Raw genomic sequence first — 55,600 nt, 5'->3', positions numbered from 1 at the left:
AGGATCGGGAACGAAGCCACGATCAGGACGTTGGCCCAGGTGCAGGTCCAGGTGAAGATCGGCATGTCCATCAGCTTCATGCCTGGGGTACGCATTTTCAGTACGGTGGCCAGGAAGTTGACCCCCGTCAGCGTCGTACCTAGCCCGGATAGCTGTAGCGCCCAGATGTAGTAGTCCATCCCCACGCCAGGGCTGTATTGCAGGCCCGACAGCGGCGGATAGGCAACCCAGCCGGTCTTGGCGAATTCGCCGACGCCCAGGGACAGGTTGATCAGCACTACGCCGGAAACCAGCAGCCAGAAGCTCAGGGAGTTCAGGAACGGGTAGGCAACGTCACGCGCGCCGATCTGCAGCGGCACCGCAAGGTTCATCAGGCCGGTGAAGAATGGCATCGCCATGAAGATGATCATGATCACACCGTGAGCGGTGAAGATCTGGTCATAGTGTTCAGGTGGCAGGTAGCCAGGCGAACCCTCGGTGGCCATGGCCAACTGGGTACGCATCATGATGGCGTCGGCAAAGCCGCGCAGCAGCATGACCATGGCGACGATGATGTACATCACGCCGATTTTCTTGTGGTCGACCGACGTCAGCCACTCGGTCCACAGGTAGGTCCACTTCTTGAAGTAGGTGATTGCAGCGAACAACGCCAGACCACCGAGCGCGATCATGGAGATGGTTATCATCACGATCGGTTCGTGGAACGGGATCGCTTCCCAACTTAATTTACCAAACATCGTTTACTCCTCTGCCCCGGCAGCTGAATGCGAACTCGAGTCCATCCCTTCCATCTGGGCCACTTCTTTCTCTGCTTTCTCGTGCTTGACCTTAGGACCTGGTTTCATGCCTTCGTACTTGTCGACGATGGTCTGGAACAGGTTCGGCGTCACCGAGGAGTAGAGCTCGACTGGGTTGTTCTGGCTCTGCTTGGAAAGGTTCGCGTATTCAGCTTGTTCAAGCTGTTTAGGTGCCTTTTTGACTTCACTTACCCAGGCGTCGAATTCTTCCTGAGTAGTTGCGATCGCTTTGAATTTCATACCGGTGAAACCAGCGCCGCTGTAGTTGGCGGAGATACCGTCCATCTCAGCGCTCTCGTTGGCGATCAGGTGCAGCTTGGTCTGCATGCCCGCCATCGCGTAGATCTGGCCACCCAGAGCAGGGATGAAGAACGAGTTCATCACGGCGTCGGAAGTGATCTTGAAGTTGATCGGGGTGTGCGCCGGGAACACGATCTTGTTGACCGTGGCGATGCCTTGTTCCGGGTAGATGAACAGCCACTTCCAGTCCAGCGCGACCACTTCGATGGTCACAGGCTTGACGTCGGATTCCAGCGGCTTGTACGGGTCCAGAGCGTGGGTCGATTTGTAGGTGACATAACCCAGGGCAATGATGATCAGTACTGGAACGGCCCACACCGCGATCTCGATCTTGGTGGAGTGGTTCCATTTCGGGGTGTAGGTGGCGTTGGTGTTGGACGCGCGGTATTTCCAGGCGAACAGGAAGGTCATGACGATGACCGGCACCACGACCAACAGCATCAGCAGCGTTGCGGTGATGATCAGGTTTCGCTCGTCCAGACCAACCTGGCCCTTGGGATTGAGCAAGGTCATGTTGCAGCCTGACAGCAACAACGTGCCGATCAGCGGCAATAAGCCTAGTAGTCTGGGGTACCTGTTTTTACTCATCTCACGACCTCTAAAGCAGCTTGCGCAATGCAGTTGGGTTTTGATCGCCAACACTTCACCCTGCCAAGGGTTGGCATTTTTCTTGGATTGAATAAGGGCATGCCCGTCGTGCGTCAGACGCTGTACGACAAATCCTGGGCGTGCGGTGAGTTCTTATTCGAATTCGTGGTCAAAGGCCTTGTTACAGACCAATTCCATTTGGTGCGGATAGTTGGAGGCTCCGACACCTGGGCATCGCATGAAGCCACCAGACCTCTCGACACCCTGTTCCTGCTCAAGCCTGGTTAAGATTTGAGCAGTGTCGGGAATTCAGTGCGGGCGATTGTAGATATGTAACGCCCTATAAACCATGTCTCATCCCGAAATAATTTTTATCCGAACCGGCAACAATCATTAACCGTTTTCGCAAAAGTGGCGCATCTTATCGAAATTAATTCTCAACAAAAACACCAAAATAAGTAGGCCTACCACCCACAGTTCAGACAGTATCGGGTGGCGCTTCACTGCCCTTTACCTTGTCCAAGGCCCGATATGACGGGGGCTCTGGCCATTCGCCAGACGCTGTTAAAACTGTCTGTTCGTACCTGGAACGGAAAAAACCGCAAGCCTGCAAAACAGCCCAATTTCGTTACGTTTCCATGTACCAATCCGGTCCCCCTCAACGCCCTGCGACACCGGCTCTGTGACAACATGTCGCACATGTGTCGCACCCTTGGCTGTCGCACATCACGGTCTTTTTACCTGGCCCCTGAAATGCCCCCGGCAAGACAAAAAAAGCCCCGGCCCTCTCTGCGAGGGCCGGGGCTTTTATTGTCCGACAATGCGTGGCGGTAGATGACCTCAGCGCAGCGCTTTGCGGTTACGCGACGTCAGCACAGGCACCAGCACCACGATCAGCACGAAGGCAACCAGCGCCCACTGCGCCAGCGACAGACCGAGGATCGGCGGGTATGGCGTGGAGCAGAAACCGTCGACCTGGAAACCCAGCGGGAAGATCTTCGCCAGTGGCAGATCATCGACAATCGGCTGCAGTACATCGATGCCGCAGCTGACCGCAGGATAGAACTGCGTAAAGACGTGATGCCCGGCAACGCCTGCGCCAGCCAGCGCGCAGATCACCACCAGGGTTTCGAACACCGTGATGCTGCGACGGTTGCGCATGGCGGCGCCGATGAAGGCGAAGATCGCGATCAGCAGCAACGCATAACGCTGCAGGATGCACAGCGGGCAAGGCGCCTCACCCAGAACAATTTGCATGTACAGCGCGCCGCCGATCAGCGCCAGGCAAATGATGCCCAACAACACCAGATAGCGCCGTTCACGCCCCAACCGCATGGATTCATCGCTCATCGCGTTTCCCTTGAAGATATCGATTGCCCGCCAGTCTACACGCTGGCCCGGACCTTTGAGAGTCTGGAGCGTGTGAGGGGGATTCGGGGGGGAATAGACGATAAGGCGGTTAAGGAGGGATTAACTTTCCAGCTTTTTTCAATTCAGAACCGAGGTGTGGCATTCGCGAGCAAGCCCGCTCCCACAGGAGGAACGCATTCCAAATTGTGGGGGCGGGCTTGCTCGCGAAGCAGGCGACTCGGTCTCCCGAGCCGCCGCAACCCCTTACTCCAGCGCCGCTGCCGGCCCGAAGAACTCATAACGGCTTTGCTTCTCCGGCACACCCAGCGCCTTCAGGTGGCGTTTGATCGCGGCCATGAAGCCTTTCGGCCCCAGGAAGTAAGCATCCACGTCACGCTGCTCCGGCAGCCATGCATGCAACTGCTGCTGGCTCAACATCCCGACCTTGTGCGCCACCGGGCTCACGCCGTCGTCTTCGGCATAGCAGTAGAAGCGCTTGAGTTGCGGGTGACGCTCGGCCAGGCCATCGATCCAGTCGCGGAAGGCATGCACGCTGCCATTGCGCGCGCAGTGGATAAAATGCACCGGCCGCCGGGTTTGCAGTGCCGCTTCGAGCATTGCCAGGGTCGGGGTGATGCCGACGCCGCCGCTGATCAGCACCAACGGCTTGTCGCTGGCGGTCAGGGTGAACTCGCCCGATGGCGGGAACAACTGGATGCTCGCCCCGACATGCAGCTGGTCATGCAGGTAGTTCGAGGCGCGGCCACCGGCTTCACGCTTGACGCTGATACGGTACTGGCCGTTGTTCGCCAGCGCCGACAGCGAGTAGTTACGGCGGATCTCTTCACCGTCGAGGATCAGTTTCATGCCGATGTACTGGCCGGGTTCTGCCACCAGGATCGGACCTTTGTCCGCAGGTTCAAAGTAGAACGAAGTGATCTCGGCGCTCTCCTCGACCTTGCCTGCCACGATGAATTCCCGCGCCCCGCGCCAGCCGCCCGGTGCCTGTTCCTTCTGGTCGTAGATGCTGGTTTCGGCGCCGATCAGGATGTCCGCCAGTTGGCCGTACGCCGCACCCCAGGCCGCGATCACTTCCGCGGTGGCGATCTCTTCGCCGAGCACTTCGGCGATGGCCCGCAGCAGGCAGGCGCCGACAATCGGGTAGTGCTCCGGCAGGATCTGCAGGGCCACGTGCTTGTTGATGATCTTGGCCACCAGGTCGCCCAACTGGTCGAGCTGGTCGATATGGCGCGCATACATCAATACACCGTTGGCCAAGGCTCGCGGCTGATCACCACTGGCCTGGTGGGCCTGATTGAACAACGGGCGGACTTGCGGGTATTCGGAGAGCATCATGCGGTAGAAGTGCGTGATCAGCGCCTCGCCACCGCTTTCGAGCAGCGGCACGGTGGATTTGACGATGGCACGGTCTTGAGCGCTCAGCATAAGGTGACTCCTGGTCTTCTTGGGTTGCTAACGGATTGCCCTATGCTTATCAGCTTACGTGCCAACTATTTAATTCTTATAAATCAATATGTTAAAAACTTAATAGTCATATAGACAGCGCCTGCTTTATAGTCATACCGACTACATGGAGTCACTATGACTGCAAAATCCCTGCTCACTGCCCTGCTGCCCCTGGTCTCCGATCTGTCCCGCGAACTGCCCGAGGGCGAGCGTTATCGCCGCCTGCTGGAAGCAATGCGCGCCCTGCTCCCATGCGACGCCGCCGCCCTCCTGCGCCTTGATGGTGAATGGCTGGTGCCACTGGCCGTCGACGGCCTGAGTACCGACACCCTCGGTCGGCGCTTCAAGGTCAGCGAGCACCCACGTTTCGAAGCGCTGCTCAGCGGCCCCGGCCCGACCCGATTCGCTGCCGACAGCGACTTGCCAGACCCCTATGACGGCCTGGTCGATGGCCTGGATGATCATCTGGAAGTTCACGACTGCATGGGTTGCCCCTTGTTCATCGACGAGCGCCCATGGGGTCTGCTGACCCTCGACGCCCTCGATCCGGAGCGCTTCGAACCGATCGAACTGGATGCCCTGCAAGCCTTCGCCAGCCTCGCGGCCGCCACGGTCAACGCCGCCGAGCGCATCGAGCGCTTGAACATCCGGGTCGAAGATGAACATCAACGCGCCGAGGTCTACCGCCAGGCCAGCGGCCAGCAGAATCGCGAGATGATTGGCCAGAGCAAGGCCCATAAAAGGCTGGTCGAAGAAATCCGCCTGGTGGGCGGCAGCGACCTGACCGTGTTGATCACGGGTGAAACCGGGGTCGGCAAGGAGTTGGTGGCCCAGGCCATCCATGCCGCCTCGCCCCGCGCCGACAAGCCGATCATCAGCCTCAACTGCGCCGCGCTGCCCGATACCCTGGTGGAAAGCGAGTTGTTCGGCCATGTCCGCGGCGCCTTTACCGGGGCGATGAACGACCGCCGTGGCAAGTTCGAGCTGGCCAATGGCGGCACGCTGTTTCTCGATGAAGTCGGTGAGTTGTCGCTGACCGTGCAGGCCAAGTTGCTGCGGGTGCTGCAGAGCGGCCAGCTGCAGCGACTGGGTTCGGACAAGGAGCATCAGGTCGACGTGCGTCTGATCGCGGCGACCAACCGCGACCTCGCCGAAGAAGTGCGCAGCGGCCGCTACCGCGCCGACTTCTATCACCGCCTCAGTGTTTACCCGCTGCTGGTCCCGGCCCTGCGCGATCGCGGGCGCGATGTGCTGCTGCTCAGCGGTTATTTCCTGGAGCAGAACCGCTCGCGCATGGGCCTCAACAGCCTGCGCCTGAACAGCGATGCCCAAGCCGCGCTGCTGGCCTACGACTGGCCCGGCAACGTGCGCGAGCTGGAACACCTGATCGGCCGTAGCGCCTTGAAAGCCCTGGGCAACTGCAAGGAACGGCCGAAGATTCTCAGCCTGAGCGCCGCCGACCTGGACTTGCCCGACGCCAGCGTTGAAACCACTGCCGAGCAACCCGTCGCCGCCGTTACGCCAATGGTGACCGGCGACTTGCGCGAGGCCACCGAGCATTATCAGCGCCAATTGATCGGTGCCTGCCTGGAACGGCACAACAACAACTGGGCAAGCGCGGCCCGTGAGCTAGGCTTGGATCGGGCGAACCTGGGGCGGATGGCCAAGCGGTTGGGGATGAAATAGCGTCGCTATAGGGTGAGTGAAGTCTTTGTGGCGAGGGGGCTTGCCCCCGTTGGGTCGCGAAGCGGCCCCAGCTTTCCACCAATCAAACCGAATCGCCGGATTTACGACCGCTTCGCGGCCGAACGGGGGCAAGCCCCCTCGCCACAATGGTCCACCGTTTGACCCAAGATCGGTATTGCCCCTAAAGCCTGCCCCCGACAAGTCGATAACCCGGCATCGAAGTCATTGGCGATCCTGTGATCGCCCGCCACCTTTTTCCAGAGAAGGTTCATATGTCCTCCACCAAAGCCCGCGCAGACTCACTTTCGCTTCTGCTGTTTACCTTGCGCAGCGGCAAGCTGATGGCAATCAACCTGCTCAAGGTCAGTGAAATCATTCCCTGCCCGCCGCTGACCCGGCTGCCGGAGTCGCACCCCCACGTCAAAGGCATCGCCACCCTGCGCGGTGCCTCGCTGTCGGTGATCGACCTCAGCCGCGCCATTGGCGAGCGCCCGCTGGAAGACCCGAACGGCGGCTGCCTGATCGTCACCGACGTCAGCCGCTCCAAGCAGGGCCTGCACGTGCAGGCCGTGAGCAAGATCGTCCATTGCCTGACCACCGACATTCGCCCGCCGCCCTTCGGCTCCGGTGGCTTGCGCGCCTACATCACCGGTGTGACGTCGGTCGATGGCACCCTGGTGCAAGTGCTGGACATCGAAAAAGTCATCCACGGCATCGCCCCGGCGCAAATCGAAATGGCCCCGACCGAACTGAGCATGGAAGACGCCGAACTGCTCGGCAACGCGCGCATCCTGGTGGTCGATGACAGCCAGGTGGCCTTGCAGCAATCGGTGCACACCCTGCGTAACCTCGGCCTGCAATGCCATACGGCCCGCAGCGCCAAGGAAGCCATCGACTGCCTGCTGGACCTGCAAGGCACCGCGCAGCAGATCAACCTGATCGTCTCGGACATCGAAATGTCGGAGATGGACGGCTACGCCTTCACCCGTACCCTGCGGGAAACTCCGGATTTCGCCCATCTATATGTACTGCTGCACACCTCGCTGGACAGTGCGATGAACGCCGAGAAAGCACGATTGGCAGGGGCGAACGCGGTGCTGACCAAGTTCTCTTCGCCGGAATTGACCCAGTGCCTGATCACCGCGGCCAAGGCTGTCGCCGAACAGGGTTATTGAGTGTTGAACGAAGAATTCTGCTGGCTGATGCGGCGCGACCTTTCTGTCGTCGTGCCGCCTCCCGATTGGCCGGTTGGCCTGCAACTGAGCAAATACCGCCCCGAACTGTCCACCGCCGTGCACCGGCTGATGGAGTTCGGTTATCTCGACGGTGGTGGTCGTGTCGCCGCGCTGGAGATGTGGCAACGGCAGTTCGAAACCGATCCGGAATATGACCCGGCCCTGTGCTTGATTGCCCAGGATGCCGGAGAAGTGGTGGGCGTGTGTCAGTGCTGGACCAGTGCCTATATCAAGAACCTGGTGGTGCACCCGCGGTTTCAGGGACGAGGGTTGGGGCGTGCATTGTTGTTGCAGGCATTCATGCTGTTCCAGCAGCGGCGTGAGGGTTTCGTGGACCTCAAGGTCCGTGAAGACAATCTTCGGGCGCGGCGCTTGTATGAAAGCGTCGGGATGTATGCGGTCCGCCGGGAGCCGGTTCCGCTCTGATACCGCCTTCGCGAGCAAGCCCGCTCCCACAGGTTACCCGTCGTACACAAAATCTGTGGCCACACTCGACCACTGTGGGAGCGGGCTTGCTCGCGAAGAGGCTGACACAACCACCACAAAACCTTCAGGCATACTCCTGCCTTGGCCATTCAGCCCAAGGAAGCCTGAACAATGAAAGCAGCAACCCTGACTATTCTCTGCCTCACCGCCCTCGCCACCCAGGCCCACGCCTCCAGCCCCGACGCCTGGGCCGCCTACGACAAAGCCGTACTCGCCAGTTGCACCAAGGCCAGCGGCCTGAAGGATGCCAAACCCGTGGGCAACGCCGCGCAGTTCGATGACCGGGTCGGCTACACCGCGCTGCTGCTCCATGGCCAGTACCCGCAAAAACACATGAAAGGCGCCCAAGGCACCGAACTGTGCCTCTACAACAAAAAGAGCAAAACCGCGTACGTCACCGAATGGGACTCCATCCGCACGGCCGGCAAGTCCAACTGAGTGGCGCATAACTTGCTTCGATAGCGGCTTTCGTGGCGGCATTCTGTCGCCATTTTATTCCCTGTGATGCGAATCAACACTCAATGAATACGAGGTTTTCCTGCGTAGGCTGCGGCAAATGCTGCAACGACCACCATGTACCCCTGACCCTGAGCGAAGCCCGGATGTGGGCAGCCGACGGAGGTCAGGTGATCGTGCTGGTGGAGGCGTTTCTGGACAACGGCCTGGGCCTGCCGGTGCACCAACGGGAACACGCCGAACGCCGTTCGACGGCGGTGTGCAGCGGCGGATCCAAGGCGTATGTGGCCATCACCTTCGCCGCCTACAATGTCGGCCCCTGCCGAAATCTTGACGAAGACAACCTCTGCCGAATCTACGAACGCCGGCCGTTGGTATGCCGCATCTATCCGATGGAAATCAATCCGCACATACCTCTGAACACAGCCGTGAAGGAATGTCCGCCTGAGTCGTGGGAAACAGGGCCGGAGCTGATCGTCGGCGGCAATCTGGTCGACCGGGAGTTATCGGAACTGATCCAGCGCTCCCGCCAGGCGGATCGCGATGACATTCAGACCAAGGATGCGATTTGCGCCTTGCTGGGCATTCGCACGACAGCCCTGAAGGGGGACGGCTTTACCGCTTATCTGCCGGATATGGTGGAGTTCGCCACGATCGTCGATGAACTGGCGGGACAAACTTTGCCTGAGTGGGGCAGCGAATGGCTGTTTCATGTGTCGGGGGACGATATTGCCGGGCAAGTGCTGGACGCAGGTGCACAAGTGGCGACGGATGCGCCGGCGAATTACTCGTTTATATCGTTGCGGGCGGTTTGATTCGGGATTTGCAGTGTTTATGCCGGCTCCTTCGCGAGCAAGCCCGCTCCCACAGGGGACCGCGTTCTTTCATGAGAATGCGATCAGATGTGGGAGCGGACTTGCTCGCGAAGACGGCAGATCAGACGCCGCGGTGATAAAAACTCAGCGCTTGCCCATCGACCGACGCGTCCCCGGCGGTGCCATGCCCGGCGTCTTGGTGTGGCCGTTCTTGGCACCGTTCTTGTACCACGGCTGGTTGGAGCCCTTGGCGGCTGCCAGCTCACCCGGCTTGAAGGGGAACTTGAACGCCGGGATCTCGGCTTTGGTTTCGCTGTCGGCGCTGGAGTCGACGCTGTCTGGCAGCTCTGCCTGCACGTCGCTCAGGGCGTCGGCGACCGGCGGTTGTTTCGGGGAAGTCATGAAAGCTCCGGGTGGTGCATGAAGTGTCGGGCCCGGTGAGCGAGCCGCATGTCACAGTATAAGAAGTGCCGCAGTATAACTGGATGACGCCCCGCAAGCTGCAAGCTTGCATTGACCGCCTGACGACTCGCACAAATCCCGTGAAGAATGTTAGCGTGCTCATCATTCTTCACCGCCCGACGAGCCCGCCCCTCATGAAAAAGACTGTCCTGGCATTCAGCCGCGTCACCCCGGAAATGGTCGAACGCCTGCAACAAGACTTCGACGTCATCGTGCCGAATCCGAAAAACGGCGACATCAGCGCCCAATTCAACGAAGCCCTGCCCCACGCCCACGGCCTGATCGGTGTCGGTCGTAAACTCGGCCGCGCTCAATTGGAAAACGCCACCAGCCTGGAAGTGGTGTCCAGTGTCTCGGTGGGCTACGACAACTATGACCTCGCCTACTTCAACGAACGCGGGATCATGCTGACCAACACGCCGGATGTGCTCACCGAAAGCACCGCCGACCTGGCGTTTGCGCTATTGATGAGCAGTGCGCGTCGCGTCGCCGAACTGGATGCCTGGACCAAGGCCGGGCAATGGCAAGCCACTGTCGGTGCGCCGTTGTTCGGTTGTGACGTGCATGGCAAGACGCTGGGCATCGTCGGCATGGGCAACATCGGTGCCGCCATTGCCCGACGCGGTCGACTGGGGTTCAACATGCCGGTCATCTATAGCGGCAATAGCCGCAAGACCGGGCTGGAACAGGAACTCGGCGCGCAATACCGCAGCCTCGATCAGTTGCTGGCCGAGGCCGATTTCGTCTGCCTGGTGGTCCCGCTCAGCGAACAGACCAAACACCTCATCAGCCATCGCGAACTGGCGTTGATGAAGCCGAGCGCCATTCTGGTGAACATCGCCCGTGGTCCGGTAGTCGATGAGCCGGCATTGATCGAAGCGCTGCAAAACAACCGCATTCGTGGTGCCGGGCTGGACGTGTACGAAAAAGAACCGCTGGCCGAGTCACCCCTGTTCCAGCTGAAAAACGCCGTGACCTTGCCGCACATCGGCTCGGCCACCCATGAGACCCGCGATGCCATGGCCAACCGTGCCCTGGCTAACTTGCGCAGTGCCTTGTTGGGTGAGCGACCGCAGGATCTGGTCAATCCGCAGGTGTGGAAAGTCTGATTGAACAATGGCACGTCATCATTGGCGTGCCACTTTATATAAAACCTGCAAAGTATCTACCTTAAGCAACTTTCCACCAACCCCTTATAACAAGCGACATAACTCGCAAAGCACTCTTTACCCCCACTGCATCTAAACAGCTATAAACTCCGAAAAACAAGAACGTATCAACCGTACATTCGGAGAGCATCCTGCATGAGCTATTTCACCACTTCCTGCATGGTAAGACGGAGCAAATTAATAGTTATCTTCATGGCGGCACTATTCGGTACAACGACACTTATCAACAATATTACCGACTACAGTGCATACGCCGAATATATCGGTCGAATCATCAGCATGAGCGACACCGTCGACAATGACTCCCGCCGATACCGCGCCATCAGCTCACCCCTGTTTCATCACCGCTTTTACTGGGCACTGATCACACTCGAGACCATGTACACATGCAGTTTCATAGTTGGATTTTATCAACTATATCGTAAACTCGATGCATCACGCAGCGAGTTCTACGAAGCCAAGAAATTTGCCATAAGCGGTTTTATTACAGCCATTTTTACGTATCAGACTTTTTACATCATCATACTAAACGAATGGTTTGACTTAGAGTACTCCAAACAGGCCAATGCCCTTTACTGGGCACAAATCCAAATTGAATACATGTTCTTCGGCATTATCTATTTGTTGGCGGCAAGGGATACCTGAACAGCTTCACGCCAACTTTCCCGCCACCGGACCGGCACTCGCCCTGGGCTTGCGAAACACCAGCACATTACCCAACATGACCATTACCAGCCCCGCCAGTGCCGGAGCGGTCCACTGGTAACCTTCGGCAAACGCCGAGACATTCAGCGCCACCACCGGAAACAGTACCGTGCAATAGGCCGCGCGCTCCGGCCCCATGCGACCGACCAAAGTCAGGTAGGCAGTAAAACCGATCACCGACCCCGGAATCACCAGGTACAACAGTGACCCGATGTAACGCACGCTCATTTCCATGTCGAAGGGAATGCCTTTGACCAGGCACCACACCGAGAGCATTGCCGCCCCGTAGGCCATGCCCCAGGCATTGGTGGTCAACGGCTTGAGACCGGCCTTCTGTTGCAGGCTCGACAGCATGTTACCCGCAGAGAAACACAAGGTGCCGCACAGGGCCAGGCCCAGGCCAAGCAAGGTTTCCGGGCTGGCGGTATGCCCAGCCAGTTCCGGCCAGAACAGCAGGCCCAGCCCAAGCAAGCCCAACGCACCACCCATCAGCACATTGCGGGCGATTTTCTGGCCGAAGAACACCCGCGCATTGAGGGCATTCCACAGCGTCGCGGTGGAAAACACCACGGCCACCAGGCCGCTGGGAATCCACTGGCTCGCGGTGAGGAAGCACATGAAGTTGACACAGAACAGGCACAGGCCCTGAGCCAGGCAGATCAGGTGCCCGCGACGATTCATCACTTGCAGGCGCCGGCTGAGCAGCAGGATCACGAACAACACCAACGCGGCGAGGCCAAAGCGGTAGACGATCGACACGGGAATCGCGACCACGCCCAGCTGCCATTTCAAGGCAATCCAGGTGGTTCCCCAGATCAGCACGGTCAGCAAATACAAAGAAAGGTTCATGGCAAAGGCTCCTCGACAGGTGCCCAGTGTCCCGCGTCGCGCCTTCGCGCACTTGCATAAACTTGCGCTTTTGTCTGGCGACTGGCTGGCAGGGGAACGTCTACGGAGTAGGATGCAAGGCGTTAGAGAGAACCGATCATGGCCGCACTGGACAACCTACAAGTCTTTCAAGCCCTCAACCGCTCGCCGAACGCTCGCCTCGAGCACAGCGCCGAGCTCGGTGACGGCTTGTCTGCAGCCTTGTGGAGCAATCACCACGACGCCCAGGAATACGAAGCGCCCAGCCACCACACGTTGTCCTGTTACATTGCCGGCGGCACCGGCACCTTTCGCCGTGACCAGCCCGGCAACAAGGGAGGGCCGGACAAACTGTGCATCCTGCCGGCCGACCATCAGTCAGGCTGGGTGATCAATGGCGACATTCGCCTGGCACACCTGTACTTCAGCCCCGAACAATTTGCCCTCGGTTGCGTCACCCTGCTCGATCGCGAGCCACGGCAAATGCAGCTACGCGAGCAGACCTTTCTCGACGATCCGCAACAGGCGTTGCGCTTTCGGCAGTTGATCGCCCTGAACTGGGACGAACCGGGCGAGCGTCTGCTCACCAGCAGCCTGGCTCACGAATTGCTCAGCCATGCCCTGCTCAGTCAGGTCAATGCGCGGCAAGACCTGCGCCTTAAAGGTGGGTTGGCCGCGTATCAGCGTCGGCATCTGGTGGAGTACATCGACAGCCATCTGGACGAAACCATCAGCCTTGGTCAGTTGGCGGCTTTGTGCGCGTTGTCGGAATACCACTTCGCACGGATGTTCCGCGAAACTTTTGGCTTGCCGCCCCATCAGTATGTGCTGGCACGGCGCCTGAACCGCGCGCGGGAGTTGCTGCGCACGACCTCACAACCGCTGGGGGAGATTGCACTGGCCTGCGGTTTTTCCAGCGCCAGCCACTTCACCAACCGCTTTCGCCAGGCCCTGGGTGGAACGCCCGGCGAGTATCGACAGGCATTTTTTTTGCGCTAGGCCCGGGAACTTCGGCGCCACACTTGCCGCCTTCGCGAGCAAGCCAGCTCCCACAATTTGATCTGCGTGCGACGCGGGCCAATGTGGGAGCGGGCTTGCTCGCGAAGAACGATGACACGGTCTACCGTCAAAACTCCAAGGTGCTGGACAACGTCACCTGCCGCGAATCCCCCATCGACACAAAGAACCGGCTCGCCGCCGAGGTGTAGTAAGTGCGGTCAAACAGGTTCTTCACATTGAGCTGGAACTTGACCTTCTGCCCTTCGACCCTGGTGTCGTAGGTGGCGAACGCATCGGCCACGGTGTAGCTCGGCAGGTCGAAATCGTTCACCGCGTTGCCCGCGCGCTCCCCCACATAACGCGCCCCGGCGCCGACCCGCAACTGGTCGCCACCGACAATCGTGCCGAAGTCGTATACAGCCGACAGCGAGCCGCTGTTCTTCGCCACGTTTTGCAGTTGATTGCCTTTGTAATCAGGATCTTCGGTGACCTCGGCATCGGTGTAGGCATAGCTGCCGATCATGCTCCAGCGATCCGTCAACTGACCGCTCAGGTCCACTTCCAGGCCACGGGAACGCACTTCGCCGGCGGCACTGTAAATCGTGGTCGGGCCTTCGGCGTTGGCCACCAGCACGTTGCGCTTCTTGATGTCGAACAGCGCAATGTTGCCGGTGACGCGCCCCGGCAGATCCAGCTTGGCACCCAGCTCCCAGGACTTGGCCTCTTCCGGCGCGATGCCGCCGTCAAGCACGGTGCTGCTGCCGCTCAACGGCGCGATGGTCGAGTTGGGCTTGAACGACTCGGTGTAGCTGCCGTAGAACGACACGGCATCGGTGTACTTGTACACAAGGCCCGCGCGCGGCACCCATTTCTGCCCGTTGCTGTCGGTGTTGGCGTGGAACGGCACGCCTTTGCCGGCGTACTGGTCGTAAGTCTGGAAGCGCGCACCGGCCACAAGTATCCACTGGTCGGTGAGGTGGATGGAGTCCTGTAGGAAGATCGAATCGCTGCGCAGTTCATCGGTCTGCGCGCTGTCGGGAGCGCTGACAGTGGTGCCCGGCACTTCCTGGCCATAGATCGGGTTCACGTAGCTGAACTGGGTGCGGCTTTTCTGGCGGATCAGGTCTTCGCGGTAGATCTTGCGGTATTCGTCGTCGATGCCGAACAGCAGGTCGTGCTGCATGCCCAGCACATTGACGTTGCCTTCCAGACTGGCAGTGGTGAAACGATCGGTGCTGATCGCGTTCTGCGTGCCGTCCATGCTGCGGATCAGGGTGCCCTTCTTGGTGTCGATGGCGGTCACGCGGACCTGACTGGCGTCGTAGGTCTCGCGGTTCCAGCTGTAGCCGAAATGGGCTTTCCAGTTGTCGTTGAGTTCGTGATCGGCTTCGAAGTGATAGAGGTCCGAACGCCCCTCCATGTTGTTGAACGGCTCGTCGAGACGCTCGTTGCGCGAGATGTCCAGCGGATGGTTGGTCCGTGGATCGATCAACGTGCCGCGGTCGAACGGCGTGAGGAATTCGCGGTGCTCATAGGCGAACAGCAACTGGGTGCTTTCGCCGTACCAGGCCAGCGACGGCGCAATCAGGCTCTCGCGATGCACACCGAAGTTGCGCCAGTAATCTTCGTCTTCGTAGTCCAGCACCATGCGATAGGCCAGCCCGGAATCGCCGAGGGCCCCAGTGCTGTCGAAACCGCCGCCGCTGCCGTTCTTGCCATCGCCATAGCTCGAACCCCGCGCAGTCAGTGCGTTGTAATGCTCAAGCTCGGGCTTCTTGCTGACCATATTGACCACGCCACCCGGATCCTGGATGCCGTAGAGCAACGAAGCCGGGCCCTTGAGCACTTCGACCCGGTCGACGCTCGCATTGAGGCCACGGCCCTGCACGATCGGCATGCCGTCGCGCATGATCGAGCCATTGCGGTTGTCGCCAAACCCACGGACCATCACCGAGTCCTGGGTGCTGCCCAGGGTGTTGGCCTGGGTGATGCCGCTGACATTGGCCAGGGCGTCATCGAGATTGCGCGGCGCCTGGTCGCGGATGACCTGGGCCGGGACGACGTTGATGGTCTGCGGGATTTCCTGAATCGGGGCCGAGGAGCGCATCACCGAAGAGGTCGGTGGCGGCTGGTAACTCATGGACTCATCCATCACCGAGGTGATGGTGGTTGCGCCCAGGTTCAAGGCGCCTTCGGTCGGTCGCGGCTCCAGTGCAATGGTGTGGCCGTCGGTGCGGCGGAACGTCAAGCCCGAACCGGTGAGCAGACGTTGCAGCGCCTGTTCGGCACTCATCTGGCCATTGACCGCCGGTGCATTGAGGCCGTACGGCGCTTCATCGGTGTAGACGACGCTGATGCCGGTCACCCGGCTGAAATCACTCAAGGCCTGGGGCAGCGGTTTGGCGGTCAGGGAAAAACTGAATTGCCCACGTGGCTGGCTGTTACCGGTCTCTGCGGCTAGCGCCACGCTCAGCGGCAGCAACGCCAATGCCGAAAAACTCAACGCAGACACACCCAACCATTGTTTGACCGAACCCGATTTTGCCCTGGACTTCATTGCTCATGACCTGTGTAGAACCGCAACGGATGCGAATGACTCGCAGTTTCAGTCAGTACACGGATGGCAATCGGGTTTACCTCATCACATTTTGAAAATATTTTTCATCAGCTTTATGTGGTGTTTGAACTGGCCCCTTCGCGAGCAAGCCCGCTCCCACATTTGGAATGCATTCCTCCTGTGGGAGCGGGCTTGCTCGCGAAGGGGCCGGTAGCCTTAACGCAGAATAATCAGATGCCCCAACACCTGATGCTGCTCAAACCCCAACACCCCCTGCAACGAACTCAACACCGCCTGCGGGTTCCGGCTCGGAAAGCTGCCACTGACCCGGCGGGCCGCCAGTTCATCATTGAGCAGCACGATCCGCCCGGGGTAATAGCGGCTCAGGTCATTCACCACATCGGCCAGCGTCGCCTTGTAGTAATTGAGCCAGCCCTGGCGCCATGCCAACTGCGCTTCGCTGTCCACCGCGTGGAGTTTTTCCGCCGAGCCTGCGCCGTAGGCCACTTGCTGGCCAGCGCTGAGAATTTGCTGTTCGCCGTCCTGGCCCGCCGTCACGCCAACCCGTCCCGACAACACCGTGACCTGCGCGCCATGGGGCTGCAAACGGACTTCGAATTGCGTGCCCAGGACCCGCGCCTGGCCCTTCTCGGCGTCCACCACAAATGGCTCGCCGGTGTGGGTGACGCTGAAGAATCCGGCGCCGCGACGCAGTTGCACATGCCGTTCGCCGCGACTGAAATCCACGGCGATGGCACTGTCGGCATCCAGTGTCACCTGGGATTTATCGGCCAGGGTGACGGTGCGGATTTCCCCCGGTGCCGAGACGTAGTCCGCCCCCAGGTCATCGATCCAGCGCATTGGCTGCCAGCCTGTGCCGAGACTGATCATCAACAGCAGACACGCAGCCATCGCCAGCGCACCCGACCAGCGCCCGACCGTGCTGCGCCGCGACCTGTCCATGGCGTTGAGATAGCCCTGCAAGGCAAAGGCGTCTTCATCGGCAAGCGTGCGCGCTGGCCCTTCGCTCAGCTCCCACAGAACCTGCGCCCGGGCATAGGCCTCGGCATGGGCGGGGTCGGCTTGCAACCACTGGCTGAACGTCGCCTGGTCACCGCTGCTTGGCTGGTCATGCAACAGACTCAGCCAGGCCAGCGCGGCCTGCTCCTGAGCGGGCGTCGGAATGACGCTTTCGAAGTTGTTCACGGTGCTTTCCCTGGCGTACGCGTTTCGGCTTCCCGAAGGCTGGCCTTGCAGGCTTCGAGGGCGCGCATCATATGTTTTTCCACGGCACTTTGGGACAAACCCATGGCCTTGGCGATCTCGGCGTATTTACGGCCGTGAATGCGATTGAGCAAAAAGATCTGCCGCGTGCGTTCCGGCAGCGCGCGCAACGCGGCTTCAACGTGACGCAAATCATTGCCCGCCTCCAGTGCCGCTTGCGGGCCGCTGCCGTGGCTGTCCGGCGGTTCGACCATCAAGCCTTCACTGGCGCGGACGCGCGTGCCTTCACTGCGCAAATGGTCGATGGCGATGTTACCAGCGCAGCGCAGCAGGTAAGTGCTGAGCTCCTCGACCTGCACCAGCGGCCGCCGCCAGAATCGCAGGAACAAGTCCTGTACCAGATCAGCCGCCGTCGCCCGGCAACCGACGCGACGATTCACCAACGCCTCCATTTGCGCACGCTGGGAGAGAAAGACCTGGAGAAAATGCGCACGGTCGCCGCGGTGTTGATCGCGTTCGATATCGTGGGGCTCGGGGGGCAGAGTGATCATCGTTCACGTTTCGACCTGAAAACCGGTGAAGCCACGACAGCGTCAGGGGGCCGGAAAGGTCGCAATATTAATGATAAATATTCTCATATGCAAAAGGGTCGGGCGAAAACAAAACGGGCCTGCAATGCAGGCCCGTTCTCATGGGAAGGTAAAAAGTGAATCAGGTGTCAGCCGTTAAGCGCCGCCTGTTCGTTTTCCAGAAACTCTTCTTCCAGCAGCTGGTCGGCATGGGCGCCACTCTCGATGGGCACCACATTGGCTCGTTTGCCGCGTAACTTGCCGAACATATGCTCCAGCGCATGTTCAAGTTTGGTGGCCGCTCCGTCGATCGCCTGCTCCATGGTGGAGGCTTTATGGGTGACGGAAACCGGTTGATGGCCTTTTGGCCGCGCCTCCAGTTGGCAGCGCATGTCATGGGGACCGGGCTTGTCGCCGTTCTCGTCCCGCAGGTGAACCTCGACGCGTGTCAGGTCCTCTTCGTAGCGTTCGAGCGTGCTCTCAATGGTCGTACGTACCCACTCCTCCAGTCGTTTACTGCCTTGAATATGGTTATCGCTATTGACTTGGATTTGCATAGTTCATCCCTTATTTCAGCTAGCTCGCGAGAGGCCGGTCAGCTAAGCCCTTGGGCGTCATCACCGTGACCTCTTACTTACACAATCGGTCTGTACGCTGAACAATTCAACCCCCAAAAAAAGATAAATTTTCAATCGTAAAAAAAGCCGGACAACCGGCAAAAGCGCTGTTAAGGTCGGGAGTTGGGTCGCCCTGCTCTTACGTAATAATTGCTCACATTTGCCGCTCCCCCAACGGGTGCAGGCTGCGAAAAGCAGCCGCCTCCTCCACCAACCAATCGTGCACTGCGCGCACACCCGGATGGCTCAACGCCCCCGGTGCGTACAGCAGCATGTAGCGCTTGTGATTGGGCACCGCCAGGCCGAAAGGCACGATCAAGGCCCCGCGTTCCAACTCATCGTTGAGCAGCGTTCGCCGGGCAATCGCCACCCCCATTCCGGCAATGGCCGCTTCGATCGTCAGGTGATTGCGATTGAAAGTATGCCCGCGCCGCACATCCGCGCCCTCGAAGCCAATGGCATCGAGGTAAAACTCCCACTCCGCGTACTCGTAGCTGCCGCGCCAGGCGGTGATGTCGTGCAGCAAGGGAAAGTGCATCAGGTCTGCCGGACCATGCAGCGGCGGACGCCCACGCAACAGGCTCGGCGCGCACACCGGAAAAATCTGCTCATCGAGCAAGGCTGTGGATAACAGGCCCGGGTAGCTGCCATCGTTGAGGTCGATCGCCAGGTCGAAATCCCCTTCATGCAAGGGCACGCTGCTGTCCTCGGCCACCAGGCGCAACTGGATGTCTGGAAAACGCTGTTGCAAACGCGGCAGGCGCGGCGTCAGCCATTTGCTCAGGAACGACGGAATCGAACGCACCCGCAGAATCCCGCTGATCATGCCCGCGTCGAGTCGGCGCAATTCCGCGTCGATGCTGCCAAAGGCCTCGTTGACGGTAATGGCCAGGCGCTGGCCCTCGGCACTCAATTCCACTCCGCGAGCGCGGCGATGAAACAGGCGAAAGCCCAGGCGCTCTTCCAGCTGGCGGATCTGCTGGCTGACCGCTCCCGGTGTGATGTGCAGTTCTTCGGCGCAGCGGGTGAACGACAGGTGCCGCGCGGCACAGGCAAACACGTTCAGCCAGACATAGGTCTGGCCGTGTAATGGACGGCTCATCGTTTAGTCCTGCTAAAGGATGTCTTAGGAAGTTTCGTTGGTCACGTAGGACCTTGACGGTCAGTATCGTCCATATTGCGCTTGTCCTACAAAAATGGCGGCGATTCCTCTTCCATTGCTTGTATAGGCTTTAGCATGGCTATCAGTGTTTTCGATCTCTTCAAAGTCGGCATCGGTCCGTCCAGTTCCCATACCGTCGGTCCGATGCGTGCCGCCGCAACTTTTGCCCGGCAGCTGGTCGAGCAGGGTTTGCTGGCTGACGTGCGACGCGTGGAGATTCGCCTCTACGGCTCTCTGTCGGCGACCGGCGTCGGCCACGCAACGGACCGCGCCTGCGTCATGGGCCTGATGGGCGAATGGCCCGACAGCATCGATCCCACCACCATCGACAGCCGAATCAACACCCTGCGCGAAACCGCTCAGTTGCCTCTGGCAGGCGTTACGGACATTGCCTTCGACTGGCAACGCGATCTCCTGCTGCTCGACGAGAGTCTGCCCTACCACCCCAACGCCATGTGCCTGACAGCCTTCGGCGAATCCGGTGAACTGTTCGAGCAAACCTACTACTCGGTGGGTGGCGGTTTCATCATCGAAGCGGCCGAAGCCGAGTCCGGTATCGCACCGGCTGGCGAAGTGGTGCTGCCTTACGACTTTTCCAGCGCCGCCGAACTGCTCAAGTTGTGCAACGAGCACGGGCTGCGGGTGAGTGAACTGATGATGGCCAATGAACGGGCATGGCGTAGTGATGCCGAGATCCGCCAGGGCCTGCTGCATATCTGGTCGGTGATGCGTGAGTGTGTCGAGCAAGGCTTGCGCCACGAAGGCATTCTGCCCGGCGGTCTGAATGTTCCACGCCGAGCGGCGAAACTGCATCGCAGTCTGCAGGAAATCGGCAAGCCGAATGTCATCACCTCGACCTTGTCTGCAATGGAATGGGTCAACCTGTACGCGCTGGCGGTCAACGAAGAAAACGCAGCCGGCGGGCGCATGGTCACGGCGCCGACCAACGGCGCGGCGGGGATCATTCCGGCCGTGCTGCACTACTACATGAAATTCAATGCCGAGGCATCTGACGACGACGTCGTCGCGTTCTTTCTGGGCGCCGCTGCCGTCGGCATCCTGTGCAAGAAAAACGCATCGATTTCCGGGGCCGAAGTTGGCTGCCAGGGCGAAGTCGGCTCCGCCTGCGCCATGGCCGCCGCAGGCCTGGCAGAAGTGCTTGGCGCCACCCCGGAGCAGTTGGAAAACGCCGCTGAAATCGGCCTGGAACACAATCTCGGCCTCACCTGCGACCCGGTTGGCGGACTGGTTCAGGTGCCCTGCATCGAACGCAACGCGATCGCTGCCGTGAAAGCCATCAACGCCACACAAATGGCCCTGCGCGGCGACGGCCAGCACTTCATCTCCCTGGATCGGGTGATCCGCACCATGCGCGACACCGGCGCCGACATGCACGACAAGTACAAGGAAACGTCACGGGGCGGACTGGCGGTGAACTGGGTGGAATGCTGACCGTTTTGGTTGCACGCCCGCCGTTATTGCCCTGAAACGTGCAGAAAACACGGCCCCCTGTAGGAGCGAGCCTGCTCGCGAAAAACCCTCAGGCGCCGCAAACCATCTGGTTTGACGCGTTATCGTTCACGACCATCGCGAGCAAGCTCGCTCCTACAAACGTGTTTTTTTGTCGGCATGCCCCTTGCTACATCCTGATTGGAACAATGATGACGAGATGGCCGGTGGTCTGGCATTGCGAACCAACCCGATCACGGCCGGTCAACAACTGCACGTTCAATCAGGCGGTGACGCATCATGGACAACCCTTTCCAGCTCATTACCGATGCCTTTGCAGCGGATTACCAGATCAACCTGAGCATCCAGGGCCTGGATGGCAACATCATGCTGACCCTTTCCAACAGTGGCCGCATAGTGGCCAAACGCATGATCAGCGCCGAACAACGCAATGACCCGCAACGTCTCAAGCGTCTGGTGCAAAGCATTCAATTCGGCATTGCCATCGAACAAGGCCACAGCGCCGTGGCCATCCTCGAAGCCATGACCGATGACGGCACGCGAAGCCTGCCGCCACCATCCGCCAAAGGCCGTCCCCGACCCACCATGGGGCTTTAAAGCTCGCCCTTTTCTACTTCCGGATGTTCACTGGAGCCCGCACCGGTCTTGCGGTGCGGGTTCTCGATCTTCACCGAAGGAAATTGTGACGAAGCGTAACGCACCACCAGGATCGCAAACGCCAGCAGCAGAATCCCGCCGCACAGGTAGATGATCCCAAGGTCCGGCGGATTGTGGTGCGACACGTTGGAAATCAGCAGCCGCGTCAGCGCGGTGATCGCCACGTAGATCAGGAAACGCACTGGCATGTGGTTGGTCTTGAAGTAAATCCCGACCATGGCCCCCAGTTCCAGGTAGATGAACAGCAGCAAGATGTCATCGATCTTGATGTGCCCCTCTTCGATCATGCCAAGAAACTCCATCACCGCCGCCCACGCGGTCACCGCACCGATGGCGAACAGCGCCAGGTAGTGAAAGGTTTCGACGAACAGATTGCCCAGCGACTCGGCCAGTTCATGCACGTTCTGCCGCAGTTTTTCGGCCCAGTTGATTTTCACGATGATGCTTCCTTAGGTCGGCTAGACCGGATGATGCGGGTTGGACGTGACGGTTCTTCTGCATGCAGAAAAAAGGCCAGCCCATGATGGCGAGCCGCCCTGGATTACGCGCCGTGGCGTTTGGTCGCACCTGTGCAGCGCCTCACCTGACAAATGTCGAAACCGGTCTACATTAAAAAGCCACTACCCAAATGACAGGGTTTCGCTTATCCTTTAGCTGTATATAGATACAGTAGTCGAAAACGACAACCAATGTGAAGGCATGTGAGGTGGTGAATGGCCGTCGAAGTGGTATACCGCAGCAGCCGAGATCTGGAGCGCTTGTTCATGGATAAAGCCGAAGCTGACCGTCATGACAAAATGCTCGAACTGGCCGAGTTGCTGGCTGAAGTGTTGCAAAAAGCCGTTCCGTCCCTGACCGAGCAGCAAGTGGAAGAAGCCGGGATCTACATGGCGAAGAATCGCGATGTGTTCGCCAAGGCGTTCAAGAGCCAACCGGACGCCCTGTCCGAACTGCTCAGCGCACCGGTTGAAGTCGCAGAACCTGTTGCAGCGGTCGAGGTCGTTGAAGCCGCTGAGCCGATCGCCCCGGCCAAGCCTGCCAAGGCTCCCAAAGCCGCCAAGTAAGCAAAAAGCAAATTGAACAGGCCCTGAGTCGAATGGCTCAGGGCCTTTTTCATGCCTGTGGAAAACCCAGCGGATTCACCGGTACAACACTTTCTCCGCCAACTCATTCGCCACTCGTGCCGGGGAGCGTTTTTCCGCCTGGGCGTGGGCGAACACCTCGGTCAGGCGCGAGCTGATTTTCGACAGGTGCGCGGTGATGGTCGACAGTTCTTCGCCACGGTGCTTGAGCGACACGTAGATCAGCCCGCCAGCGTTGATCACGTAATCCGGTGCGTACAGGATGCCGCGACGTTCCAGCTGGTCGGCGACGTCCAGGTGCGTCAGTTGATTGTTCGCCGAGCCGGCCACCGCCGAGCAGCGCAATTGCGCTACGGTATGACTGTTGAGTACACCGCCCAACCCACAAGGCGCGAGGATGTCGCACGGCGTGCTGAGCAGCGCATCGTTGGCAATCGGGTGCGCGCCGAGTTGCTCCATGGCCAGTTGCACCTTGCCGTGATCGATGTCGCTGACCAGCAGTTCGGCACCGGCGGCGTGCAGTTGTTCGGCCAAGGCATAGCCGACATTGCCCAGGCCCTGGATAGCCACGCGCAGACCTTCGAGGTTATCGCTGCCGAGGCGGGCCATGGCGGTGCTGCGGATTCCGGTGAACACGCCCATCGCCGCGTGCGGCGCAGGGTCCCCCGCCGAGGTGGTGCTGGTGACGTGCTGGGTCCGTTGGGCGATGCAATCCATGTCTGCCACGGAAGTGCCACTGTCGATGGCCGTGATGTAGCGACCTTCGAGCTGTTCAATGCAGCGTCCGAAGGCTTCGAACAGCGCCGCGCGGTTTTCCACATGGGCCGGTCGCACGATCACCGCCACGCCGCCGCCCTGGGCCAGGCCGGCCAGCGCTGCTTTGTAGCTCATGCCTTGGGCCAGGCGCACAGCGTCCTCGACCGCGGATTCGTCGTTGGGGTAGGCAAGGTAACGACACCCGCCCAGGGCAGGCCCCAGTCGGCTGTTATGAATGGCAATGACCGCCTTCAACCCGGTGACCGAGTCAACGCTCAGATGCAGCGATTCAAGGCGAGTACTTTGCATGAGAGCGAACATCGTAAGGCTCCCGAATCACTTCTTGTAGACGCCAGTATAGGCTTGCGCCCAAAAATTGCAGAAGCGCACAGGAATAAGCGCAGCCACGAAACAGGCTTTCGGAAATAACCTGTATTCGCCTTGGCGCGGTACTGGACGAATGCCGGAGAGGGGGCTAAAACGAGGCATTGCCCGGAGATTTCGATGACCCCGCGCCAATCGTTTTTCGCCTGCCTGCAACGTTCACCGCCCGCGCTGTTCGAGGCGGCGCTATGGATTGCGGTCGAACATGACAGCGAAGTGAAGCCGCAAGCGCTGTTGGCCGATTTCCAGACTCTGCAACAACGGGTCAGCGGCGGTTTGCCGATGTTGCCGGTCAGCGAACTGGCCCAGCCGCTGCTGCGGCGCATGAACGACCTTGGCTTCGCCCAGGACGACTTCACACCCTTGCGCCCGCAAGTGGCACTGCTCGACAAAGTACTGGAACGCCGACGAGGGCAACCCTTGACGCTGGGGCTGATTGCACTGGAATTGGCCAGGGGCCTGGAGATTCCGATGGTCGGGGTCAACTTCCCCGGGCATTTCCTGCTGCGGGTACCGGGCGCCGACCACTTGCTTGATCCCTGCGGCGGTCGTCGCCTCTATCCGAACGATTGCCGGGAATTGTTGCACCGCCAGTACGGCCCGAACATGAAGCTCAGCGCCGAGCACCTGGAAACCGCCGAACCGGTGCAGATGCTGCAACGGCTGTCGCGCAACCTGCGTCAGTTGTACCTGTCCCACGACGATTTCATCAATGCGTTGATCGACGCCGATCGCGTCCTGGAACTGGGCAACGCCAGTACCGCCGACTACCTGGCCCGGGCCAGCCTGTACCAACGGCTGGACTGCCCGAACGCCGAGCGTTTCGACCTTGAGCATGCGCTGCTGCTCAGCGACGACCCGATCCAGCGTATTCGCCTGACGGATCGGCTGGGGCATCTGCCGCCGAACGCCATCGTTCACTGATCACGGCTCCCACCTTTTTTTTGCGCCGTGACGAATATTTGTGCGCACCACTAAAACCTGTGGGAGCGGGCTTGCTCGCGAAAGCGGTGTGTCAGCCACATTATTGTTGACTGACACGCCCTCTTCGCGAGCAAGCCCGCTCCCACCTTTGTTTTGCGCCGTGACGAGTATTTGTGCGCACCACTAAAACCTGTGGGAGCGGGCTTGCTCGCGAAAGCGGTGTGTCAGCCGCATTATTGTTGACTGACACGCCCTCTTCGCGAGCAAGCCCGCTCCCACATTGGGATAGTGTGAGTGGTTATGGCGTGTCTGGCTGGTTCGCCGGATGCGCCTTGATGAATGCCGGATGCGTTGCCGCCAATGCCGCCACTCGGCGGATTCGCGGGTAAGCCTCCAGGGAAACGTTGAACCGCTCGGCCGCGTACAGTTGCGGAATCAGGTAGACGTCCGCCAACCCAGGCTCAGGGCCGAAGCAGTAAGCGTCATCACCGATCAACTGTTCCACCGTCGCCAGCCCCTGGCCGATCCAATGGCCGATCCACTCCACCACCTGCGGTTCGTCGTGGCCCGACTGGCGCAACCGGTTGAGCACGCTGACGTTGTGCAGCGGGTGTACATCGCAGCCGATCACCGCCGCCACGCCGCGCTCGTGAGCGCGGGCAGCCAGGTCTTTGGACAGCAGTGGCACCTGTGGATAACGTTCCTCCAGGTATTCGATGATCGCGGGAGACTGGATCAGCAACTCGCCTTCATCGGTGCGCAAGGCCGGCACGCGGCCCTGCGGGTTGATGCCCAGATAAGGCGGCTGCCGATGCTCGCCGCCCTGCGGCGCGATCAGGTTGACGGGCAAGGATTGATAATCCAGGCCCTTGAGCGCCAACGCGATACGCACCCGGTACGACGAAGTCGAACGGTAGTAGGTATAGAGTTCCATGCCCTGCTCCTGTCAGCGCGCCGCCAGCACTTTGCCACGGCATTCGCCGAAGCCGATGGACGCGAACCCGTCACGGCGGCAACGGCCGCGCAGGATGATTTCATCGCCGTCTTCCAGGAACTTGCGCACCTCGCCAGAGGCCAGCTCGATCGGTTTTTTACCGCCCTCGGTAATTTCCAGCAGGCTGCCGAACTGACCGTTCTCGGGCCCCGACAGCGTGCCCGAGCCGAACAGATCACCGGCCTGCAATTGGCAGCCATTGACGCTGTGGTGCGCGACCATTTGCGCCACGGTCCAGTACATGTGCCCGGTGTTGCTCAGAGTGAGGCGATGGGCTGGCAGGTTCTGTTCACGCATGGCCTCGGTGAGCAGCAGCACTTCCAGTTCGATGTCGAAAGCACCAGCGGCCTGATCGCGCTTGTCGAACAGGTACGGCAGCGGCTGCGGATCGCCTTGCGGACGCGCAGGCTGGGCACGACGGAATGGCTCCAGCGCTTCGGCGGTGACGACCCACGGCGAGATGCTGGTGATGAAGCTTTTCGACAGGAACGGCCCCAGCGGCTGGTATTCCCAGGCCTGGATATCCCGAGCCGACCAGTCGTTGAGCAGGCAGAAGCCGGCGATGTGATCGGCGGCGTCGCCAATGGCAATCGAGTCGCCCATGTCGTTGCCCTGGCCGATCCAGATGCCCAGCTCCAGTTCGTAGTCCAGGCGCGCGCAAGGGCCGAACGTCGGTTCGCTCTGACCGGCAGGCAAGGTCTGGCCTTTCGGGCGGCGCACATCGGTACCGGACGGGCGAATGGTCGACGCACGACCGTGGTAGCCGATTGGCACGTACTTGTAGTTCGGCAGCAACGGGTTGTCCGGGCGGAACAGTTTGCCGACGTTCTGCGCGTGCTCGATGCCGACGTAGAAGTCGGTGTAATCGTTGATTTTCGCCGGCAGGTGCATCTCGCAATCCGCCGCCAGCGGCAGCAGTTTTGCGCCCTGGGCTTCAATCTTGCCATGCAGGGTGCTGCCTTCGGCGAACAGTTCCAGCAAACGCTCGCGCAAGGCGACGCGAGCCTCGCGGCCCAGTTCGAAGAACGCATTCAACTGGCCGCCACGGGTGGCCTCGACGGCAGCCTTCGCGGCGCCATCGAACAATCCGGCCTCAAGGGCTGCTTGCAGATCAAAGATATGCTCGCCAATGGCCACGCCGCTGCGTGGCGCCGAACCCTTCACGCTGAACACGCCCAGCGGCAGGTTTTGCAACGGGAAATCACCATGGTCGTTGGCGGAAGCAACCCAGCTGCGAGTGATGGAAGTCTGCGTCATGGGTTATCTCCGGGTCGGGTCGAAAGTGGCGGGCAGCGTAGCCCAGCAGGCATCGTAAGTGTTTTGCAATTGCGGGCAATCGAGGGCGAAACGGCTTGGGCGCAACACCTGGCTGGTCTCGAACATGAACGCCATGGTGTTGTCGATTTTCGCCGGCTTGAGATCTGCGTTGACCGCTTTGGTGCAGGTCTCACCGTCGGGACCGTGGGCGCTCATGCAGCTGTGCAACGAAGCACCGCCGGGCACGAAACCTTCGGCCTTGGCGTCGTATTCGCCCTGGATCAACCCCATGAATTCGTTCATCAGGTTGCGGTGGAACCACGGTGGACGGAAGGTTTTCTCGGCGACCATCCAGCGCGGCGGGAAGATTACGAAGTCGAGGTTGGCCAGGCCATGAACGCTGGTCGGCGAGGTCAGTACGGTGAAGATTGACGGATCGGGGTGATCGAAACTGACGGTGCCGATGGTGTTGAAACGACGCAGGTCATACTTGTACGGCACGTTGTTACCGTGCCAGGCGACCACGTTGAGCGGCGAATGATTGAGCTCGCACGCCCACAACTGGCCGAGGAACTTCTGTACCAGCGTGGTGGGTTGCTGCAAGTTTTCGTAGGCCGCCACCGGGGTCAGGAAGTCCCGCGGATTGGCCAGGCCATTGCTGCCGATCGGCCCCAAGTCCGGCAGACGCAGCGGCGCACCATGGTTTTCGGCGACGTAACCACGGGCTTGCGGGTCGAGCAATTCGATGCGGAATTTAAGGCCGCGAGGCAGTACGGCAATTTCCAAAGGTTCCAGCTCAAGCACGCCGAGTTCGGTGGCAATGCGCAGGCGCCCCAGTTCAGGCACCAACAACATTTCGCCGTCAGCATTGAAGAACACGCGCTCCATGGAACGGTTGGCGCGGTAGTTATAGACGCTGATCCCCGCCGGTTTTTCCGCACCCGAGTTGGCGGCCATGCTCACCAGGCCGTCGATGAAATCGGTCGGCTCGGCGGGAATCTCCAGCGGGTTCCAGCGCAGGCGGTTGGGGGTCACTTCACCCAGCGGACCGCCGGCCAGTTGCCGATCCAGTTTGACGAACGCCGGATGATTGGCCGACGGCTGAATGCGATACATCCAGGTCCGCCGCGCCTCGCTGCGCGCCATGGTGAATGCCGTGCCGGAGAACAGTTCGGTGTAGAGGCCATACGGGGCTTTTTGCGGGGAGTTCTGGCCGACAGGCAGTGCGCCCGGCAACGCTTCGCTGCTGAATTCGTTGCCGAAGCCTGACAGGTAGGCCAGCGCTGGCGTCGTTGAATCGGGGTTCATGGAGCCTCCTGAACAGGGAGTCGGCAATGCCGGTCACTCTTTGGAGGAGTAAGTGGCCTGCCTGGGTTATTTTTATCGTAATTCAATTACGCATAACGTAATTTGATTGGTATTGACCGTCAAGCTATAAAGACGCCCATTCGTCCCGGGATCCCAGGCACCATGGAAAAAACCAGCGACAACAACGGTAAACAGAAAGTCCGCTCGGCCGAGGTTGGCACTGACATCCTCAAGGCTCTGGCCGAGTTGTCGCCCTCGACTTCGCTGTCGCGCCTGGCCGAACACGTGCAGATGCCGGCGAGCAAGGTTCACCGCTATTTGCAGGCGCTGATCGCCAGCGGATTCGCCGAACAGAACGCCGCCACCAACCATTACGGCCTGGGCCGCGAAGCCTTGCGCGTGGGGTTGGCGGCACTCAACAGTATGGACGTGCTGAAAGTTGCCGCCCTGCCCCTGGCTGAACTGCGCGACGACTTGAACGAAACCTGCTTTCTGGCGGTGTGGGGCAATCAGGGCGCGACCGTTGTGCATATCGAACCGGCGGTGCGAGCGGTGACGGTGGTGACACAACTGGGCTCGGTATTGCCGCTGCTGAGCTCTTCGACCGGACTGGTCTTCGGTGCGTACCTGCCTGCGCGTGAAACCATGGACCTGCGTGAACAGGAACTGCAAAGCGCTACCGCCCACGCCTTGGCGGATGATCAGGCCTACGCAACGATGTGCGAACAGATTCGCCAACGGGGCCTGCATCATGTGCATGGACTGTTGATGCCCGGAGTGGATGCCTTGTCGGCGCCGGTGTTCAACGCCATGGGCAAGGTTGCGGCAGTGCTGACGGTGGTCGGGCCGACCTCGCTGTTTCACGCCGATGAAGACGGCCCGGCGGCGCGGCGTTTGTTGTCTGCCACACGGGCAGTGAGTTGGCGCATGGGCTTCGAGCCCGACGCATCGACAAACTAACCGCAGCAGCGCTGATCAGGCGGACAGGATCAGCCCCAGTTTCTTGCCCATCGCCACGGCTTGCGTGCGACGTTCAACACCTAGCTTGCTGTGGATTCTGCGTGCGTGGGTTTTCACTGTATGCAACGAAATGAACAGCTGCTCGGCAATTTGCTGATTGGAATTACCCAAGGCAATCAGGCCGAGCACCTCCAATTCCCGACTGCTCAGCAGGCCGGCATCCATGGTCATCGCGGTCGCCGACTCCTCCCCGCGTAAACGGCGGATCAAATCGGGCTGACGCAACGTCAAGTCACGCAACGCCTGTTGTCCCTGGCACCGGCTCACCAGCGCCAGCCCCGCCTCCAGTGCTGCCTGAGCCACGGCCGGCTCGCCCGTCAGGTCCGCCACTTCGCACATTGCCATGTGCAACTCCGTTTCCAGCGTCAGCATGGCGTGTTGTTGCGCGTGCTCGAGTAACGCCTTGAGCCGATCCAATGGACGTTGCACCCGTTGCAGTCGAGTCTCGGCCAGCACCAACTGGTATTCGATACGTGTGATCAGTTGCAGTGTGGCCGGCGGTGCCTGGCGCGCGTGGGCCCCGCGGTAATGCCGCAAGACCCGGATCAGTGCCTCCCGGGCCAACTCCGGGCGCCCTTGTTGCAACCAGAAATGGCTGCTGACTTGCAGCAGCACGCCGCGATAAACGGTGTCGGGGATCTGCCGTTGCTGCATCAGCCGCTCGGCCTCGCGCAGGCGATCGAACGCATGGGCGTAGTCGCGCTGATTGGCCGCCATTTGCGCCTGCCCGAGAAACCCGTACAACACGTGTTTGTCCTGACTGTGCAGGCAGTCATCAAGGCCCGCCTGGAAACATTCGCCGGCCAATTCATCCTGGCCCTGGCACAAGGCCAACCGTCCACGCCGCAGGGCGATTCGCCCCAGCAGTGGCGTCGGTCGATCAGCCTGCCGTTCGAGCATTTCATGGATGTCGGCCAGCAAATGCGCCGCTCGCCGGGGCGCGCCGCGTTGCTCCAGCAATTGCGCATGATCGAGTTCGAGCAAGCCTTCAAACAGCAACGAGCCTTGTGCCCGCGCCAGGCACAGTGCGTCACGATTGAAGGCCTGGGCGGCATCGAGGTCGGCGTTGAGTAGCGCTTGCTGGGTCAACCCGGACAGACACAGCAACCGTGCAGGCCAGGCATCAGCCGCCAGCGCCTCCAGTGCCTCGAGAAAGTGCTCCCGGGCGGCCGGCATGCGCCCCTGCAGATGCAGCAACCATCCCTGTTGCGCCTGCCAACGCGCCAGCAGTTGCCGTTGCAGGGATGCCGTCGGTTGCGGGGCAAATCGCGCCAGTTGCCCAATGCACGCAGCCGCCTGCTCGAAGCGCCCGGCAAACAGCAAGGCTGCGGTGATCAGCCCGACCCGTTGCGGCGTGCCCAGGGTCAATTGTTCACCCAAGTGCTCATGCAGCTTGAGTAACCAGCTGACGTTCTGCCGCTTGAACAAATGCTCAAAGCTGAAGTGCTGCAACAGGCTGACCGCGATCTCGTGTTCCTCTGCCAGTAGCGCCTGCTCGAAGGCGCCCTGCCAGTCTTCTTCAGCACTGAACCACTGGCACGCGCGGCGATGCCAGGAGCGCCCGGCCGGGGCAGGTTCATCACGCATCACCCGGGCCAGCGGCTCGAAGATCCGCAACCACTCGACGGAGTCTTCCCAGGGTTCAATGAAGCAGCCCATTTCCTGCAGTGCATGCAGCCACTGCGCGCCCTCACCCGTCCCGAAAAGATGCTCGCACAAGCTGGCGTTGAAGCGCGGCAGATGAACCAACACCTGCCAGACCTCAACCAACTCCGGCGGCAAGGTGTTGAACAACTCGTGTTGCAGATAATCGAGCAGCGTCGCTGAACGCCCCTGTTCACCCGACCACGGACAACCATTGAGTAACGCGATCCGCACGCCGGCGCACCAGCCACCGCTGCGCTCGAACACACGCCTGGCCGATTGTGCCGCCAGGGTCGGCTCGACATGACCGAGCAACTGCCGGACCTCAGCCTCGGTAAACGCCAGTGCCCGGCCTTCACACTCGTACAACTCATCATTGAGCAGCAGCCGCGGCCAGTTGCAGGGTGGTCGTCGACGCGAACTCAACCACCAGGTCAGCGACGGGCTGGCGACGGCCAACAGGCGATCGAGCAACCGGTCGAGTTCCGGGTTGGGTGCCCGGCAGTAATCATCGAGAAACAGCCAGGTCGGCGCCTGTAATCGGGCCAGATGCGCCAGCAGACCGGGCTCATCCGCCGAGGGCAGGCCCAACGCTTGCGTCAGGCGCAATAGAAAATCGCCGGTACTCATTGACTCCCCCGCCAGTGGCAGCCAACAGACCCGACAGCGCTCCGGTGCCCGCAACAGGCATTCGGTGAGCAACGCGCTCTTGCCACTACCCGCCGGCGCGCAAAGCAACTTCACCCGCGCCGTCGAGACGAGCATGGGTTCAATCAGCCGCTCGCGGGACAGATGATGGGACGACAGTCGGGGCAGGAAGCCAGGGCGGTCCAGACGGTGCGTCATAGCGGTCATAGTGGTGCGCCTTTTTTTATAATTCTGGCGCCACCCTAGACCCCTCCCGAGCGCTTGTTGAAGAAGTATTCAACACACTGATCAACCCCTATAAAAAAGGTGACCGTAAGGTCACCCTTTTGTGTAGGAGCACGTAGGAAACCTACCTGACCCCCGTGCTACGCAAGGCCGCTGGTGTGTAGTCCCCCGCTATTGCATTGACGTTGAATTCGAAGCTGCGCTTCTCCTCGTTTTTCATTCCCAGGGCGATATAACGACCGGCAATCAGGTCATACAGTGCTTCGACTGTGTAGGCCGGCACCTGGTGATCGTAGTAGAACTGGGCATGCCCTTCGGCGACGCGCCAGAGCTGTCCGCGCCCGTCGTAGTGGTCGGCCAGCGCCACTTGCCAGCTGTCTTCATCGATGTACATGTGGCGCTTGGCATACACGTGCCGCTCGTTTGGCTTGACCGTGGCAACGACTTCCCAGACCCGGTGCAACTCATAACGAGTCAGGTCCTGATTGATGTGCCCGGCCTTGATCACATCGGTGTACTTGAGATCCGGCGAGTCGAGCTTGTAGCTGTTGTAGGGGATGTACATCTCCTTCTTGCCGACCAGTTTCCAGTCGTAGCGATCCGGCGCACCGGAAAACATGTCGAAGTTGTCAGTGGTGCGCAAGCCGTCGGATGAGGTGCCGACGCCGTCATAGGCGACCTGTGGCGCACGCCGTACCCGCCGCTGGCCGGCGTTGTAGATCCAGGCCTTGCGTGGCTCCTTGACCTGGTCGAGGGTTTCGTGGACCAGCAACACGTTGCCCGCCAGCCGCGCCGGCGCGGTGACTTCCTGCTTGAAGTAGCTGAGGACGTTATCGTCGCTGCCCGGTTTCAGGTCACCGAGCAACGACGGTACGGCGACCTCGTCCTTGAAGCGCACCACCGTGAAGTCGCCATTGGACTGCGGTGTCGCCTGGGTGATGGTGCGGCGCAGATTGCCGCCGTGGTAACGCGTGATGTGATTCCAGATCACCTCCACACCATTCTTCGGAATCGGGAACGCGTAGTAGCGGTTGCCGGTGAAGTTGGCCAGACCGTTACCGTCGTTGATCGGTGTGACGTTCAGTGCGCTGCGTTTGGCCGCCTCGTATATCTCTGCCGGTAACGCCACGGTGCGATGGCTCGGGTAGACAGGAATTTTGTATGTCTCGGGATAGCGCTTGAACATCGCGACCTGGCCGTCGGAGAGCTTGTCCTTGTACTTGTCGACGGTCGCCGCGGTGATCACGAACAACGGTTTTTCGTTGGCGAACGGATCGGCCAGAAAACCTTTGCTGTCCACCGCACCAGCGTTTTTCGGGATACCGCCGGTCCAGGCCGGAATCGAGCCATCGGCATTGCCGGCCTTCTCGGCACCCAGCGGGGTCAGGCTGGTGCCGAGCTTGCCGGCTTCTTCCGGCGAGACCGCGGCCATCACGTTGGCGGCCAATAACCCGAGGGTCAGCGCGCCCAATTGCAGAATCATCTTGCGCATCGAAATCATCCTTTTCAGCCAGATCAGAAGTTCACGCCAAAGCTCAACGCCACGAAGTCACGGTCAGTGAGGACGTTGTAGTCCCCGCCGAAAAAGTCGGTGTAACTGAGGCTCGCGGTGTAGGTGTTGCGATAGTCCGCATCGACGCCGAGGCTGACGGCCTTGGCGCCTTCGTTGAACAGGCCGTTGGGGCCATAGCCGGAGACGTCGTGGGACCACGAGAGGTTGGGCCTGAAGTTGATCCCGGCGATGAGGTTGTTGTAGTCGAGGATGGCCCGGGCGCGATAACCCCATGAGGTCGACGTCACGAAGCCATCGGTATCCCCGCCGAAACCATACTGGCCATACACCGAGTCGCGGCCGTAGCGCAGTTTGGTCCGTGCTTCCAGGCCACCGACCCGAACCACCGCGGCCTCACCCACCAGGGTCAGGCGATCCGCACCCGCAACCTGGTCGATGAAGTGCGTCAGGGTGCTCTGGACCTGCGTCACCTCCTTGCGGCGATAGCCTTTGTTGTCGGCCCCGGGTGAGGTGGTGATGGGCGATGCGGCTCCGCCAGCGATCGGGTTGAGCAACGCCAGGGTCAGGTCATTGGTGTTGACCTGCACCGGGGCGTTGGGGCGGTAGCTGATTTCCCCGCTCCACGCGGTGCCGGTGGATAAGGTGGTAGAGAAGCTCGCGCCGTAGAGGCGGATGTCCTCCGGGTATTCGAGGTAATACTGGCCGCGACCGAGCATCACACTTTGGGCCAGGCCTGAACCGCTACCGGGGGCAATGCGGTTGGCGGCGGTGACGATCCCCGGAATGCTTGCCAGCGTACCGGGCCCGGCGGTGGTGGTCCCGACGTTCGGCGAGCGACTGTGGTAGTTCATGAAGTACAGGCCGTACTCGGTGTCGTCCCCCAGCCAGCGCAATGCTGTCCCCCACTGCCCGGAATCCCGGGCATCGCGGTCGCCACCACGAGGGACGATCACACCTTCCTTGCTGACTTCGAAGCCCTGGCCAAAGGCCGCTGCAATCGGCTGCAAGGGTGCAATGGCCGGGCTGGCAACGGTGTAGCCCTTGTTGCAGCCGTCCGCCACCACATCGACCCCAAAGAAGGTGCCGCAGTTATCGACGACCGTCTGATCCCATTCCAGTTGATAGAAACCTTCGACCGTCAGCTTGTCCGTCAGCCCCTGGGAAGCAAACAACATGTTTACCGGAATCAGGCCTTCCTTGATCTCGGCTCCGGGACGACGGAACGCAGACACGTCGACCGGGTTGATGCTATTGATCGAGTTGCCGATGAAGGTGCTCTCGCCCCAACTGACCACCTGCTTGCCGGCGCGAACCGTGCCCGGCAAATCGGCGAGGGAGTAGTTGTGGTAGACGAAAGCGTCGAGGATTTGTCCGCCTGAAGACTTGGCGCCTTCTTTACGATTGTGATCGCTGATGTCCTTGAAGGGGCGGCTTTCATCTTTCAGTTCAAAGTCGTACCAGTATTTGCCACGCACAAACACACCGGTGTCGCCGTACTTCAATTCGAGGTCGTGGATCCCCTTGAAGATCTTCGAGAAGGTTTCGCCCTTCTTGAAATTCAATCGCCCATCGTCGCCGGTTGAAGACTGGCCAGAACCGCCGTTGACGGTACCCACCAGGGCGTTATCCGCATCACGCATGCCCCAGCTCGCGCCGACTGAGAGCGAGGAGTCGAACGTCCCCTCGATTTCCCCGATGTTGAACGATACGGCCTGTGCCTGGGCACAGCAGCCTAATGCGACCGCAGCCGCCAGCGCCTGCGGTGTGAAGATGGCGCGCATTGTTGTTTTTGTCATGCGTCTTCCCCGGTGAGTGACAGAAGGCCTCACCCTACTGCCGGGCACGGGGGTCGATAAGCGCACCAAGGAGGTATTCGCGGTGTACCTCTAAAGGATGACTGCCACTGGAGCATCATCCAGACGGCGAGCGCCGAAGCCTGACTGTTGCCGGGGCTGCAACAGTGCATGTCCGGAATTGGTATTTTTCCTACGACAATAAGGGCTTATTCTTACCTGACTGCCACGGTAACCCCCGCAAGGCACGATGTACCGGCCTGCGCCGTGATTGAAAGATTTCAGATGAATTGAGGATTCGGTTCATCGCCCCGTGTTCACTGACGTTGATTTGTAGCTCCTGATCCAACGTCTTACTTTGGCCGCTGCGTTTGCAGCGGCCTTTTTTATGCGGCTTTCACTGGTTTGGAGGCCCCCTCATTGTCGACTCGGACGCGCCTCCAGTAGGAGCTGGCTTGTCGGGTCGCCGCATCGCAGCGATGGTCGTCAACGATAACGCGTATGACCTGGATAAACGCGGCGCACTTGAGTCCATCGCCGGCAAGCCGGCTCCTACAATTTGGCGTTCACATCATTTCCACTCGGACGCGGTCTCTTGTAGGGGCTGGCTTGCCGGCGATGGTCGTTAACGATAACGCGTACGAACCGGATAAACGCGGCGCACTCGAGTCCATCGCCAGCAAGCCGGCTCCTACAGTTTGGCGTTCACATCATTTCCACCAGGACGCGGTCTCTTGTAGGGGCTGGCTTGCCGGCGATGGTCGTTAACGATAACGCGTACGAACCGGATAAACGCGGCGCACTCGAGTCCATCGCCAGCAAGCCGGCTCCTACAGTTTGGCGTTCACATCATTTCCACCAGGACGCGGTCCTGTGTAGGAGCTGGCTTGCCGGCGATGGTCGTTAACGATAACGCGCATGAACTGGATAAACGCGGCGCACTGGAGTCCATCGCCAGCAAGCCGGCTCCTACAATTTGGCGTTCACATCATTTCGACTCGGACGCGGTCTCTTGTAGGGGCTGGCTTGCCAGCGATGGTCGTTAACGATGACGCGCGTGACCTGGATAAACGCGGCGCACTGGAGTCCATCGCCAGCAAGCTGGCTCCTACAGTTTGGCGTTCACATCATTGCGACCCGGACGCGGTCCCTTGTAGGAGCTGGCTTGCCAGCGATGGTTGTTAACGATAACGCGTGTGGACTGGATAAACGCGGCGTACTCGAGTCCATCGCCAGCAAGCCGGCTCCTACAGTTTGGCGTTCACATCATTTCGACTCGGACGCGGTCTCTTGTAGGGGCTGGCTTGCCAGCGATGGTCGTTAACGATGACGCGCGTGACCTGGATAAACGCGGCGCACTGGAGTCCATCGCCAGCAAGCTGGCTCCTACAGTTTGGCGTTCACATCATTGCGACCCGGACGCGGTCCCTTGTAGGAGCTGGCTTGCCAGCGATGGTTGTTAACGATAACGCGTGTGGACTGGATAAACGCGGCGTACTCGAGTCCATCGCCAGCAAGCCGGCTCCTACAGTTTGGTGTTCACATCATTTCGACTCGGACGCGGTCTCTTGTAGGGGCTGGCTTGCCGGCGATGGTCGTTAACCATAACGCGTGTGAACCGGATAAACGCGGCGCACTTGAGTCCATCGCCGGCAAGCCGGCTCCTACAGTCAGTCGGCAACCCTGACCCTCCAGGCAAAACTTTACATGCCTACACTTCTTTCAGAAAACGACTACAAGCATAGGTAAACACCAACTGCGCTCAGGCCATTAAGTTGAACAGCAAGTCGACGAACGACCTTTATCGTCGTCCGACTTCAAACTTAATTATTGTGAGTGCAGCCATGAAACCCATCAGTTACAACCAGTATCGTTCAACCAGAAGCGTCAACAGTCGAGTACGCTTTCTGGTTTTTCACTACACGGCCGCTAACTTTTCAAGTTCTGTCAGTACCCTGACCGGCCCGAATGTCAGCGCGCACTATCTGGTTCCAGATATCACCGACCCCAGCTACCTGAAAGCCGGTCATACCGGGCAGGAAGTCTTCAGCCTGGTGGAAGAAACCCATCGCGCGTGGCACGCCGGCGTCAGCCAGTGGGGCAACCGCAGCAATCTGAATGACACGTCCATCGGCGTTGAAGTCGTCAACCTGGCGACTGACGACGAAGGCGATTTCACCTTCCCGCCGTATCACCCCGAGCAGATTGCAGCGATTGAACAACTGGCGCTGAACATCCTCAAGCGCTACCCGGATATCACGCCGACGCAGGTTCTGGGCCACTCCGATGTTTCAGTCGGCCGCAAAAGTGACCCGGGGCCGATGTTTCCCTGGCAGGCGCTGTACTTGAAAGGCGTCGGCGCCTGGTTCGATGCAACCACCCGGGACAAGTATCTGTGCCAATACAACTCGTCAGGTGTTCCAGCCCGAAGCGAATTGCTGGGGCTGTTCAAATCCTATGGATATGATGTCTCGGGCGCGTCAACGGAAGGTGGTTTTCAACAGTTGGTGCGGGCATTCCAGATGCATTTTCGCCCGGACAATTACGATGGAAAAATGGACGCACAAACAGCCGCCAACCTGAAGGCGCTGGTAGTCAAATACTTTCCCGGCTGATGGCGACCAAACGGTTTTCCGGACGACAAATGCAACAACCGGCAAGGCCAGTCAATGTGACCTTGCCGGTTTTGTCAGAGCGAATACTTCTGCAAATTCCCCATCATCTCCTTCAACGCCTCGATATTGTCCTTTGGATGCGCCGCACCTTCGAAGTCGCAGATCTGCTGCCAGTGCGCCGCCACGTCTTCCGGGGAAAACCCCGCCCGTGGATCGAACCCGATGCCGAGGCTGCGCTCCCAGCGGACCTTGCCCATCCAGCCGCCACCGACTTCGAACAGGCCGGAGGTTTCCTGGCAGTTCTCGCTGGCCAGGTACACCACCAGCGGGCTGACCAGTTCCGGCTTGAGTTGTTCGAACACCTGCGGCGGGATCAGGCCTTCGGTCATGCGCGTGCCGCCGGTGGGGGCAATGGCATTGACCAGGATGTTGTTCTTGCGGCCTTCGATGGCCAGGGTGCGGGTCAGGCCGTAGAGACCGAGCTTGGCCATGCCGTAGTTGGACTGGCCGAAGTTGCCATAGATACCCGAGGTCGACGCGGTGAAAATCACCCGGCCGTAGTTCTGCTCGCGCATGTGCGGCCAGGCGGCGCGGGTGACTTTGTAGGCACCTTCGACGTGGACGCGGTAAACCAGGTCCCAGTCGGCGTCATCCATTTTGTGGAAGGTCTTGTCACGCAGGATACCGGCGTTGTTGACCACCACGTCGACGCGACCGAAGACATCCATGGCGTGCTGAACCAGTTTGTCACCGTCAGTGACCGAGTCGTGGTTGGCCTGGGCGATACCGCCGGCCTCGCGAATGTCTGCTACCACGCGGTCGGCGGCCGAAGCGTTGGCGCCTTCGCCCTGGGCCGAGCCGCCAAGATCGTTGACCAGCACCTTGGCGCCCTGTTTGGCGAACAGCAATGCATGCGCCCGTCCCAGGCCGCCACCGGCACCTGTGATGATCACGACTTTATCTTCGAAGCGCACAGACTCATTCATGGGGGGACTCCAGCAGGCCAAGGGACAATGAGTCCCAGTTTCAGCCACGGAGCCGCGGGTCACAATGAACACGGGGGAGGCTGAATGGTGCGCGATAAGGCTGGGGGATGATTGATGTAGAAATGGACACGAACCCTGTGGTGAGGGGGCTTGCCCCCGTTGGGTCGCGCAGCGGCCCTTCTTTTTCCCTACAGAGCATGGGACTGCTACGCAGTCCAACGGGGGCAAGCCCCCTCGCCACAAAAGCCCAGAAGGTTTACGCGGTGCGTCAGGAATACGCCACCTTGCGCGGCGGGAAGAGCAGTTGATCGCGAAACGCCAGGTAGTGCTTGAGCACCTCGCAGGGCGCCTCGATCTGTGGGTAGTGACCAATGTCGGGCAACACCACCGTGTCCGCCTCCGGGATCAGTTCCCGGTAACGCTCGACCATGTGCACGCCGGAGACCGGATCGACCCCGCCATCGATCACCCGCAGTGGCACTTCACCGCGCTGCATCGCGCTCACCCAGCGATTGCGCCAGACACGTCGCTCCGGGATGTAAGCGATCAATTTGTGCATGATCCGTGGCCCACGATGACTTTCGATCAAGCTCCAGAAATCATCCATCTGGCTTTCACTGGGACGGGTTTTCGGACCGAAAATCTGCCGAAAGCTTCTCACCAGGCCATCGCGGCTGAAGGCGCGGCCAATCATCCAGCCCAAAGGGCTGAGCAGGAGTTTTTGCATCAGTACCGGACGGTGGGTTTCCGGAAACAAGCCGCCATTGAGAAACACGCAACTGGCCAGCTCCACCCGCGACTCGTAGTGCCGGGCCAGCAGTTCCTGGGCCACGCTGTCACCGTAATCGTGGGCGAACAGGTGCACCGGCTGTTCGACATTCAGGTGTTCAAGCAGTGCCAGTTGCAAATCTGCTTGCTCCTGCAGGCTGTAGTCGTGATTCACCGGTTTGGCCGAGTCACCAAAGCCCAGCATGTCGCACGCGATCACACGAAATCGCTGGGTCAAAGGCTGCCACAGGTAATGCCAGTCCCAACTGGCGGATGGAAACCCGTGAATGAGCAACAACGGCTCACCCTGCCCCGCTGTCCAGTAACGGATGCTGTGGCCACGGAATACGAAGGTCTGGCTGCGTTTGCGCCAGACACACAGGGGGATCTCGGCGAGTGCCATTAGAGTTTATAACCCGGGTCCAGTTTATCGAGCTTACGCAGCAGCGCCGGCCAGGCCAGCGCTCCGCCCATTCCTTGAGCACTTCTGGTGACACCCGCGATCATGGCCTTGGCGCCGGCCAGAATCTGCGGTTCGATGGCGATCAGTTCAGCGGCACCGTTCTGCGCCATCACCTGAATATCGCAGGCACGCTGAAAGGTGAACATCATCAGGAACGTATCGGCGATGGTGTTGCCGCAGGTCAGAAGACCGTGGTTATGCAACATCAGGAAATTATTTTCACCGAGGTCGGCCTGCAGCCGCACTTTCTCTTCATGGTTGAGCGCCACGCCTTCGTAGGCGTGGTAGGCCAGGCTGGAAAGCACGAACAACGACTGTTGGCTGATCGGCAAAACGCCCTGCTTCTGAGCCGACACCGCAACCCCCGAAGCCGTGTGGGTGTGCAGTACACAGACGACATCGTGACGGACTTCATGCACGGCGCTATGGATGGTGTAACCCGCCGGATTGATCTCGTAAGGACTGTCCATCAGCTTGTTGCCGGCCTGATCCACCTTGACCAGGCTCGACGCGGTAATTTCGTGAAACATCAACCCGAAGGGATTGATGAGGAAATCTTCGGTGCCGGGCACCTTGGCGGAAATATGGGTAAAGATCAGGTCATCCCAACCGTGTTGAGCGACCAGGCGATAACAGGCGGCCAGGTCGACACGCGTCTGCCACTCGGCAGCACTGACCTGGTCTTTGACACTGTGTGGCGATTGGACGGGAGCGACAGTCACGGCAAGGAGCCTCGGTGTTTTTTATTATGGAGTGTTTCCTATGACTACCGAGTCTAGTCAGCCGATGAGGTTCGTGTAGTTGCATTGGCAGCCAGCTTGATGGCCCAGCGAGTCAGCCGCCCTGCTGCCCTGGATCCATGTCAAATGACCGGCGCCAGCGCAGCTCTGGCAGGCAGGTTTTGCTGCACTGCCAGAGCTTTGACCGGCATTGATGTCGGGTTATCTGTCACTCGCCCAGTGCGTTGATCAGGTCCGCCAGCCAAGGCTCGGCGTCCGTTTCCGGGGTCACGCTTTCGCTGGCATCCAGGCGCAACATTGGCAGTACCTCGCGAACGCCCAGTTCAGCGAACAATTCGCGCATCTGCTCGCCGCCGCCACAAAAAGTATCGCCATAACTCGCATCGCCCAATCCGATCACCGCACCTGGCAAACCGCGCCAGGCCGCTGGCAATTGGTCACGAATGGTCGAGTACAGTGGTTGCAGGTTGTCCGGCAGCTCGCCCATGCCTGTGGTCGAGGTCACTGCCAGAAAGGCTTCGGGGCCAAACGCCTGGATATCGGCGAGGTTCGCACGCGGGTTGTGCCAGGTTTCGAAACCGGCGGCTTTCAACAGGCTGGCGGCGTGGCGGGCAACTTCTTCGGCCGTGCCGTACACCGAGCCGGAAATGATGGCGACTTTCATCAATCTGATCCTGAATCCGAGTAAAAGACCCGGATATTAACAGCACGCTCGTGATTGTTCTTTTAGAATGCAATCGACAATCAATCAGGAAAGGATACTCCGATGATTAACGCACAACTGCTGCAAATGGTAATCAACGCCTCCAACGACGGTATCGTGATTGCCGAAAAGGAAGGCGATCAGGACAAAATCCTCATTTACGTCAACCCCGCGTTCGAACGCCTGACGGGGTACTCCAGCGAAGAAATCCTCTATCAGGATTGCCGCTTCCTGCAGTCGGGGGACCGCGACCAGGAAGCCCTGCCGTTGATTCGCGACGCCTTGAACCGTGAAGGATCCTGCCGGGAAATACTGCGCAACTACCGTAAGGACGGCACACCGTTCTGGAATGAATTGTCCCTTTCAACGGTGAAAAATCCGGCGGATGGGCAAACCTACTTTGTCGGTGTGCAAAAAGACGTCACCGCGCAGGTCAAGGCGCAACAGCGCGTGGTTCAACTGGAAGGGCAGTTGGCTGAACTCCAGGCCGAGCTTGCCGCGCTCAAGGCGACGAACGGCCAAAACAAAATTCAGAATTAATTGTCAGTAACTACAATCACCAATGACTTTGTAACTATTTCCTTCGAGTTGGCCATGCAGCGCGACGCACTCCTGACCCAGGATGAGCTGGATTTCATCCAGACCATGCAACATAACCCGCAACTCAATGTTCGGGATGCGACGTCGAGCCTGCTCGTCAACGGTGGATCGCAGATCCGTGACCTGCTCACCCGCCTGGCGGCCCATGAGCAGGTCACCATTCAAGCCAGCTTCGAAAACCAGCAAATGACCTTCCCCCTGCACCTGGTGGAAGACGAGTTCCATGCGTTGCATTTGCGTCTCGGCGTGCCGAGCATCTATGAAGACGGCCCGATGGTCCGGCCGTGGCGCCTGGTGCTGGACGAACCGGTGGCGCTGGAAAATGCCCAGGGTCAACCCGGCACCCTGTGGGTACACGAAGTGTCGTGCAAAGGGGTGTTGCTTGAAGTTCGCAACAAGACCAAGCCACCCAAGCATTTCGCCTTGTGGTTCAGCCCGTCAGGCTATGAGCGGATTGCCTTGCGCGGCACTTTCGAGAAAGAAAACGAACAGGGCTTCTACGCCTATCAACTGAGCCAGAACGATACGGACGAAACCGAGCGTCTGCGCCAGTTCATCCTGCAACAGCATCGTTTGACTCATCCAACGCTGCATCTCTGAACTTCAAGTATCCAGACTGCCCGCCAGGAACTGCTTCAGACGCTGGCCCATGACGTCCCCTTCATTGCCCAGGCAACCGATCGATGACCCGGCCAGGCTCTCCTGTGCCAGGTCAGAAGCATCGCCGGCCAGCAACAATCGACACTCCAGACTCATGGCCAGGCGATTCAAGCGCCGCGGCAACTCGGGCGCCGGTACATGGTTGGAAAACAGCACCAGCGCCAAGGGCTTGATCCTTTCACACAGCAACGCCAGTTCGTCGAACGGCTGGCCCATGTTCAGCACTCGAACGGCCGTTGGCCCGCAACTCAGGAACAGGGCGGCGACCAACAACTCCAGCTCCCGGCAGTGGCCAACCAGGGCACAGATGACCACGCGACGCGGCTGTTTTTCGCGCATCAACAACAGACGCTGCGCCACCCGGGCACGCAGAAAACCATCCAGGAACAACCAATCGCTGGCTCCGCCAAACTGGTCCTGGCGTTGCAACAACTGCTTCCAGACGGGAATCAGAATGTCCTGAAACACCACCGGCAGGGCGTAACTGGAAAAAATCTGCCCGTAGAGCTGCTCCAGCCGAATCTCGTCAAACCCGTTGACCGCAGCAAGCACCTGTTGCTGCCACTGCGCGTAATCGGCTTCTACGAGGTTGTTGGGGATGATGTGGGACAACGCCTGGAGCGGCTCGGTCCTGGCCAGGATCTTGGCGATCTTGCCAACGGCAACGCCACGCTCGATCCAGCTGAGGATGCTGCGAACCCGCTCGATATCGGTCAGCGAATACAGGCGATGCCCGCTTTCGGTGCGTATCGGAACAATCAGGCCATGGCGTCGTTCCCAGGCGCGAAGCGTCACCGGGTTGACACCTGTCAGGCGCGCCACCTCGCGAATGGGAAAGAGCTCTTCCTGTTCGAGAGAGACAGCCTGCGTGGAGTCTGAAGCAACGTCAGTAAGTACGGGCATCCTGATGTAACATCCCTGTATCGTCCGAACCACATTCTACTCGTGCGCCCCGTAAAAGTTCCGTAAAGATTTCAATGCCGCGAAGGAGCGAAAAACGTCGCAGACGCGACTGGCTGAATCAGGAATAATCCTTGCTTGCTTCAAGACACGGCCCACCACCCCGGCGCTGTGCCTGGCGAAGTTCCTATCCGGAGCGACGCAAATGCCTTACGGAGATACACAATGTCTACCCCTCCCGTCACGTTGATGGTTGCGCGCCGCGTTGCCAATGGACGCTATCAAGACCTGATCACCTGGCTGCGCGAAGGTGAACAACTGGCCACCGACTTTCCCGGCTACCTCGGCTCCGGCGTACTCGCACCGCCGCCCGGTGACGACGAATTCCAGATTATCTTCCGCTTCGCCGACGAACAGACCCTGCATGCCTGGGAGCATTCCGCTTCGCGCAGCGCCTGGCTCGGACGCGGCAGCGAGCTGTTCGCCCACCCGACGGAACACCGGGTCAGCGGCATCGAAGGCTGGTTCGGTGCCGTCGGTCAACGCCCGCCGCGCTGGAAACAGGCCGTGGCGATCTGGTTGGCGTTCTTTCCGGTTTCCCTGTTGTTCAACTTTGTACTGGGACCGCTGCTGAGCGAAATCGCGCTACTGCCCCGTGTGCTCTTCAGCACCCTGTGCCTGACGCCATTGATGGTGTATTTCTTCATTCCACTGTCGACCCGTCTGCTGGCCAATTGGCTGAACAGCACGCCGGCACGCCGCTTGCCCGCCGGGCCCGCCCCTCAAAACCACTGACGATCCTTGTCGGAGCGGGCTTGCTCGCGAAAGCGTCGTGTCAGACAGTACAAATACTGACTGATACACCGCCTTCGTCGGATCGCCGCCCGGAGCAAGCCCGCTCCCACACAGGGTCCGATGTGCACAATAGAAGTGTGCCTCCCGTCGCTGGTATAGTTTTGTTCTCACCGCGACGCGAGCCGTTCATGACCTCTTCCGCCCCCCCTGTCCTCATTACCGGCGCCGGCCAGCGTGTCGGCCTGCACTGCGCCCGGCGACTGCTGGAAGACGGCCATCGCGTGATTTTCAGCTACCGCAGCGAGCGTCCCGGCGTACAAGCCTTGCGCGACCTGGGGGCCACCGCGGTGTTCGCGGACTTCGCCAGCGAGGCCGGGATCCTGGCCTTCATCAGCGAACTGAAAACCTACACCGACTGTTTGCGGGCGATTGTCCACAACGCCTCCGAATGGCTGGCCGAAACACCGGACACCGATGCCGCCGCATTCGCCCGCATGTTCAGCGTGCACATGCTGGCGCCTTATCTGATCAACCTGCATTGCGCCGACCTGCTGCAACGCTCAAGCCCCGCCGACATCGTGCACATCAGCGATGACGTGACCCGCAAGGGCAGCAGCAAGCACATCGGCTATTGCGCCAGCAAAGCCGGGCTCGACAGCCTGACCCTGTCCTTCGCCGCCAGGTACGCGCCGGCCATCAAGGTCAACGGGATCGCGCCGGCCCTGCTACTGTTCAACCCTGAAGACGACGCGGCCTACCGCGCCAAGGCGCTGGCCAAGTCCGCGCTGGGCATCGAGCCCGGCAGCGAGGTGATCTACCAGAGCCTGCGCTATCTGCTCGACAACCCGTATGTCACCGGCACTACCCTGACCGTCAACGGCGGAAGGCACATCAAATAAGTGTCCCGCGAGGATTTTCCATGACGTTATCCCTGCCCCAGAACGCCTTATCCCAGAGCTTTCGAGAGATCCTCATCGGCCTCGGTGAAAACCCCGATCGCGAGGGTTTGCTCGATACGCCAATGCGCGCGGCCAAAGCCATGCAGTACCTTTGCCATGGTTACGAGCAAAGTGTCGAAGAGATCGTCAACGGTGCGCTGTTCGCCTCCGACAACGATGAAATGGTGATCGTCGACAACATCGAGTTGTACTCGCTGTGCGAACACCACATGCTGCCCTTCATCGGCAAGGCGCATGTGGCTTACATTCCAACCGGCAAGGTACTGGGCCTGTCGAAGATAGCGCGGCTGGTGGACATGTTCGCCCGGCGCCTGCAAATCCAGGAAAACCTCACCCGGCAAATCGCCGACGCGGTGCAACGGGTGACCGACGCGGCCGGCGTCGCGGTGGTCATCGAAGCGCAGCACATGTGCATGATGATGCGCGGCGTCGAAAAACAGAATTCGACCATGAACACCTCGGTGATGCTCGGCGCTTTCCGCGACTCGAGCAACACCCGCCAGGAGTTCCTGCAATTGATTGGACGGAGCAAGTAGCAATGCCACAACTTCAACCAGGCATGGCACGCATCCGGGTCAAAGACCTGTGTCTGCGTACCTTCATCGGCATCAATGAAGATGAAATCCTCAACAAGCAGGATGTGTTGATCAACCTGACCATTTTGTACGCAGCCCAGGAAGCGGTCCGCGACAACGACATCGATCACGCATTGAACTACCGGACCATCACCAAGGCGATCATCGCCCATGTGGAAGGCAACCGCTTTGCGTTGCTCGAACGCCTGACCCAGGAAATTCTCGACCTGGTGATGGCCAACGCATCGGTGCTCTACGCCGAAGTCGAGGTGGACAAGCCCCACGCGCTGCGATTCGCCGAGTCGGTATCGATTACGCTTGCAGCGAGCCGCTAGCTTCAAGCCACAAGCGCCAGGCTGTAAACTGGCAGCCACCGCCATCCAACTTGCAGCTTGAAGCTTGCCGCTTGAAGCTGTCTCGCAGAGACCGCCATGACCGATCAACAACGCCTGGAACTCGAAGCCGCCGCCTTTCGCCGGCTGGTGGCCCACCTGGACAGCCGCAAGGATGTGCAGAACATCGACCTGATGAACCTCTCTGGCTTCTGCCGCAACTGCCTGTCCAAGTGGTACAAGGCGGCTGCCGATGAGCGCCAGATCGAGGTCAGCCTCGACGACGCCCGCGAAGTGGTTTACGGCATGCCGTACGCCGAATGGAAAGCCCAATATCAGCAAGAAGCCAACGCCGAACAACAGGCGGCGTTCGCCAAAGGAAAACCCAATGAGTGATTTGAACACCCTGCGCGCCAGCCTCAACAGTGGCGAACACGCCTTCGCCGACACCCTGGCCTTCATCGCCGCCGGTTACGACTACCAGCCTCAGGCTTTCAACAATGGTGGCGTGGAAAACGCGGCCGGGCAGAACGAAGGTTCGTGCAAGACCCTGGGCCTGGCGCTGCTCGAAGGCTTGAGCGATGAAGAAGCGCTGTTGGCGTTCGGCGAGCATTACCGCTCGGTTGTTGCCACACCTGAAGGCAGCGACCACGGCAATATCCGCGCATTGATCGCCCATGGTCTGGCTGGCGTGACATTCACCCAACAGCCACTGACCCGCCGCTGATCTGAATTGTAGGAGCGAGCCTGCTCGCGATGAACCGGAGAGCGCTGCGCGGCATCAGGCACCCAGTGTTATCGTTCACGACCATCGCGAGCAGGCTCGCTCCTACATGTGCTTAACCACACATCCTGACTTTTAAGATTGACCCCGCCACTTTATTTCGTTTGCCGGGTACCGCTGCCGACGGCTTAGATAAAAAGAAGTCCTCCTTCTTCCGAGCCGGTCATCCATGCGCAGCGAAACCATCAGTCAGTCGATCAATATCGTTCACCCTGTCACCCTCAGCCACGGCAAGAATGCCGAGGTGTGGGACACCGATGGCAAACGCTACATCGACTTCGTCGGTGGCATCGGCGTGCTGAATCTCGGCCATTGCCATCCGCACATCGTCGAGGCCATTCGCGAACAAGCCACCCGGCTGACCCATTACGCATTCAACGCCGCGCCCCATATACCCTACCTCGCCTTGATGGACCGCCTCAGCGCGTTCATTCCAGTCGATTATCCGGTCAGCGGCATGCTCACCAACAGCGGCGCCGAAGCGGCCGAGAATGCGCTGAAGATCGTCCGTGGCGCGACCGGACGCACTGCAGTGATCGCCTTTGATGGCGCCTTCCACGGCCGCACCCTGGCCACGCTTAACCTCAACGGCAAAGTCGCCCCCTACAAACAAAAAGTCGGCGTGCTACCGGGGCCGGTGTATCACCTGCCCTTCCCTAGCGCGGACAACGGCGTGACCTGCGCTGAAGCATTGAAGGCCATGGATCGGTTGTTCAGCGTTGAAATCGATGTCGAGGACGTGGCTTGCTTCATCGTCGAACCGGTGCAGGGCGAAGCAGGCTTCCTGGCCATGGACGTGGAGTTCGCCCAGGCGCTGCGCAAGTTCTGCGACGACAAGGGCATTGTGCTGATCGCCGATGAAATCCAGTCCGGTTTCGGCCGTACCGGCCAGCGCTTCGCGTTCTCAAGGCTGGGCATCGAACCGGACCTGATCCTGCTCGGCAAAAGCATCGCCGGCGGTGTGCCGCTGGGGGCGGTGGTCGGGCGCAAGTCGCTGCTCGACAACCTGCCCAAGGGCGGACTCGGTGGCACCTACTCCGGCAATCCCATCGCCTGCGCAGCGGCATTGGCGACGCTGGACGAAATGACCGATGCCAATCTGCAAGCATGGGGCACGCAACAGGAAGAGGCGATTGTCGGTCGCTACCAATCCTGGCGTGAGCGCAACCTCTCTCCCTACCTCGGTCGCCTGACCGGTGTTGGCGCAATGCGCGGCATCGAACTGGCGAATGCCGACGGCTCGCCCGCAGCGGCGCAGTTGACGCAGCTGCTGGCCCTGGCGCGGGAGGCAGGTTTGCTGCTGATGCCCAGCGGCAAGTCGCGGCACATCATCCGGCTGCTGGCACCGCTGACCACCGAGGCATCAGTACTGGAGGAAGGCCTGGATATTCTTGAGGCCTGCCTCGCAAAGCTGACCTGAACACAATCCCTGTGGGAGCGGGCTTGCTCGCGAAGAGGGCGTGTCAGCCGACATCATTATTGACTGACACACCATCTTCGCGAGCAAGCCCGCTCCCACATTGGAATGTGCTCAGGTTGTAAATCGCGGGCACAAAAAACCGGCCGAAGCCGGTTTTCTTATTTCAACAACAGCAGAATCAAGCGTTCTGCAGATCGTCGAGGTAACGCTCGGCATCCAGTGCCGCCATGCAACCGGCGCCAGCCGAGGTGATGGCCTGACGGTATACGTGGTCAGCCACGTCACCGGCGGCGAAGATGCCTTCGAGGTTGGTGGCAGTAGCGTTGCCGTCACGGCCGCCCTGCACAACCAGGTAGCCGTCCTTGAGGGTCAACTGGCCTTCGAACAGCGAAGTGTTCGGGGTGTGGCCGATGGCGATGAACACGCCGTCGACTTTCACTTCGTCGAAGCTGCCGTCGTTGTTCTTCAGCCGGGCACCGGTCACGCCCATGTTGTCGCCCAGCACTTCGTCCAGGGTCGCGTTCAGCTTCAGCTCGATCTTGCCTTCGGCAACACGGGCGTTCAGCTTGTCGATCAGGATCTTCTCGGCGCGGAAAGTTTCGCGACGGTGGATCAGGGTGACCTTGCTGGCGATGTTGGCCAGGTACAGGGCTTCTTCGACAGCGGTGTTGCCGCCGCCGACCACGGCTACCGGCTTGTTGCGATAGAAGAAACCGTCGCAGGTCGCGCAGGCCGAAACGCCTTTGCCCATGAACGCTTCTTCCGATGGCAGGCCCAGGTAACGAGCGCTGGCGCCGGTGGCGATGATCAGGGCGTCACAGGTGTAAGTCGCGCTGTCGCCGGTCAGGGTGTATGGCTTGGCGGCGAAGTCGACGGCATTGATATGATCGAACACGATCTCGGTTTCAAAGCGCTCGGCGTGCTCGCGCATCCGCTCCATCAGCGCCGGGCCGGTCAGGCCGTGGACGTCGCCCGGCCAGTTGTCGACTTCGGTGGTGGTGGTCAGTTGACCGCCGGCCTGCATGCCGGTGATCAGCAGTGGCTTGAGGTTGGCACGGGCGGCATAGACCGCGGCGCTGTAACCGGCAGGGCCGGAACCGAGAATAATCACTCGCGAATGACGGACTTCAGACATGACCTGCTCCTGTTGACCGGCCCGGAATACCTGGCGCGGAACGCCGGATTGCCGGCTGGAATAAAAAAGAACGGTTGAAAGCACTTGGGGAAGGCTTGAACCCGACCGTCCTGTAAAAAGATTGGGTGCAGCGTATCGAGGGGGCGAAGATTAAGGAAATACGGATTAACAATCCAGCTCATAGGTGGTCTCTATGCCATCTGGCCGACGATATCGACGTCTTTGTTACAGTGAATGTCGATACCGCCACCGCGCTTTCGCCTGTGAAGCAAAGCCGGTAAGGTCGGCGCGTTTTCCCTCTGCCCGGAGCCTCTTATGCCCGCCCCTGTCCTGTCCGGCCCGCAATACCTGCGCGAAGGCCTCAAGCTGGTGCTGAGCCCCAGCCTGCGTTTGTTTGTGCTGTTGCCGCTGGCGATCAACCTGGTGCTGTTCGTCGGATTGATCTACCTGGCCGGCCATCAATTCAGCCTGTGGGTCGACACGCTGATGCCGTCCCTGCCCGACTGGCTGAGTTTTCTCAGCTACATCCTCTGGCCCCTGTTCGTGGTGCTCGTCGTGCTGATGGTGTTCTTCACCTTCACCATGCTCGCCAACGTCATTGCCGCGCCATTCAATGGCTTCCTCGCGGAAAAAGTCGAAGTGGTGGTGGGCGGCACCGATGATTTCCCGGCCTTCAGCTGGGGCGAACTGATTGCAATGATCCCGCGCACCCTGGCCCGGGAAATGCGCAAGCTCGGCTACTTCCTGCCCCGAGCAATCGGGCTGTTCATCCTCTCGTTCATCCCGGTGGTGAACATCATCGCCGCGCCGCTGTGGCTGTTGTTCGGGGTGTGGATGATGGCGATCCAGTACATCGACTACCCGGCGGACAACCACAAGCTGGGCTGGAACGAAATGCTCGCCTGGCTGCGGCAGAAGCGCTGGCAGAGCATGAGTTTTGGCGGCAGCGTGTACCTGGTGCTGCTGATCCCTGTGGTCAACATCCTGATGATGCCGGCGGCCGTGGCCGGGGCGACGCTGTTCTGGGTGCGTGAACGCGGCGCGGAAAACCTGGTGACCCAGCGCTGAGCCATCGGCGCCGGCACCGCAGTCACAAATCCATCATCCCGACGTCACACTGACGACATGGCCCCAGCCGACACTGGGGTCATGACGACAGCTCTGCATATCACCCTGATCACCGAAACCTTCCCTCCGGAAATCAACGGCGTGGCCAACACCCTGGGTCGCTTGTGCGACGGTTTGCGCGCGCGCGGCCATCAAGTGGAACTGGTGCGACCGCGTCAGGGCTGCGACCAGCAACTGGGCAGTGACGATGAATTGCTACTGTGCCGCGGCTGGCCGCTACCGGGCTATCCCGGACTGCAATGGGGCCAGTCGTCGATGCACAAGTTGCTGCGGCGCTGGACGCGTCACCGCCCGGATGTGCTCTACATCGCCACCGAAGGGCCGTTGGGGTTGTCGGCCTTGCGTGCGGCACGGCGCCTGGGGATTTCCGTGGTCAGCGGTTTCCACACCAATTTCCAGCAGTACTCCAACCAGTACGGGCTGGGTTTGCTCACGCGCCTGCTGACCCACTACCTGCGCTGGTTCCACAACCGCTCGACCATGACCCTGGTGCCCAGCGTCAGTCAGCGCATGGAGCTGGAGCGGCGGCATTTCGAACGGCTGGCGTTGCTGTCCCGAGGCGTCGACAGCGAACTGTTTCACCCGGCCAAGCGCTTGAATGCCCTGCGCGAGCAATGGGGACTGGCCGAGGAAGACATCGCCGTCATTCATGTCGGACGCCTGGCCCCGGAAAAAAACCTCGGCCTGCTCAAGCGCACCTTCAATACCCTCAAGGCGAGTTATCCCCAGCGCAGGCTGAAACTGATCGTGGTCGGCGACGGTCCGCAGCGCCAGGAACTGGAAAAGGAAATGCCCGAGGCGATTTTCTGCGGCACACAACGGGGTGAAGCCCTGGCGTGTCACTACGCATCAGGCGATGTGTTTCTGTTTCCGAGCCTGACCGAAACCTTTGGCAATGTGGTGCTTGAAGCACTCGCCTCGGGGCTCGGGGTGGTGGCCTACGATCAAGCGGCGGCCGCCCAGCATATTCGTCATGGCTACAACGGTGTGCTGGCGATGCCGGGGGATGAGGAAGCATTCCGCGATGCAGCGGCATGGCTGCTGGAGGACAGGGAAACCTTGCGCAATGTGCGACTCAATGCGCGCCAGCATGCCAGTCGCCAGGGGTGGGCGACGATCATCGAACAGTTCGAGGGACAGTTGCGCGGGGCGTGTGCCGGGGAGATGGTGGTGCCGAATGCACCGATTGTTCCATGATTTTGTAGTGTTTTTGAGTCAGTCTTCGCGAGCAAGCCCGCTCCCACACTGGATCTGTGTCATGCACAAATCCCCTGTGGGAGCGTGCTTGCTCGCGAAGGCGTCTGTCCCGTCGCCGCTTAAACCAGCGACATCAACGCCTCACGGCTGAACGGCAGAATGTCTTCCTCACGGCCATCACGCACTTTCTGCGCCCAGTCCGGGTCCACCAGCAACGCACGACCGACCGCCACCAGGTCGAACTCGTCGTTGTTCAAGCGCTCCAGCAGTTTTTCCAGGCTGGCCGGTTGTGCGACCTTGTCGGTGTTGACCATGAACTGCAGGAACTCGCCATCCAGGCCGACACTGCCCACGGTGATCGTCGGCTTGCCGGTGAGTTGGCGGGTCCAGCCTGCCAGGTTCAACTCGGAACCGTCGAACTCCGGCTCCCAGAAGCGGCGGGTCGAGCAGTGGAAAATATCCACGCCCGCGTCGGCCAATGGCTTGAGGAACTCGCCCAAGGCTTGCGGGGTTTGTACCAGGCGTGCGCTGTAGTCCTGCTGCTTCCACTGGGAGAAACGGAAGATGATCGGGAAACCTTCGCCGACCGCGACACGCACGGCCTGGATCAATTCAATGGCGAAGCGCGAGCGGTTGGCCAGGCTGCCGCCGTATTCATCGGTACGCTGGTTGCTGCCTTCCCAGAAGAACTGGTCGACCAGGTAACCGTGGGCGCCGTGGATCTCAACGCCGTCCATGCCGATGCTCTGGGCATCCTTGGCGGCCTGGGCGAACGCAGCGATCACGTCCTGGATATCCTGTTTGGTCATGCCGTGCACCACGACCTGACCTTCCTTCACTTTTTCCGACGGGCCATAACCCGGCACGCTGGCGTCCGGCTCGGTGCCGATACGGCGCACGCTGCCCACATGCCACAGCTGCGGAACGATCTTGCCGCCTTCGGCGTGAACGGCGTCGACGACTTTCTTCCAGCCCGCCAGGGCCGCTTCACCATAGAAATGCGGAACGTTCGGGTAGCCGTTGGAAGCCTTGTGACCGACGGTGGTGCCTTCGGTGATGATCAGGCCGACACCCGCTGCGGCGCGGCGACGGTAGTACTCAATCACTTTGGAATTTGGTACGCCGCCCGGGGAAAAGGAGCGGGTCATCGGCGCCATGACGACGCGGGTCGGCAGTTCGAGGGTGCCGAGGTGGAACGGTTTGAACAGGGCTTGTACAGGCATGGGACGCTCCACGGGAAATAATTTTATGACGACGATAATATGGAGCGGGCGTCGTTTTGAACAGCACTATTGATTGCAGTGATTAAGGACCAAAAGATAGGAAATATTGTAGGAGCGAGCTCGCTCGCGATGGACTGGAGAACGCCGCACCGTATCAGGCTTGCAGCGTTATCGTTGGCGACCATCGCGAGCGGGCTCGCTCCTACAGGGGGAGATATCAGCTCAGCGCTTTTTCAATTGCGTGGACGATGGTCGGATCATCCGGTGCCGTGCGCGGCGAGAACCGAGCCAGTACACGGCCGTCCTTGCCCAGCAGGAACTTCTCGAAGTTCCAGGTGATATCGCCGGGGAATTCCGCGCCCTCGCCCGCCAGCAGGCGATACAACTGATGACGTTCGTGCCCGTTGACTTCCAGCTTGCTGGACAACGGAAAGGTCACGCCATAGTTGAGGCTGCAGAAATCCTTGATCTCTTGTTCGGTCCCCGGTTCCTGCCCGGCAAACTGGTTGCACGGCAGGCCCAATACACTGAAACCTTTAGCCTTGTATTGCTGGTAGAGGTTTTCCAGCGCTGCGTATTGAGGGGTCAAGCCGCATTTGGAGGCGACGTTGACCACCAGTACGACTTGGCCCTTGAAAGGCGCCAGAGGTAGCTCCTGACCATCCAGGGCTGTCAATTTAAGGTCGTGAAAAGCACTCATGACGTACTCCAGATTCCCGTGTTCTTCTCGAAACAGCCACTTGGCGGTGTCGTCAGGGACGGCCGCAGACTAAAAAGGCGCCCTCGGGGCGCCTCTCCAGTTATCTGAGCTTAGCGCAGAAATCAGTGCTGATGGCCACCTTCGCCATGGACGTGGCCATGAGCGATTTCTTCCTGGCTGGCGTCACGGATGGCAACGATCTTGACCTGGAAATTCAGGCGCTGGCCGGCCAACGGGTGGTTGCCGTCAACGGTCACGTCGTCACCGTCCAGATCACGGATGGTCACGATCTGCATCTGGCCGTCCGGAGCGGAAGCGTGGAACTGCATGCCCACTTCCAGCTCGTCGACGCCTTCGAACATGCTGCGGCTCAGGGTGCTGACCAGTTCGGCAGCGTACTCGCCGTAAGCGTCTTCCGGTTCAACGGCTACAGTCAGCTCGTCGCCGACAGCCTTGCCTTCCAGAGCCTTTTCCAGGCCCGGGATGATGTTGCCTGCGCCTTGCAGGTAGACCAGCGGCGCGCCGCCGGCGGAGCTGTCGATGACCTCACCAGCGTCGTTGGTCAGGGTATAGTCGATGGAGACAGCCTTATTGGCGGCGATCAGCATGGGGCGAGACCTTTTGCATAAGAAGATTGAAAGGCCAAGTTTAGCGAAGCAATCGACCGAAAGCGAACACAACCCGGACAAACGGGATTCGACGGTCACAGGCTTCCATCAGGACGAGGACGGCCACTGGGTGGCCGAGCTTTCCTGCGGCCATAGCCAACACCTGCGGCACCAGCCACCCTGGCAATCGCGCGCCTGGGTCATGGACCCTGCACAGCGCCAGGAAAAAATCGGCCAACCCTTTGATTGTGGTTGGTGCGCACAAGGCTCGGTTAGCGATAACCTTGGCGACTGAATTTCGGTAGATCGCCAGCTATAGGCGTTCACCTTTGCCATGCACCTCCAGAGAATCCGCATGCAAACTTTTTTTATCGCGCCCACCGATTTTGGTGTGGGTCTGACCTCCATCAGCCTCGGGCTGGTGCGTACCCTTGAGCGCGCCGGGCTCAAGGTCGGCTTTTTCAAACCGATTGCCCAGCCGCATCCGGGCGACACGGGCCCGGAACGTTCCACCGAACTTGTGGCGCGTACCCACGGCCTGAAGCCGCCTCAGCCACTGGGCCTGGCCCATGTCGAGCGCATGCTTGGCGATGGTCAGCTCGATGAGTTGCTCGAAGAAATCATCACCCTGTATCAGCAGGCTGCCATCGGCAAGGACGTGCTGATTGTCGAAGGCATGGTGCCGACCCGCAGCGCCAGTTACGCCGCGCGGGTCAACCTGCACCTGGCCAAGAGCCTCGACGCCGAGGTGATCCTGGTCTCGGCACCGGAAAACGAAGTGCTGACCGAGCTCTCCGGTCGCGTCGAGTTGCAGGCGCAATTGTTCGGCGGCCCGAAAGACCCGAAAGTCCTCGGCGTGATCCTCAACAAGGTCAAGACCGAGGAAAGCATGGAGGCCTTTGCCACCCGCCTGAAGGAGCATTCGCCACTATTGCGCAGCGGCGATTTCCGCTTGCTCGGCTGCATTCCATTCCAGCCGGAACTGAACGCCCCGCGCACCCGCGACGTCGCCGACCTGATGGGCGCGCAAGTGCTCAACGCCGGTGACTATGAAACCCGGCGCATGACCAAAATCATCATTTGCGCCCGCACCATGCGCAACACCGTGGAGCTGCTCAAGCCC

55 protein-coding genes and 1 pseudogene (2 of these 56 cut by a window edge) are annotated in these 55,600 nt (G+C 60.2%); 28 read left to right on the top strand and 28 right to left on the bottom strand.

Features of this window, described 5'->3' with window-relative positions; translation table 11 throughout:
- Together cyoB and cyoA are read right to left on the bottom strand one after the other, a co-directional pair.
- Positions 1-737 carry the beginning of a cytochrome o ubiquinol oxidase subunit I gene (cyoB, locus tag QMK54_RS04635; RefSeq protein WP_110660131.1) on the bottom strand. The gene continues 1,294 nt to the left of window position 1, outside the view, so only the first 737 of its 2,031 coding nucleotides appear in the window; its start codon is at positions 735-737; the stop codon falls past the left edge of the window.
- A gap of 3 nt (positions 738-740) precedes the next feature.
- On the bottom strand, positions 741-1,685 hold the full coding sequence (gene cyoA / locus QMK54_RS04630) for a ubiquinol oxidase subunit II (protein WP_320402135.1): 945 nt from the start codon (positions 1,683-1,685) through the stop codon (positions 741-743).
- Between the two features lie 27 nt (positions 1,686-1,712).
- Between cyoA and QMK54_RS04625 the strand changes: the two genes are divergently transcribed.
- Positions 1,713-1,973: a hypothetical protein gene (locus tag QMK54_RS04625; protein ID WP_110660129.1), complete on the top strand. Its 261-nt coding sequence runs from the start codon at positions 1,713-1,715 to the stop codon at positions 1,971-1,973.
- Positions 1,974-2,525: 552 nt separating this feature from the next.
- Here QMK54_RS04625 and QMK54_RS04620 read toward each other — a convergent pair.
- Both QMK54_RS04620 and hmpA read right to left on the bottom strand, forming a co-directional pair.
- Complete coding sequence (locus QMK54_RS04620; protein ID WP_110660128.1) at positions 2,526-3,035, bottom strand: disulfide bond formation protein B; 510 nt, start codon at positions 3,033-3,035, stop codon at positions 2,526-2,528.
- 264 nt (positions 3,036-3,299) lie between these two features.
- Positions 3,300-4,481, bottom strand: a complete 1,182-nt coding sequence (gene hmpA, locus QMK54_RS04615; protein ID WP_110660127.1) for an NO-inducible flavohemoprotein — start codon at positions 4,479-4,481, stop codon at positions 3,300-3,302.
- 156 nt (positions 4,482-4,637) lie between these two features.
- Between hmpA and norR the strand changes: the two genes are divergently transcribed.
- The 5 genes from norR to QMK54_RS04590 all read left to right on the top strand — a co-directional run bounded on the left by norR (position 4,638) and on the right by QMK54_RS04590 (position 9,180).
- Positions 4,638-6,188, top strand: a complete 1,551-nt coding sequence (norR, locus tag QMK54_RS04610) for a nitric oxide reductase transcriptional regulator NorR (protein ID WP_223589228.1) — start codon at positions 4,638-4,640, stop codon at positions 6,186-6,188.
- Between the two features lie 272 nt (positions 6,189-6,460).
- Positions 6,461-7,363, top strand: coding sequence for a chemotaxis protein CheV (locus QMK54_RS04605; RefSeq protein WP_007970363.1), 903 nt, complete (start codon positions 6,461-6,463; stop codon positions 7,361-7,363).
- A 27-nt stretch (positions 7,364-7,390) separates the two neighbouring features.
- Entirely contained in the window at positions 7,391-7,849 is a 459-nt protein-coding gene (locus QMK54_RS04600; RefSeq protein WP_320402888.1) for a GNAT family N-acetyltransferase, read from the top strand.
- 171 nt (positions 7,850-8,020) lie between these two features.
- On the top strand, positions 8,021-8,347 hold the full coding sequence (locus tag QMK54_RS04595) for a hypothetical protein (RefSeq protein ID WP_110659393.1): 327 nt from the start codon (positions 8,021-8,023) through the stop codon (positions 8,345-8,347).
- Positions 8,348-8,430: 83 nt separating this feature from the next.
- On the top strand, positions 8,431-9,180 hold the full coding sequence (locus tag QMK54_RS04590) for a YkgJ family cysteine cluster protein (protein ID WP_320402134.1): 750 nt from the start codon (positions 8,431-8,433) through the stop codon (positions 9,178-9,180).
- Positions 9,181-9,324: 144 nt separating this feature from the next.
- On the opposite strand, the gene QMK54_RS04585 is transcribed toward QMK54_RS04590, so the two are convergent.
- Entirely contained in the window at positions 9,325-9,582 is a 258-nt protein-coding gene (locus QMK54_RS04585; protein WP_103394221.1) for a hypothetical protein, read from the bottom strand.
- Between the two features lie 194 nt (positions 9,583-9,776).
- Between QMK54_RS04585 and QMK54_RS04580 the strand changes: the two genes are divergently transcribed.
- Both QMK54_RS04580 and QMK54_RS04575 read left to right on the top strand, forming a co-directional pair.
- Positions 9,777-10,751 (top strand): 2-hydroxyacid dehydrogenase, encoded by a 975-nt coding sequence (locus QMK54_RS04580; RefSeq protein ID WP_223589222.1) that lies wholly within the window; start codon positions 9,777-9,779, stop codon positions 10,749-10,751.
- 195 nt (positions 10,752-10,946) lie between these two features.
- Positions 10,947-11,456: a DUF2165 family protein gene (locus QMK54_RS04575; protein ID WP_110659396.1), complete on the top strand. Its 510-nt coding sequence runs from the start codon at positions 10,947-10,949 to the stop codon at positions 11,454-11,456.
- 6 nt (positions 11,457-11,462) lie between these two features.
- Here the strand turns inward: QMK54_RS04575 and QMK54_RS04570 are convergent, their stop codons facing one another.
- Positions 11,463-12,365: a DMT family transporter gene (locus QMK54_RS04570; RefSeq protein ID WP_110659397.1), complete on the bottom strand. Its 903-nt coding sequence runs from the start codon at positions 12,363-12,365 to the stop codon at positions 11,463-11,465.
- 138 nt (positions 12,366-12,503) lie between these two features.
- Here QMK54_RS04570 and QMK54_RS04565 point away from each other — a divergent pair, with 138 nt between their 5' ends.
- Positions 12,504-13,382, top strand: a complete 879-nt coding sequence (locus tag QMK54_RS04565) for an AraC family transcriptional regulator (protein WP_320402133.1) — start codon at positions 12,504-12,506, stop codon at positions 13,380-13,382.
- Positions 13,383-13,509: 127 nt separating this feature from the next.
- On the opposite strand, the gene QMK54_RS04560 is transcribed toward QMK54_RS04565, so the two are convergent.
- The 5 genes from QMK54_RS04560 to QMK54_RS04540 all read right to left on the bottom strand — a co-directional run bounded on the left by QMK54_RS04560 (position 13,510) and on the right by QMK54_RS04540 (position 19,451).
- Complete coding sequence (locus QMK54_RS04560; RefSeq protein WP_320402132.1) at positions 13,510-15,939, bottom strand: TonB-dependent receptor; 2,430 nt, start codon at positions 15,937-15,939, stop codon at positions 13,510-13,512.
- A 216-nt stretch (positions 15,940-16,155) separates the two neighbouring features.
- The gene (locus QMK54_RS04555) at positions 16,156-17,145 is read right to left on the bottom strand and encodes a FecR family protein (RefSeq protein ID WP_320402131.1); all 990 of its coding nucleotides are present in this window, start codon (positions 17,143-17,145) and stop codon (positions 16,156-16,158) included.
- Positions 17,142-17,714 (bottom strand): RNA polymerase sigma factor, encoded by a 573-nt coding sequence (locus tag QMK54_RS04550; protein ID WP_110659400.1) that lies wholly within the window; start codon positions 17,712-17,714, stop codon positions 17,142-17,144. Before QMK54_RS04550 ends, QMK54_RS04555 begins: the two co-directional genes overlap by 4 nt.
- Before the next feature lie 167 nt (positions 17,715-17,881).
- The gene (locus tag QMK54_RS04545; protein WP_007970346.1) at positions 17,882-18,289 is read right to left on the bottom strand and encodes an HPF/RaiA family ribosome-associated protein; all 408 of its coding nucleotides are present in this window, start codon (positions 18,287-18,289) and stop codon (positions 17,882-17,884) included.
- 214 nt (positions 18,290-18,503) lie between these two features.
- Positions 18,504-19,451 carry a LysR substrate-binding domain-containing protein gene (locus tag QMK54_RS04540; protein WP_110659401.1) on the bottom strand — a complete coding sequence of 316 codons (948 nt, stop codon included), beginning with the start codon at positions 19,449-19,451 and terminating at the stop codon, positions 18,504-18,506.
- Between the two features lie 135 nt (positions 19,452-19,586).
- Here QMK54_RS04540 and QMK54_RS04535 point away from each other — a divergent pair, with 135 nt between their 5' ends.
- Both QMK54_RS04535 and QMK54_RS04530 read left to right on the top strand, forming a co-directional pair.
- Positions 19,587-20,963: an L-serine ammonia-lyase gene (locus QMK54_RS04535; protein ID WP_223589209.1), complete on the top strand. Its 1,377-nt coding sequence runs from the start codon at positions 19,587-19,589 to the stop codon at positions 20,961-20,963.
- A 297-nt stretch (positions 20,964-21,260) separates the two neighbouring features.
- Entirely contained in the window at positions 21,261-21,578 is a 318-nt protein-coding gene (locus tag QMK54_RS04530; protein WP_110659403.1) for a DUF3509 domain-containing protein, read from the top strand.
- Here the strand turns inward: QMK54_RS04530 and QMK54_RS04525 are convergent.
- On the bottom strand, positions 21,575-22,075 hold the full coding sequence (locus tag QMK54_RS04525; protein WP_008000650.1) for a phosphate-starvation-inducible protein PsiE: 501 nt from the start codon (positions 22,073-22,075) through the stop codon (positions 21,575-21,577). The genes QMK54_RS04530 and QMK54_RS04525 overlap by 4 nt on opposite strands.
- Positions 22,076-22,351: 276 nt before the next feature.
- On the opposite strand from QMK54_RS04525, the pseudogene QMK54_RS04520 reads away from it, so the two are divergent.
- A pseudogene (locus QMK54_RS04520) lies at positions 22,352-22,591 on the top strand (YebG family protein); the annotation flags it as partial.
- A 186-nt stretch (positions 22,592-22,777) separates the two neighbouring features.
- Here QMK54_RS04520 and QMK54_RS04515 read toward each other — a convergent pair.
- A complete protein-coding gene (locus QMK54_RS04515; protein ID WP_110662878.1) occupies positions 22,778-23,797 on the bottom strand; it encodes a Glu/Leu/Phe/Val dehydrogenase family protein in 1,020 nt (339 codons plus the stop codon).
- Positions 23,798-23,980: 183 nt separating this feature from the next.
- On the opposite strand from QMK54_RS04515, the gene QMK54_RS04510 reads away from it, so the two are divergent.
- A complete protein-coding gene (locus QMK54_RS04510) occupies positions 23,981-24,784 on the top strand; it encodes a SirB1 family protein (protein WP_223589206.1) in 804 nt (267 codons plus the stop codon).
- A 298-nt stretch (positions 24,785-25,082) separates the two neighbouring features.
- Here QMK54_RS04510 and maiA read toward each other — a convergent pair whose 3' ends face one another.
- Genes maiA through hmgA form a run of 3 tightly spaced genes read right to left on the bottom strand, consistent with a single transcriptional unit; the run spans position 25,083 to position 28,343 of the window.
- Entirely contained in the window at positions 25,083-25,718 is a 636-nt protein-coding gene (maiA, locus tag QMK54_RS04505) for a maleylacetoacetate isomerase (RefSeq protein WP_223589204.1), read from the bottom strand.
- Positions 25,719-25,730: 12 nt separating this feature from the next.
- Entirely contained in the window at positions 25,731-27,035 is a 1,305-nt protein-coding gene (gene fahA, locus QMK54_RS04500; RefSeq protein ID WP_110660990.1) for a fumarylacetoacetase, read from the bottom strand.
- Between the two features lie 3 nt (positions 27,036-27,038).
- Positions 27,039-28,343, bottom strand: a complete 1,305-nt coding sequence (hmgA, locus tag QMK54_RS04495; RefSeq protein ID WP_110660989.1) for a homogentisate 1,2-dioxygenase — start codon at positions 28,341-28,343, stop codon at positions 27,039-27,041.
- Positions 28,344-28,505: 162 nt separating this feature from the next.
- Between hmgA and QMK54_RS04490 the strand changes: the two genes are divergently transcribed.
- Positions 28,506-29,303 carry an IclR family transcriptional regulator gene (locus QMK54_RS04490; protein ID WP_110660988.1) on the top strand — a complete coding sequence of 266 codons (798 nt, stop codon included), beginning with the start codon at positions 28,506-28,508 and terminating at the stop codon, positions 29,301-29,303.
- A 15-nt stretch (positions 29,304-29,318) separates the two neighbouring features.
- On the opposite strand, the gene QMK54_RS04485 is transcribed toward QMK54_RS04490, so the two are convergent.
- The 3 genes from QMK54_RS04485 to QMK54_RS04475 form a co-directional block, all read right to left on the bottom strand.
- Complete coding sequence (locus QMK54_RS04485) at positions 29,319-31,862, bottom strand: helix-turn-helix transcriptional regulator (protein WP_320402130.1); 2,544 nt, start codon at positions 31,860-31,862, stop codon at positions 29,319-29,321.
- A 142-nt stretch (positions 31,863-32,004) separates the two neighbouring features.
- Positions 32,005-33,372: a DUF1329 domain-containing protein gene (locus QMK54_RS04480; protein WP_223589198.1), complete on the bottom strand. Its 1,368-nt coding sequence runs from the start codon at positions 33,370-33,372 to the stop codon at positions 32,005-32,007.
- Between the two features lie 23 nt (positions 33,373-33,395).
- On the bottom strand, positions 33,396-35,189 hold the full coding sequence (locus tag QMK54_RS04475) for a DUF1302 domain-containing protein (RefSeq protein WP_110660985.1): 1,794 nt from the start codon (positions 35,187-35,189) through the stop codon (positions 33,396-33,398).
- Positions 35,190-37,030: 1,841 nt separating this feature from the next.
- On the opposite strand from QMK54_RS04475, the gene QMK54_RS04470 reads away from it, so the two are divergent.
- Entirely contained in the window at positions 37,031-37,801 is a 771-nt protein-coding gene (locus tag QMK54_RS04470) for an N-acetylmuramoyl-L-alanine amidase (protein WP_110660459.1), read from the top strand.
- A 74-nt stretch (positions 37,802-37,875) separates the two neighbouring features.
- On the opposite strand, the gene QMK54_RS04465 is transcribed toward QMK54_RS04470, so the two are convergent.
- The 4 genes from QMK54_RS04465 to QMK54_RS04450 form a co-directional block, all read right to left on the bottom strand.
- Complete coding sequence (locus QMK54_RS04465) at positions 37,876-38,787, bottom strand: SDR family oxidoreductase (protein WP_110660458.1); 912 nt, start codon at positions 38,785-38,787, stop codon at positions 37,876-37,878.
- A gap of 268 nt (positions 38,788-39,055) precedes the next feature.
- Positions 39,056-39,958 (bottom strand): alpha/beta fold hydrolase, encoded by a 903-nt coding sequence (locus QMK54_RS04460; RefSeq protein WP_110660456.1) that lies wholly within the window; start codon positions 39,956-39,958, stop codon positions 39,056-39,058.
- On the bottom strand, positions 39,958-40,740 hold the full coding sequence (locus QMK54_RS04455; protein ID WP_320402129.1) for a class II aldolase/adducin family protein: 783 nt from the start codon (positions 40,738-40,740) through the stop codon (positions 39,958-39,960). Before QMK54_RS04455 ends, QMK54_RS04460 begins: the two co-directional genes overlap by 1 nt.
- 226 nt (positions 40,741-40,966) lie before the next feature.
- Positions 40,967-41,422 carry a flavodoxin gene (locus QMK54_RS04450; protein WP_110660454.1) on the bottom strand — a complete coding sequence of 152 codons (456 nt, stop codon included), beginning with the start codon at positions 41,420-41,422 and terminating at the stop codon, positions 40,967-40,969.
- A 102-nt stretch (positions 41,423-41,524) separates the two neighbouring features.
- Between QMK54_RS04450 and QMK54_RS04445 the strand changes: the two genes are divergently transcribed.
- Entirely contained in the window at positions 41,525-42,001 is a 477-nt protein-coding gene (locus QMK54_RS04445) for a PAS domain S-box protein (protein ID WP_110660453.1), read from the top strand.
- 54 nt (positions 42,002-42,055) lie between these two features.
- Positions 42,056-42,661 carry a hypothetical protein gene (locus QMK54_RS04440; RefSeq protein ID WP_110660452.1) on the top strand — a complete coding sequence of 202 codons (606 nt, stop codon included), beginning with the start codon at positions 42,056-42,058 and terminating at the stop codon, positions 42,659-42,661.
- A 3-nt stretch (positions 42,662-42,664) separates the two neighbouring features.
- Here the strand turns inward: QMK54_RS04440 and QMK54_RS04435 are convergent, their stop codons facing one another.
- Positions 42,665-43,624, bottom strand: coding sequence for a MerR family transcriptional regulator (locus tag QMK54_RS04435; protein WP_320402128.1), 960 nt, complete (start codon positions 43,622-43,624; stop codon positions 42,665-42,667).
- Between the two features lie 222 nt (positions 43,625-43,846).
- Here QMK54_RS04435 and QMK54_RS04430 point away from each other — a divergent pair, with 222 nt between their 5' ends.
- The 7 genes from QMK54_RS04430 (at position 43,847) to QMK54_RS04400 (ending at position 48,486) form a co-directional block, all read left to right on the top strand.
- A complete protein-coding gene (locus QMK54_RS04430) occupies positions 43,847-44,416 on the top strand; it encodes an antibiotic biosynthesis monooxygenase (RefSeq protein WP_320402127.1) in 570 nt (189 codons plus the stop codon).
- 188 nt (positions 44,417-44,604) lie between these two features.
- Complete coding sequence (folM, locus tag QMK54_RS04425; protein WP_110660449.1) at positions 44,605-45,315, top strand: dihydromonapterin reductase; 711 nt, start codon at positions 44,605-44,607, stop codon at positions 45,313-45,315.
- 20 nt (positions 45,316-45,335) lie between these two features.
- Complete coding sequence (folE, locus tag QMK54_RS04420) at positions 45,336-45,911, top strand: GTP cyclohydrolase I FolE (protein WP_223589187.1); 576 nt, start codon at positions 45,336-45,338, stop codon at positions 45,909-45,911.
- A gap of 2 nt (positions 45,912-45,913) precedes the next feature.
- Positions 45,914-46,285, top strand: a complete 372-nt coding sequence (gene folX / locus QMK54_RS04415; protein WP_007970304.1) for a dihydroneopterin triphosphate 2'-epimerase — start codon at positions 45,914-45,916, stop codon at positions 46,283-46,285.
- A 96-nt stretch (positions 46,286-46,381) separates the two neighbouring features.
- The gene (locus tag QMK54_RS04410; RefSeq protein WP_008150700.1) at positions 46,382-46,678 is read left to right on the top strand and encodes a DUF1244 domain-containing protein; all 297 of its coding nucleotides are present in this window, start codon (positions 46,382-46,384) and stop codon (positions 46,676-46,678) included.
- Positions 46,671-47,009, top strand: coding sequence for a HopJ type III effector protein (locus QMK54_RS04405; protein ID WP_110663362.1), 339 nt, complete (start codon positions 46,671-46,673; stop codon positions 47,007-47,009). The genes QMK54_RS04410 and QMK54_RS04405 overlap by 8 nt, the downstream gene beginning before the upstream one ends.
- A gap of 226 nt (positions 47,010-47,235) precedes the next feature.
- Complete coding sequence (locus QMK54_RS04400) at positions 47,236-48,486, top strand: aspartate aminotransferase family protein (RefSeq protein ID WP_223589185.1); 1,251 nt, start codon at positions 47,236-47,238, stop codon at positions 48,484-48,486.
- A 178-nt stretch (positions 48,487-48,664) separates the two neighbouring features.
- Here QMK54_RS04400 and trxB read toward each other — a convergent pair whose 3' ends face one another.
- The gene (trxB, locus tag QMK54_RS04395; RefSeq protein ID WP_110660719.1) at positions 48,665-49,621 is read right to left on the bottom strand and encodes a thioredoxin-disulfide reductase; all 957 of its coding nucleotides are present in this window, start codon (positions 49,619-49,621) and stop codon (positions 48,665-48,667) included.
- Between the two features lie 315 nt (positions 49,622-49,936).
- Between trxB and cysZ the strand changes: the two genes are divergently transcribed.
- Both cysZ and QMK54_RS04385 read left to right on the top strand, forming a co-directional pair.
- Entirely contained in the window at positions 49,937-50,689 is a 753-nt protein-coding gene (gene cysZ, locus QMK54_RS04390) for a sulfate transporter CysZ (RefSeq protein WP_320402126.1), read from the top strand.
- A 57-nt stretch (positions 50,690-50,746) separates the two neighbouring features.
- Complete coding sequence (locus QMK54_RS04385; protein ID WP_320402125.1) at positions 50,747-51,946, top strand: glycosyltransferase family 1 protein; 1,200 nt, start codon at positions 50,747-50,749, stop codon at positions 51,944-51,946.
- 119 nt (positions 51,947-52,065) lie between these two features.
- Here QMK54_RS04385 and QMK54_RS04380 read toward each other — a convergent pair whose 3' ends face one another.
- From QMK54_RS04380 to QMK54_RS04370, 3 genes are all read right to left on the bottom strand, one after another.
- A complete protein-coding gene (locus QMK54_RS04380) occupies positions 52,066-53,169 on the bottom strand; it encodes an NADH:flavin oxidoreductase (protein ID WP_223589176.1) in 1,104 nt (367 codons plus the stop codon).
- Between the two features lie 217 nt (positions 53,170-53,386).
- Positions 53,387-53,869 carry a glutathione peroxidase gene (locus tag QMK54_RS04375; protein ID WP_110660533.1) on the bottom strand — a complete coding sequence of 161 codons (483 nt, stop codon included), beginning with the start codon at positions 53,867-53,869 and terminating at the stop codon, positions 53,387-53,389.
- A 122-nt stretch (positions 53,870-53,991) separates the two neighbouring features.
- Positions 53,992-54,477: a peptidylprolyl isomerase gene (locus tag QMK54_RS04370; RefSeq protein WP_320402124.1), complete on the bottom strand. Its 486-nt coding sequence runs from the start codon at positions 54,475-54,477 to the stop codon at positions 53,992-53,994.
- Here QMK54_RS04370 and QMK54_RS04365 point away from each other — a divergent pair.
- Positions 54,446-54,772, top strand: a complete 327-nt coding sequence (locus tag QMK54_RS04365; protein WP_110660543.1) for a DUF3565 domain-containing protein — start codon at positions 54,446-54,448, stop codon at positions 54,770-54,772. The genes QMK54_RS04370 and QMK54_RS04365 overlap by 32 nt on opposite strands.
- Before the next feature lie 60 nt (positions 54,773-54,832).
- Positions 54,833-55,600 carry the 5' portion of a phosphate acetyltransferase gene (gene pta / locus QMK54_RS04360; RefSeq protein ID WP_090453103.1) on the top strand. It continues 1,332 nt past the right edge of the window, so 768 of the gene's 2,100 nt are visible here — the first part of the coding sequence; it begins with the start codon at positions 54,833-54,835; its stop codon lies off the right edge, out of view.

It is taken from the genome of Pseudomonas sp. P5_109 (genome assembly GCF_034009455.1).
Lineage (GTDB): Bacteria > Pseudomonadota > Gammaproteobacteria > Pseudomonadales > Pseudomonadaceae > Aquipseudomonas.
The sequence above is the reverse complement of the archived record's forward strand: the minus strand, read 5'-3'. Positions and strand labels throughout refer to the sequence as shown.

Excerpts from the sequence above, each read along its gene's own strand:
- QMK54_RS04585 (WP_103394221.1), bottom strand. The coding sequence starts at position 9,582 with ATGACTTCCCCGAAACAACCGCCGGTCGCCGACGCCCTGAGCGACGTG.
- cysZ (WP_320402126.1), top strand. The coding sequence starts at position 49,937 with ATGCCCGCCCCTGTCCTGTCCGGCCCGCAATACCTGCGCGAAGGCCTC.
- QMK54_RS04410 (WP_008150700.1), top strand. The coding sequence starts at position 46,382 with ATGACCGATCAACAACGCCTGGAACTCGAAGCCGCCGCCTTTCGCCGG.
- folX (WP_007970304.1), top strand. The coding sequence starts at position 45,914 with ATGCCACAACTTCAACCAGGCATGGCACGCATCCGGGTCAAAGACCTG.
- QMK54_RS04405 (WP_110663362.1), top strand. The coding sequence starts at position 46,671 with ATGAGTGATTTGAACACCCTGCGCGCCAGCCTCAACAGTGGCGAACAC.
- QMK54_RS04580 (WP_223589222.1), top strand. The coding sequence starts at position 9,777 with ATGAAAAAGACTGTCCTGGCATTCAGCCGCGTCACCCCGGAAATGGTC.
- QMK54_RS04490 (WP_110660988.1), top strand. The coding sequence starts at position 28,506 with ATGGAAAAAACCAGCGACAACAACGGTAAACAGAAAGTCCGCTCGGCC.
- QMK54_RS04560 (WP_320402132.1), bottom strand. The coding sequence starts at position 15,939 with ATGAAGTCCAGGGCAAAATCGGGTTCGGTCAAACAATGGTTGGGTGTG.
- QMK54_RS04620 (WP_110660128.1), bottom strand. The coding sequence starts at position 3,035 with ATGAGCGATGAATCCATGCGGTTGGGGCGTGAACGGCGCTATCTGGTG.
- hmgA (WP_110660989.1), bottom strand. The coding sequence starts at position 28,343 with ATGAACCCCGATTCAACGACGCCAGCGCTGGCCTACCTGTCAGGCTTC.
- folM (WP_110660449.1), top strand. The coding sequence starts at position 44,605 with ATGACCTCTTCCGCCCCCCCTGTCCTCATTACCGGCGCCGGCCAGCGT.
- QMK54_RS04450 (WP_110660454.1), bottom strand. The coding sequence starts at position 41,422 with ATGAAAGTCGCCATCATTTCCGGCTCGGTGTACGGCACGGCCGAAGAA.
- QMK54_RS04550 (WP_110659400.1), bottom strand. The coding sequence starts at position 17,714 with ATGATCACTCTGCCCCCCGAGCCCCACGATATCGAACGCGATCAACAC.
- QMK54_RS04485 (WP_320402130.1), bottom strand. The coding sequence starts at position 31,862 with ATGACCGCTATGACGCACCGTCTGGACCGCCCTGGCTTCCTGCCCCGA.
- maiA (WP_223589204.1), bottom strand. The coding sequence starts at position 25,718 with ATGGAACTCTATACCTACTACCGTTCGACTTCGTCGTACCGGGTGCGT.
- trxB (WP_110660719.1), bottom strand. The coding sequence starts at position 49,621 with ATGTCTGAAGTCCGTCATTCGCGAGTGATTATTCTCGGTTCCGGCCCT.
- hmpA (WP_110660127.1), bottom strand. The coding sequence starts at position 4,481 with ATGCTGAGCGCTCAAGACCGTGCCATCGTCAAATCCACCGTGCCGCTG.
- fahA (WP_110660990.1), bottom strand. The coding sequence starts at position 27,035 with ATGACGCAGACTTCCATCACTCGCAGCTGGGTTGCTTCCGCCAACGAC.
- QMK54_RS04570 (WP_110659397.1), bottom strand. The coding sequence starts at position 12,365 with ATGAACCTTTCTTTGTATTTGCTGACCGTGCTGATCTGGGGAACCACC.
- QMK54_RS04600 (WP_320402888.1), top strand. The coding sequence starts at position 7,391 with ATGCGGCGCGACCTTTCTGTCGTCGTGCCGCCTCCCGATTGGCCGGTT.
- QMK54_RS04540 (WP_110659401.1), bottom strand. The coding sequence starts at position 19,451 with ATGAGCCGTCCATTACACGGCCAGACCTATGTCTGGCTGAACGTGTTT.
- QMK54_RS04385 (WP_320402125.1), top strand. The coding sequence starts at position 50,747 with ATGGCCCCAGCCGACACTGGGGTCATGACGACAGCTCTGCATATCACC.
- QMK54_RS04365 (WP_110660543.1), top strand. The coding sequence starts at position 54,446 with ATGGAGACAGCCTTATTGGCGGCGATCAGCATGGGGCGAGACCTTTTG.
- QMK54_RS04565 (WP_320402133.1), top strand. The coding sequence starts at position 12,504 with ATGGCCGCACTGGACAACCTACAAGTCTTTCAAGCCCTCAACCGCTCG.
- QMK54_RS04435 (WP_320402128.1), bottom strand. The coding sequence starts at position 43,624 with ATGCCCGTACTTACTGACGTTGCTTCAGACTCCACGCAGGCTGTCTCT.
- QMK54_RS04590 (WP_320402134.1), top strand. The coding sequence starts at position 8,431 with ATGAATACGAGGTTTTCCTGCGTAGGCTGCGGCAAATGCTGCAACGAC.
- QMK54_RS04465 (WP_110660458.1), bottom strand. The coding sequence starts at position 38,787 with ATGAATGAGTCTGTGCGCTTCGAAGATAAAGTCGTGATCATCACAGGT.
- QMK54_RS04400 (WP_223589185.1), top strand. The coding sequence starts at position 47,236 with ATGCGCAGCGAAACCATCAGTCAGTCGATCAATATCGTTCACCCTGTC.
- QMK54_RS04515 (WP_110662878.1), bottom strand. The coding sequence starts at position 23,797 with ATGTTCGCTCTCATGCAAAGTACTCGCCTTGAATCGCTGCATCTGAGC.
- QMK54_RS04510 (WP_223589206.1), top strand. The coding sequence starts at position 23,981 with ATGACCCCGCGCCAATCGTTTTTCGCCTGCCTGCAACGTTCACCGCCC.
- QMK54_RS04595 (WP_110659393.1), top strand. The coding sequence starts at position 8,021 with ATGAAAGCAGCAACCCTGACTATTCTCTGCCTCACCGCCCTCGCCACC.
- QMK54_RS04625 (WP_110660129.1), top strand. The coding sequence starts at position 1,713 with ATGCAGTTGGGTTTTGATCGCCAACACTTCACCCTGCCAAGGGTTGGC.
- QMK54_RS04380 (WP_223589176.1), bottom strand. The coding sequence starts at position 53,169 with ATGCCTGTACAAGCCCTGTTCAAACCGTTCCACCTCGGCACCCTCGAA.
- QMK54_RS04475 (WP_110660985.1), bottom strand. The coding sequence starts at position 35,189 with ATGACAAAAACAACAATGCGCGCCATCTTCACACCGCAGGCGCTGGCG.
- QMK54_RS04535 (WP_223589209.1), top strand. The coding sequence starts at position 19,587 with ATGGCTATCAGTGTTTTCGATCTCTTCAAAGTCGGCATCGGTCCGTCC.
- QMK54_RS04605 (WP_007970363.1), top strand. The coding sequence starts at position 6,461 with ATGTCCTCCACCAAAGCCCGCGCAGACTCACTTTCGCTTCTGCTGTTT.
- QMK54_RS04375 (WP_110660533.1), bottom strand. The coding sequence starts at position 53,869 with ATGAGTGCTTTTCACGACCTTAAATTGACAGCCCTGGATGGTCAGGAG.
- QMK54_RS04430 (WP_320402127.1), top strand. The coding sequence starts at position 43,847 with ATGTCTACCCCTCCCGTCACGTTGATGGTTGCGCGCCGCGTTGCCAAT.
- QMK54_RS04545 (WP_007970346.1), bottom strand. The coding sequence starts at position 18,289 with ATGCAAATCCAAGTCAATAGCGATAACCATATTCAAGGCAGTAAACGA.
- QMK54_RS04440 (WP_110660452.1), top strand. The coding sequence starts at position 42,056 with ATGCAGCGCGACGCACTCCTGACCCAGGATGAGCTGGATTTCATCCAG.
- folE (WP_223589187.1), top strand. The coding sequence starts at position 45,336 with ATGACGTTATCCCTGCCCCAGAACGCCTTATCCCAGAGCTTTCGAGAG.
- QMK54_RS04370 (WP_320402124.1), bottom strand. The coding sequence starts at position 54,477 with ATGCTGATCGCCGCCAATAAGGCTGTCTCCATCGACTATACCCTGACC.
- QMK54_RS04530 (WP_110659403.1), top strand. The coding sequence starts at position 21,261 with ATGGACAACCCTTTCCAGCTCATTACCGATGCCTTTGCAGCGGATTAC.
- QMK54_RS04470 (WP_110660459.1), top strand. The coding sequence starts at position 37,031 with ATGAAACCCATCAGTTACAACCAGTATCGTTCAACCAGAAGCGTCAAC.
- QMK54_RS04445 (WP_110660453.1), top strand. The coding sequence starts at position 41,525 with ATGATTAACGCACAACTGCTGCAAATGGTAATCAACGCCTCCAACGAC.
- norR (WP_223589228.1), top strand. The coding sequence starts at position 4,638 with ATGACTGCAAAATCCCTGCTCACTGCCCTGCTGCCCCTGGTCTCCGAT.
- cyoA (WP_320402135.1), bottom strand. The coding sequence starts at position 1,685 with ATGAGTAAAAACAGGTACCCCAGACTACTAGGCTTATTGCCGCTGATC.
- QMK54_RS04480 (WP_223589198.1), bottom strand. The coding sequence starts at position 33,372 with ATGCGCAAGATGATTCTGCAATTGGGCGCGCTGACCCTCGGGTTATTG.
- QMK54_RS04460 (WP_110660456.1), bottom strand. The coding sequence starts at position 39,958 with ATGGCACTCGCCGAGATCCCCCTGTGTGTCTGGCGCAAACGCAGCCAG.
- QMK54_RS04575 (WP_110659396.1), top strand. The coding sequence starts at position 10,947 with ATGAGCTATTTCACCACTTCCTGCATGGTAAGACGGAGCAAATTAATA.